The sequence below is a fragment of the Massilia paldalensis genome (assembly GCF_044901715.1).
In the GTDB taxonomy this organism is placed as follows: domain Bacteria; phylum Pseudomonadota; class Gammaproteobacteria; order Burkholderiales; family Burkholderiaceae_D; genus Telluria; species Telluria paldalensis.
This window is the reverse complement of the sequence record NZ_JBJCIU010000003.1, coordinates 451,912-508,767: the sequence shown is the minus strand read 5'-3', so window position 1 is coordinate 508,767 and position 56,856 is coordinate 451,912. Positions and strand designations below refer to the sequence as shown.

The 56,856-nt window shown below is 66.3% G+C and carries 52 protein-coding genes (1 of these 52 only partly in view); 35 read left to right on the top strand and 17 right to left on the bottom strand.

Annotation, left to right across the window (positions count from 1 at the left end; genetic code table 11):
* Positions 1–61: 61 nt before the first annotated feature.
* The 8 genes from pepA to ACI1V7_RS16965 form a co-directional block, all read right to left on the bottom strand.
* Positions 62–883: a flocculation-associated PEP-CTERM protein PepA gene (pepA, locus tag ACI1V7_RS17000; RefSeq protein WP_404532985.1), complete on the bottom strand. Its 822-nt coding sequence runs from the start codon at positions 881–883 to the stop codon at positions 62–64.
* A gap of 245 nt (positions 884–1,128) precedes the next feature.
* On the bottom strand, positions 1,129–1,881 hold the full coding sequence (locus ACI1V7_RS16995; protein ID WP_404532984.1) for a GAF domain-containing protein: 753 nt from the start codon (positions 1,879–1,881) through the stop codon (positions 1,129–1,131).
* Between the two features lie 97 nt (positions 1,882–1,978).
* On the bottom strand, positions 1,979–3,064 hold the full coding sequence (locus tag ACI1V7_RS16990) for a nucleotidyltransferase domain-containing protein (protein WP_404532983.1): 1,086 nt from the start codon (positions 3,062–3,064) through the stop codon (positions 1,979–1,981).
* Positions 3,061–3,978, bottom strand: coding sequence for an HprK-related kinase A (locus ACI1V7_RS16985; protein ID WP_404532982.1), 918 nt, complete (start codon positions 3,976–3,978; stop codon positions 3,061–3,063). The genes ACI1V7_RS16990 and ACI1V7_RS16985 overlap by 4 nt, the downstream gene beginning before the upstream one ends.
* Entirely contained in the window at positions 3,972–4,259 is a 288-nt protein-coding gene (locus ACI1V7_RS16980; protein ID WP_404532981.1) for an HPr-rel-A system PqqD family peptide chaperone, read from the bottom strand. The genes ACI1V7_RS16985 and ACI1V7_RS16980 overlap by 7 nt, the downstream gene beginning before the upstream one ends.
* Position 4,260: 1 nt before the next feature.
* A complete protein-coding gene (locus ACI1V7_RS16975; RefSeq protein WP_404532980.1) occupies positions 4,261–4,902 on the bottom strand; it encodes a hypothetical protein in 642 nt (213 codons plus the stop codon).
* Between the two features lie 186 nt (positions 4,903–5,088).
* Entirely contained in the window at positions 5,089–5,676 is a 588-nt protein-coding gene (locus ACI1V7_RS16970; RefSeq protein ID WP_404533424.1) for an XrtA/PEP-CTERM system exopolysaccharide export protein, read from the bottom strand.
* 183 nt (positions 5,677–5,859) lie between these two features.
* Positions 5,860–6,573: a S1 family peptidase gene (locus tag ACI1V7_RS16965; RefSeq protein WP_404532979.1), complete on the bottom strand. Its 714-nt coding sequence runs from the start codon at positions 6,571–6,573 to the stop codon at positions 5,860–5,862.
* A gap of 464 nt (positions 6,574–7,037) precedes the next feature.
* Here ACI1V7_RS16965 and ACI1V7_RS16960 point away from each other — a divergent pair, with 464 nt between their 5' ends.
* The 10 genes from ACI1V7_RS16960 to ACI1V7_RS16915 are packed head-to-tail and all read left to right on the top strand — an operon-like array spanning position 7,038 to position 20,082.
* Complete coding sequence (locus ACI1V7_RS16960) at positions 7,038–8,573, top strand: XrtA system polysaccharide chain length determinant (protein WP_404532978.1); 1,536 nt, start codon at positions 7,038–7,040, stop codon at positions 8,571–8,573.
* A gap of 16 nt (positions 8,574–8,589) precedes the next feature.
* Positions 8,590–9,543: an XrtA-associated tyrosine autokinase gene (locus ACI1V7_RS16955; RefSeq protein ID WP_404532977.1), complete on the top strand. Its 954-nt coding sequence runs from the start codon at positions 8,590–8,592 to the stop codon at positions 9,541–9,543.
* A complete protein-coding gene (locus ACI1V7_RS16950; protein ID WP_404532976.1) occupies positions 9,524–11,095 on the top strand; it encodes a TIGR03016 family PEP-CTERM system-associated outer membrane protein in 1,572 nt (523 codons plus the stop codon). Before ACI1V7_RS16955 ends, ACI1V7_RS16950 begins: the two co-directional genes overlap by 20 nt.
* A gap of 14 nt (positions 11,096–11,109) precedes the next feature.
* Positions 11,110–12,183, top strand: a complete 1,074-nt coding sequence (locus ACI1V7_RS16945) for an XrtA/PEP-CTERM system-associated ATPase (protein ID WP_404532975.1) — start codon at positions 11,110–11,112, stop codon at positions 12,181–12,183.
* A complete protein-coding gene (locus ACI1V7_RS16940) occupies positions 12,180–13,064 on the top strand; it encodes an XrtA system polysaccharide deacetylase (RefSeq protein ID WP_404532974.1) in 885 nt (294 codons plus the stop codon). The genes ACI1V7_RS16945 and ACI1V7_RS16940 overlap by 4 nt, the downstream gene beginning before the upstream one ends.
* Complete coding sequence (locus ACI1V7_RS16935; protein ID WP_404532973.1) at positions 13,061–14,179, top strand: FemAB family XrtA/PEP-CTERM system-associated protein; 1,119 nt, start codon at positions 13,061–13,063, stop codon at positions 14,177–14,179. Before ACI1V7_RS16940 ends, ACI1V7_RS16935 begins: the two co-directional genes overlap by 4 nt.
* A gap of 14 nt (positions 14,180–14,193) precedes the next feature.
* Positions 14,194–15,396 carry a TIGR03087 family PEP-CTERM/XrtA system glycosyltransferase gene (locus ACI1V7_RS16930; RefSeq protein WP_404532972.1) on the top strand — a complete coding sequence of 401 codons (1,203 nt, stop codon included), beginning with the start codon at positions 14,194–14,196 and terminating at the stop codon, positions 15,394–15,396.
* Positions 15,387–16,952, top strand: coding sequence for an exosortase A (gene xrtA / locus ACI1V7_RS16925; protein WP_404532971.1), 1,566 nt, complete (start codon positions 15,387–15,389; stop codon positions 16,950–16,952). Before ACI1V7_RS16930 ends, xrtA begins: the two co-directional genes overlap by 10 nt.
* Positions 16,949–18,145, top strand: coding sequence for a TIGR03088 family PEP-CTERM/XrtA system glycosyltransferase (locus ACI1V7_RS16920; RefSeq protein WP_404532970.1), 1,197 nt, complete (start codon positions 16,949–16,951; stop codon positions 18,143–18,145). Before xrtA ends, ACI1V7_RS16920 begins: the two co-directional genes overlap by 4 nt.
* Positions 18,146–18,186: 41 nt before the next feature.
* A complete protein-coding gene (locus ACI1V7_RS16915; RefSeq protein WP_404532969.1) occupies positions 18,187–20,082 on the top strand; it encodes an XrtA/PEP-CTERM system amidotransferase in 1,896 nt (631 codons plus the stop codon).
* 75 nt (positions 20,083–20,157) lie between these two features.
* Here the strand turns inward: ACI1V7_RS16915 and ACI1V7_RS16910 are convergent, their stop codons facing one another.
* Entirely contained in the window at positions 20,158–21,519 is a 1,362-nt protein-coding gene (locus tag ACI1V7_RS16910) for a UDP-glucose dehydrogenase family protein (protein WP_404532968.1), read from the bottom strand.
* Positions 21,520–21,839: 320 nt separating this feature from the next.
* Here ACI1V7_RS16910 and ACI1V7_RS16905 point away from each other — a divergent pair, with 320 nt between their 5' ends.
* The 8 genes from ACI1V7_RS16905 (at position 21,840) to ACI1V7_RS16870 (ending at position 31,170) form a co-directional block, all read left to right on the top strand.
* Complete coding sequence (locus ACI1V7_RS16905; protein ID WP_404532967.1) at positions 21,840–22,826, top strand: polysaccharide deacetylase family protein; 987 nt, start codon at positions 21,840–21,842, stop codon at positions 22,824–22,826.
* A 3-nt stretch (positions 22,827–22,829) separates the two neighbouring features.
* Positions 22,830–24,053: a glycosyltransferase family 4 protein gene (locus ACI1V7_RS16900; RefSeq protein ID WP_404532966.1), complete on the top strand. Its 1,224-nt coding sequence runs from the start codon at positions 22,830–22,832 to the stop codon at positions 24,051–24,053.
* A gap of 142 nt (positions 24,054–24,195) precedes the next feature.
* A complete protein-coding gene (locus tag ACI1V7_RS16895) occupies positions 24,196–25,371 on the top strand; it encodes a glycosyltransferase family 4 protein (protein ID WP_404532965.1) in 1,176 nt (391 codons plus the stop codon).
* Positions 25,371–26,528: a glycosyltransferase family 4 protein gene (locus ACI1V7_RS16890; protein ID WP_404532964.1), complete on the top strand. Its 1,158-nt coding sequence runs from the start codon at positions 25,371–25,373 to the stop codon at positions 26,526–26,528. Before ACI1V7_RS16895 ends, ACI1V7_RS16890 begins: the two co-directional genes overlap by 1 nt.
* The gene (locus tag ACI1V7_RS16885; protein WP_404532963.1) at positions 26,521–27,825 is read left to right on the top strand and encodes a putative O-glycosylation ligase, exosortase A system-associated; all 1,305 of its coding nucleotides are present in this window, start codon (positions 26,521–26,523) and stop codon (positions 27,823–27,825) included. Before ACI1V7_RS16890 ends, ACI1V7_RS16885 begins: the two co-directional genes overlap by 8 nt.
* A 25-nt stretch (positions 27,826–27,850) precedes the next feature.
* Positions 27,851–29,302 (top strand): oligosaccharide flippase family protein, encoded by a 1,452-nt coding sequence (locus ACI1V7_RS16880; protein ID WP_404532962.1) that lies wholly within the window; start codon positions 27,851–27,853, stop codon positions 29,300–29,302.
* 17 nt (positions 29,303–29,319) lie between these two features.
* Positions 29,320–30,279: a glycosyltransferase family 2 protein gene (locus ACI1V7_RS16875; RefSeq protein WP_404532961.1), complete on the top strand. Its 960-nt coding sequence runs from the start codon at positions 29,320–29,322 to the stop codon at positions 30,277–30,279.
* A 12-nt stretch (positions 30,280–30,291) separates the two neighbouring features.
* On the top strand, positions 30,292–31,170 hold the full coding sequence (locus tag ACI1V7_RS16870) for a glycosyltransferase family 32 protein (protein WP_404532960.1): 879 nt from the start codon (positions 30,292–30,294) through the stop codon (positions 31,168–31,170).
* Positions 31,171–31,176: 6 nt separating this feature from the next.
* Here the strand turns inward: ACI1V7_RS16870 and ACI1V7_RS16865 are convergent, their stop codons facing one another.
* Entirely contained in the window at positions 31,177–32,412 is a 1,236-nt protein-coding gene (locus ACI1V7_RS16865) for a pyridoxal-dependent decarboxylase, exosortase A system-associated (protein WP_404532959.1), read from the bottom strand.
* Positions 32,409–33,995: an acyl-CoA ligase (AMP-forming), exosortase A system-associated gene (locus ACI1V7_RS16860; RefSeq protein WP_404532958.1), complete on the bottom strand. Its 1,587-nt coding sequence runs from the start codon at positions 33,993–33,995 to the stop codon at positions 32,409–32,411. The genes ACI1V7_RS16865 and ACI1V7_RS16860 overlap by 4 nt, the downstream gene beginning before the upstream one ends.
* A gap of 123 nt (positions 33,996–34,118) precedes the next feature.
* Here ACI1V7_RS16860 and ACI1V7_RS16855 point away from each other — a divergent pair, with 123 nt between their 5' ends.
* The 8 genes from ACI1V7_RS16855 to ACI1V7_RS16820 all read left to right on the top strand — a co-directional run bounded on the left by ACI1V7_RS16855 (position 34,119) and on the right by ACI1V7_RS16820 (position 41,868).
* Complete coding sequence (locus ACI1V7_RS16855; protein WP_404532957.1) at positions 34,119–35,378, top strand: DegT/DnrJ/EryC1/StrS family aminotransferase; 1,260 nt, start codon at positions 34,119–34,121, stop codon at positions 35,376–35,378.
* Positions 35,375–36,436, top strand: a complete 1,062-nt coding sequence (locus ACI1V7_RS16850) for a GNAT family N-acetyltransferase (protein WP_404532956.1) — start codon at positions 35,375–35,377, stop codon at positions 36,434–36,436. Before ACI1V7_RS16855 ends, ACI1V7_RS16850 begins: the two co-directional genes overlap by 4 nt.
* The gene (locus ACI1V7_RS16845) at positions 36,426–36,671 is read left to right on the top strand and encodes an acyl carrier protein (protein WP_404532955.1); all 246 of its coding nucleotides are present in this window, start codon (positions 36,426–36,428) and stop codon (positions 36,669–36,671) included. The genes ACI1V7_RS16850 and ACI1V7_RS16845 overlap by 11 nt, the downstream gene beginning before the upstream one ends.
* Positions 36,668–37,516, top strand: a complete 849-nt coding sequence (locus ACI1V7_RS16840) for a hydrolase 2, exosortase A system-associated (RefSeq protein ID WP_404532954.1) — start codon at positions 36,668–36,670, stop codon at positions 37,514–37,516. Before ACI1V7_RS16845 ends, ACI1V7_RS16840 begins: the two co-directional genes overlap by 4 nt.
* Entirely contained in the window at positions 37,509–38,351 is an 843-nt protein-coding gene (locus ACI1V7_RS16835) for a hydrolase 1, exosortase A system-associated (RefSeq protein WP_404532953.1), read from the top strand. The genes ACI1V7_RS16840 and ACI1V7_RS16835 overlap by 8 nt, the downstream gene beginning before the upstream one ends.
* Entirely contained in the window at positions 38,345–39,640 is a 1,296-nt protein-coding gene (locus tag ACI1V7_RS16830) for a glycosyltransferase (protein ID WP_404532952.1), read from the top strand. Before ACI1V7_RS16835 ends, ACI1V7_RS16830 begins: the two co-directional genes overlap by 7 nt.
* Positions 39,641–39,766: 126 nt before the next feature.
* On the top strand, positions 39,767–40,834 hold the full coding sequence (locus ACI1V7_RS16825) for a glycosyltransferase family 4 protein (RefSeq protein ID WP_404532951.1): 1,068 nt from the start codon (positions 39,767–39,769) through the stop codon (positions 40,832–40,834).
* Between the two features lie 128 nt (positions 40,835–40,962).
* Positions 40,963–41,868 (top strand): glycosyltransferase family 32 protein, encoded by a 906-nt coding sequence (locus ACI1V7_RS16820; RefSeq protein WP_404532950.1) that lies wholly within the window; start codon positions 40,963–40,965, stop codon positions 41,866–41,868.
* 7 nt (positions 41,869–41,875) lie between these two features.
* Here ACI1V7_RS16820 and ACI1V7_RS16815 read toward each other — a convergent pair whose 3' ends face one another.
* The 6 genes from ACI1V7_RS16815 to ACI1V7_RS16790 form a co-directional block, all read right to left on the bottom strand.
* Positions 41,876–43,366 carry a right-handed parallel beta-helix repeat-containing protein gene (locus tag ACI1V7_RS16815; protein WP_404532949.1) on the bottom strand — a complete coding sequence of 497 codons (1,491 nt, stop codon included), beginning with the start codon at positions 43,364–43,366 and terminating at the stop codon, positions 41,876–41,878.
* Entirely contained in the window at positions 43,363–44,724 is a 1,362-nt protein-coding gene (gene prsR / locus ACI1V7_RS16810; RefSeq protein ID WP_404532948.1) for a PEP-CTERM-box response regulator transcription factor, read from the bottom strand. The genes ACI1V7_RS16815 and prsR overlap by 4 nt, the downstream gene beginning before the upstream one ends.
* A gap of 10 nt (positions 44,725–44,734) precedes the next feature.
* Entirely contained in the window at positions 44,735–46,831 is a 2,097-nt protein-coding gene (gene prsK / locus ACI1V7_RS16805) for an XrtA/PEP-CTERM system histidine kinase PrsK (RefSeq protein WP_404532947.1), read from the bottom strand.
* A 61-nt stretch (positions 46,832–46,892) separates the two neighbouring features.
* On the bottom strand, positions 46,893–48,305 hold the full coding sequence (locus ACI1V7_RS16800) for a TIGR03013 family XrtA/PEP-CTERM system glycosyltransferase (protein WP_404532946.1): 1,413 nt from the start codon (positions 48,303–48,305) through the stop codon (positions 46,893–46,895).
* A gap of 16 nt (positions 48,306–48,321) precedes the next feature.
* On the bottom strand, positions 48,322–49,380 hold the full coding sequence (locus tag ACI1V7_RS16795; protein ID WP_404532945.1) for an SDR family oxidoreductase: 1,059 nt from the start codon (positions 49,378–49,380) through the stop codon (positions 48,322–48,324).
* Positions 49,381–49,446: 66 nt separating this feature from the next.
* Entirely contained in the window at positions 49,447–50,736 is a 1,290-nt protein-coding gene (locus ACI1V7_RS16790) for a nucleotide sugar dehydrogenase (RefSeq protein ID WP_404532944.1), read from the bottom strand.
* 580 nt (positions 50,737–51,316) lie between these two features.
* Here ACI1V7_RS16790 and ACI1V7_RS16785 point away from each other — a divergent pair.
* From ACI1V7_RS16785 to ACI1V7_RS16745, 9 genes are all read left to right on the top strand, one after another.
* Positions 51,317–52,543 carry a site-specific integrase gene (locus ACI1V7_RS16785; RefSeq protein WP_404532943.1) on the top strand — a complete coding sequence of 409 codons (1,227 nt, stop codon included), beginning with the start codon at positions 51,317–51,319 and terminating at the stop codon, positions 52,541–52,543.
* Between the two features lie 11 nt (positions 52,544–52,554).
* A complete protein-coding gene (locus tag ACI1V7_RS16780; protein WP_404532942.1) occupies positions 52,555–53,211 on the top strand; it encodes a hypothetical protein in 657 nt (218 codons plus the stop codon).
* Positions 53,212–53,339: 128 nt separating this feature from the next.
* Positions 53,340–53,561 (top strand): hypothetical protein, encoded by a 222-nt coding sequence (locus ACI1V7_RS16775; RefSeq protein WP_404532941.1) that lies wholly within the window; start codon positions 53,340–53,342, stop codon positions 53,559–53,561.
* A gap of 2 nt (positions 53,562–53,563) precedes the next feature.
* A complete protein-coding gene (locus ACI1V7_RS16770; protein WP_404532940.1) occupies positions 53,564–53,851 on the top strand; it encodes a helix-turn-helix domain-containing protein in 288 nt (95 codons plus the stop codon).
* Positions 53,848–54,333, top strand: coding sequence for a hypothetical protein (locus tag ACI1V7_RS16765; protein WP_404532939.1), 486 nt, complete (start codon positions 53,848–53,850; stop codon positions 54,331–54,333). The genes ACI1V7_RS16770 and ACI1V7_RS16765 overlap by 4 nt, the downstream gene beginning before the upstream one ends.
* A complete protein-coding gene (locus ACI1V7_RS16760) occupies positions 54,330–54,713 on the top strand; it encodes a hypothetical protein (protein WP_404532938.1) in 384 nt (127 codons plus the stop codon). Before ACI1V7_RS16765 ends, ACI1V7_RS16760 begins: the two co-directional genes overlap by 4 nt.
* A complete protein-coding gene (locus tag ACI1V7_RS16755; protein WP_404532937.1) occupies positions 54,703–55,122 on the top strand; it encodes a DNA primase in 420 nt (139 codons plus the stop codon). The genes ACI1V7_RS16760 and ACI1V7_RS16755 overlap by 11 nt, the downstream gene beginning before the upstream one ends.
* On the top strand, positions 55,115–56,197 hold the full coding sequence (locus ACI1V7_RS16750; protein ID WP_404532936.1) for an AAA family ATPase: 1,083 nt from the start codon (positions 55,115–55,117) through the stop codon (positions 56,195–56,197). The genes ACI1V7_RS16755 and ACI1V7_RS16750 overlap by 8 nt, the downstream gene beginning before the upstream one ends.
* A 187-nt stretch (positions 56,198–56,384) precedes the next feature.
* Positions 56,385–56,856 carry the beginning of a phage major capsid protein gene (locus ACI1V7_RS16745; RefSeq protein WP_404532935.1) on the top strand. Its footprint extends 746 nt past the window's final position, so 472 of the gene's 1,218 nt are visible here — the first part of the coding sequence; the start codon lies at positions 56,385–56,387; its stop codon lies beyond the right edge, outside the window.

The window sequence follows — 56,856 nt, the reverse complement described above, 5'->3', positions numbered from 1 at the left end:
GCTTTCTCGATACGCGAACCGTATCGGTTCATCCAGCCGGCGAACCGGCCGGACGGGCCGATTACTTGGCGCGGCGACGGCGGGTGCCGGCGGCCAGGCCCAGCATGCCCAGGCCCATCAGGGCCAGCGATGCCGGTTCCGGAACGGCGGTGGTGCCGTTGAAGTCGATGGTGCCGACGGCCTGGTTGATGGCGACGGCGCCGGTAGCGGCGTTCAGCTGTGCACCCTGGGTGGTGTTGTTGAAGGCGTCGAAGGCCATGTTGTAGAACGGATCCGGGCTGACGAAGAATTTCTTGCCTTCGTCGGTCAGGGCGAAGCTCTGGATCGAGTTCAGGGCAGCGCCGAACTGGGCGTTGAAGCTGGCTTCGCCGCTGATCAGCGAACCGGTGCCCAGGATCATGTCGTCGCTGGTGTTGCCGACGGTCGCTTCGGCGCCGGTTTGCGCGTTGGCGTTGGTGTAGGTGTTGTCCAGGTTGCGATCGACGTGGAACGTGAAGTCCAGCTTGGTCAGCGTATTGATGCTGTTGGCGGTGTTGATGCCGTTGCCGCCACCGGTGTACACGTCAGCCAGGTCGAAGGTGATGTACAGCAGGTAGTTGTTGCCCAGGCCAGTCTGGAACACCGGGTTGCCGTTCATCGAGAAGCTGCTGATCTGCAGCCAGCCCGAACCGCTGTGGCCGGTGCCGTCGGCATTGGTGTGCAGCAGTTCCGACGAGGTGCCGGACATCTGGTTGACGACGATGTCCTTGTTCACGCCACCGAAGACGCTCGGATTGATCGAGAAGGTCGGAGCGGTGTTTTGTGCGAAAGCAGGCATTGCAGCGCCGACGACCATGGCCAGGCCAGCGACGGTTTTAGCGATCAGGGACTTGTTCAGTTTCATGAAATGCTCCTCGGTAATGTCTCGTTAGTCAGATTATCTTCTTGTCAGAAGTTCGCTCTCACCATTAAGCATGAATCGGGCCAGCTTTTATAATCTATTTAAAATCAATAAGTTACAGAAAATTTCGATCTATAAATAATGTCTGTGTAAAATTTTCCGACAGAATTTTAGAGTTTTTGATGTTTCCATCAATACATCGATTCTAATTTAATCGCATTGCCTTTAGTATAATTTATTTCCATATGTCAATGCACCTCTGGTGCCGGCGTACGTCCCTGGTCGTGCAGGTGCTGGTGTAGTTGCCCAATCAATTCCGAGGCCGCGCTGACGATCTGGCCAGAAGCGAATCCCGCCTTGGTCATTTCGCGGAAAAACGAACGGGCCAGGATCTTGGCCACGTCTTCCGGGTTGCGATAAGCGGTGCGCACGGATTCCCCCACCTTCTGCTGGGCTTCCTGCAGCAACGCCAGCTGGGCGAAGCGCGAATCGAGCAGGTGCTGCAACTGCTGCACCTGGATCGCCTTGCCGATGAACAGCGCCGCCACCTCGAGCAGGCGCAATTCCGTTTCGCCGAACGGGGCATTGCCGGGACAGCTGGCCGCGTTGATGACGCCGACGATCTTGCCGTCGATTCGGATCGGCACGCACAGCAGGCTGCAGCCGGATTCCGGATGGCGCGCCAGCGGGGCCAGCTCGGACTTGGCGATGTCCTCGATGAGCAGGGACTTGCCGCTGGCCAGCACGCGCCCGGCGATCCCTTCGCCACGCGCCACCGACGCCTGCCGCGCCGCTTCCGGCAGTTCGCCGTGGCGCGCGTACACGCTCATGCGCATGGCGTCGCCATCGCCGCCGCCCAGCAGCATGATCGAGCAACTGGCCGCGCCGAGCAGCGTCGACGTCATGGCGGCCTGCTGTTGCAGATTGTCTTCCAGGGTTCCGTCCGCCAGGAAATGCTGCAGGTCCTGCAGCCTCACCAGCGGATTGCGTGCATCGTCCATACGTCTTCACCTCGCGAATTGGATTGCATTAAATTCAACGTCAAGCGATGGTATGCGATTCCGGACACGAAGGCCAGGGAGTGGCCGCGCCCCCGCTTCAAGGCAGGGCTTCGGTGCGCGGCGAGATCAAGGCTTTATGGAACAGATGTCGCGCCAGCAGCAGCGGCGGCATGCGCAGCCAGTTGCCGCGCACGTACAGCGCGAAGCGCGCGGCACCGGTCCAGGCGTCGGCACAGCTCGGGTGCTCGGGCAGCAGCGCGCGCTCGAACAGGCGGTCCATCAGCCATGACAGCGCGCCGCGCGGCCCCAGCGGCGCGGCTTGCTCCAGCACCCGCGGCGGCACGGCCGTGCCGAGCAGGCGGGTCGCGTAGCGCAGCGCATAGAACAGCGGGCGCCCCAGTTCAAGCTCTTGCGCGCGGGGCACCAGCGCCTCCCAGAAGCCAGGGGCGGCGCCGAATTCGCCCAGCAGCAGGTGGATGTCGAGCAGGTCGCGCAGGCCCTTGTCGAATTCGCCGTCGAAGAACAGGTGCACGGCGCTGTGCAGCACCATGTCGGTGGGCGCCAGCACGGCCAGGCCGTCCTGGCCTGCCAGCGGCCGGGCAGCGGCGCGCAGCTTGTCCGGATCGGGGCGCGCGGGGGCCGTCTCCGGCAGGATCGCATGGTGCACGTCGATGGCGCTGCGGCGCTTGACGTGCTGCATGGGCGGCAATTCGTGCATCCACTGGCGGTAGTAGCGCTGGTCGTAGGCGTCGTGGTGGGTCGCGGCCCAGCCGGCCAGCATCAGGGCCGATTCGACCTCGCCCAGGCGCGCCTTGGGCACCAGGACGTCAACGTCCGAATACAGCCGTCCCCTGCCCGCGCGCAGGTCCGCCATCGTGTAGGCGGCGCCCTTGAGCAGGATCACCGGCAAGCCGGTCCGGGCCAGCGCCTCGCGGATGCGCGCGACTTCGAACTGCACGGCCTGGCGGTGGCGCACGGCCAGCGGCCGCACCCATTCGATGTGGGCGCGTACCTGGGGCGGCACGTGTTCCAGCAGGCCGCGCTCTTCGATCAGGGCGAGCACGCTGGGCGTCAGGTTGGCGGTCGTCGACTGGCGCAGCAGCAGGTCCCAGTCGGCAGGCGCCAGGTGCGCGAGCTGCCCGGGGTCACGCAGCGCGGCCAGCAGGATGGGCAGGCGTTTCACGGTGGCGGCGGCTCCAGTGCGTCGAACACGGCGATCGCCTCGTCCAGTTTGCTGTAGCGGAAATCGAAGCTGGCGCAACGATCGATGACGCCGGCCAGGGTGCGGAAACCGCTTGCGCCCATGTGGCTGTAGTTGAAGGAGTTCTCGGCCACGCGAAAGAAGGCGCGCGCGCGCGGGATCGGCTCGAGCACGGTGTCGGCACCGGCTTCGTACTTGGGAAACACGATCCAGGCCGGCTGCGCCAGCTCGTGCATGCGGGCGACACTGTCGCTGGACGCCTTCATGTGCGCCACCGTGCCCTTGGCGGTATTGCTGACCGGCTGCGTGAACACCGCGTCCGGCGCAAAGGCGCGGATCACGTCGATCGAGCGGTTCTTCAGGCTGACGGGGCGCGCGACCGGCACCACCCGACCGGAGTCGGGCACGAACAGCGTCAATTCGTCCGACAGCAGGCGCCAGCCGCGGTTGACGAGCGCAGCGCACAATGTGCTCTTGCCCGAGCCGGGCGGCGCCGGCAGGATCGCCGCGTGGCCGCGCTTTTCCACCACGGCCGCATGCAGCATCAGGTAGCCGTGCGCGCGCGTGGAGACGGCCCAGTTGAGCGCCCACTCGAGCATCGGGAAGGCCTGGACCTGGGGCAGCGGTTCGAACGGCACCAGGCCGTCGAGGTCGAACCATACCTGCGGCCGGTACCAGCGGCGCCATCCGCCCTTGGGAGACAGGCGCAGGTGGAAGTCGGCAAAGTCCTCGTCGGCGCCCAGCGGCGCGTCGGCGTACATCAGCGAGATGCCCTCGGCGAGCCGGCCGATCGGAGAACGGATGCGGCTGACGAAGGGGCCGGTGCGCAGCGTCAGGCCGGGACCGGCCAGGCGGCGTTCCAGTTCGGAGCGGGTAAGCGATGCGACCGTCAGCATGCTGCGCAGTCGACGAGGTGCAGGCGTTCCAGGTGCTGCAGCAGGTGGTCGGTTTCAGGGCCGAGTTCGGCAGGATCGATATCGAATTCGGCGTCGAGCACGGCGGCCAGCGCGTCGCGGGTCGCCGGCCCCTGGCGCAGGGCCAGCAGGATCTCGATGGCAGCGTCGCCGAGCAAGTGGGTGTCGCCGGACAGGTCGTTATAGAGCACGCATTCGCCGTCCCACTGCCGGTATTGCAGGGTCTGCCCCGGCTGCAGGCGCCACGTCGGGACGGCGCTCACGTCAATCCATGATCCCGATCAGGTAGGACTTGATCTCGGACGTGCCCCAGCGCTGTCCGGCCATGGGTTCGTAGTAGCCCTTGTTCGACCACTCGGTCCAGACGGAGAACAGCGCTTCGACCGTGACGAAATCGATCTTGTTGTCGAGGATGTTCATGTACGCGGCGAGCATGTACTTGCCCATCTCGTCGCTGTCGACGGCGGCGCCGGCAATCATCTTCTCGACCGTGACGCCGGCATAGTTCGCGGTGCGGTTACCGCAGGAAAACACCGCGCCGAAATAGGCCGATTTGTTCAGCGGCCAGTTCGTCTGTGCTTCCCACTCCTTCGGCGAAATCCCGGCGCAACGCGCAGTCGCGGACGGGCGGTGGCTCAGCGCCGCAAAATTGCCCTTGTGCGTGCCGTAGGCCGACACCGCCAGCGACGGTGAAATGCCGCAGAAGGTACACGCCATGCCTGGCTGGCTGTGAAGGGTCAGGAGCACGCCGGTTGCGCCTGCGCTTGCCTTCGCAAAACGGCGGCGTGAGGCGCCCTTGCGCGACAATGCTGCCTGCGCTGGGTTATCCGCAGGCGCCGCGGAAACTGCCTGGGCATCCGCTCCATCCTGGTTGTTATCGCTTACGTCACGGTCTTCCGTAGCCACGTCGGGTCCTTTGTTTGTCAGTAGATGGTCCGGCATCCCGCGATGCCAGATTCTTACGAGGCAAGCAATCCTTGTGCCACCACAAGACACTCAACAATATTATCTTAGTAAACAGTGACTTGCTATCGAAAACCGCACCATCCCCTTGCCTCGGCGGGCGGTGCTGTAAAAAATCCTGACAGCAGGTCAGAAATAGCTTTCCGGGATCACCAGCACGTCGCCCGGGCGCATGTTCACGTTGGCCGAGATGTCGCCATCCTTGACCAGGTCGTCCAGGCGGACATTGAATTTCTGTTGCTTTCCGTCCACATTGCGGATCAGGCTGGCGCGATTGCCGGCCGCGAATTCGGTCGTGCCGCCGACGGCGATCATGACGTCCATCAGACTCATCTCATTCCGGTACGGGAGGGCCTGCGGACGCGCCGCCTGCCCGATCACGCGGATCTGCTCGCTGTAATTGCCGACAAAATTGGTCACCACGACGGTTACCACCGGCTGCTGGATGAACTTGGTCAGCGCCTGTTCGATATCGCGCGCCAGCTGGGTCGAGGTCTTGCCGGCCGCAGGCAGGTCTTCGACCAGCGGCGTGGTGATCTTGCCGTCCGGGCGGACCGGCACCGCCATCGATACTTCCGGATTGCGCCAGACGATGATGTTGACGGTGTCGCCGGGGCCGATCCGGTATTCCGGATTGCTCACCTGGTTATCGACCACCTGGGCGCCGCGCGTCGCGCAGCCGCCCAGGGCCAGCGTGCATGCGACGGCGAATGCCATCGCCGAATGTTTGATCAGGTTCGCCTTGTCCTTGCCCACGTCAGATCCCTTTCGTCACGGTCGCGCGCGGCGACCGCTTCTTTTCAGTAAACAGATGTTAATAAGCCGCTAACAGCGAAGTATTGTATATCAAAGCTCCTGCTGAGCAGGGGCGCGCACGGTAGAAATTGTTTTTACAACACATTATTTTTGTTGCAACAGCGCCTGCACATACCTGGCCGGAATCGCGTACGTGATGCCGCTGGGCGCACTGATCGCGTTTTCCTTCAAGCCCTTGACGAAGACGGCATTGATGACGCCCCAGACGCGGCCGCTCGCCGGATCGTAGACGGGGCTGCCGCTATTGCCTGGATAGGCCGTGCCGTCCAGCTGGAAGATGCTGAACGGCGCCCGCTGCAGGGCCGCGATCTGGCGCGCGTCGAGCTTGCGCGAATTCAGCGACGGCATGACGATCGGCGTGATCGCCGCCAGCGTGGCGCGGTGCGTCGCTGCATGCAGGCCCAGCACCATGCCGAGCGGGTAGCCGGTGAATGCCAGGTCCTGGCCCTCCTGCACGGCATCCGAATCGCCCAGCTCGAGCGCGGGCAACGACGTGCCGCTCAGGCGCAGGTGGGCCAGGTCGTGCTCCGTGTCGCGCGCCACCAGTTGCGCCGGGCGGAAGCGGATGCCCTCCCCGTCGTTCATGACGATGCCGAGCTGCTCGACCTTGCCTCCCGCGCCCAGCGTTTCCGGCACCACGTGGGCATTGGTGACGACGCTCAATCCATCGCCGACCACGAAACCCGTGCCGACGAAGATCGTGGCGGGGCTGCGCGTCGGCTCGAACGTGCCGACGCCCACGACGGCGCGCTTGACGGCAGGGATCACGGCCTTCAGTTCGGCCGCGGCCGCGGGCATCCCCGCGCCGCATGCCGCAACTGTTATTGCTATAGCGAAAATCCGACAAACGGCCGTACGGACACGTCGCGATATGCAATTATTTCGATTCGGCATCAACTGTGCACCCCTTTTTTGTTTAAAACATTACAATAAAGCGTTTGATTTTTTGCAAGAGCATTGGCTGGAAGGCACGGTCACATGACTGTCATGCTATTGCCTGAATATTATTATTTAGCAATAGTTATGCTTCTATTCATTGCTCTAGGGACAATAATTGCCGCAAAATAACGCTGTTTCCGGCAATTTTATGCTTTCCTGAGAGAATTTGTGTTGTAGATGAGGTACTTGAACTCAAGCTCTTCCATTTTTTCTCATGTGTAATTGCAATTGCTTCCGCTACAAGCGATCATGCAACGTATTTGATTAGGTGTCACGCCCCTCCCGAGAGGCGTGTTTGGGGTTCTTCAGACGAGACTGACGCAATGGCAGAGATCACGGCCGTACTTCTTAATTTCTTGAAAGCGATCGGCAAATACCGCTGGCATGCCGTCGCCATCACCTGGGTCATCGCCATCATCGGCTGGGCCGTCGTGTTGCGCCTGCCCAACCAATACCAGGCTTCGGCACGGGTATACGTGGATACGCAGAGCATCCTCAAGCCGCTGCTGTCGGGCATGACGACCATGCCCAACCTCGACCAGCAGGTCGTGTTCATGCGCCGCACCCTGCTCAGCCGCCCGAACGTCGAGCGCCTGATGCGCATGGTCGACCTGGACGTCAAGGCCAAGGACAGCAAGGAGCACGAGAAGCTCGTCGACGAGCTGATGGCCAACATCAAGCTCAGCGGTACCGAGCGCGACGACATCTACACGATCACCTACGTGTCCGACAATCCGAAGCTGGGCAAGGACATCGTGAGCTCGCTGCTGACCATCTTCGTGGAAGGCAGCTTCGGCGGCAAGAAGCAGGATTCTGAAAAGGCCGTGCAGTTCATCGACGACCAGATCAAGAACTACGAGGAAAAGCTGACGTCGGCCGAGAACGCGCTGAAGGAATTCAAGATCAAGAACATGGGCCTGCTGCCGCGCGAAGGCGGTGGCGACTTCGGCAACCAGCTGCAGACGGCAACCGACCAGCTGAACCAAGCGCGCCTGGACCTGGCCGAGGCCGAGCAGGCACGCAACGCCATCAGCCGCCAGATCAAGGGCGAGCCGGCCAAGCCGGGCACCGAGATGGTCGACACAGGCATCGTCGACCCGGACCTGGAAGCGCGCATCGCCACGGCCCAGAAGAACCTGGACGCGTTGCGCCTGCAGTACACCGAACAGCACCCGGACATCGTGGCCAACCGCCGCCTGCTGGATCAGCTGAAGGCCCAGAAGGCCGACCTGGCCAAGAACAAACGCAATATCGACCCGGGCGCCGGCTACAGCCCGATGCTGCAGCAGCTGACCGTATCGCTGTCCGCCGCCGACGCGCGCGTGGCCTCCATGCGCGCCCGCGTCGCCGAGTTCTCGACCCGCGTGGAACGCCTGCGCACCCGCAGCGTCGAGGCGCCGGAAGTCGAGGCCCAGCTCGCCCAGCTCAACCGCGACTACCAGGTCAACCGCGACAACTACCAGAAACTGGTCGAGCGCCGCGAATCGGCGCGCCTGTCGGGCGACCTGTCGACGGCGACCGACATGCTGACCTTCCGCGTCATCGACCCACCGACCGTCCCGACCCAGCCCAGCGGCCCGAACCGCTTGCGCCTGTTCTCGATGGTGCTGGGCGGCGCCCTGGTCGCCGGCCTGGCCGTCGCCTTCCTGATGAGCCAGGTGCGGCCGACCTTCATGAGCCCGGCAGCCCTGCGCGACACGACCGGCCTGCCGGTCCTGGGCTCGATCGGCATGAACTGGACGACGGAGCAGACCGTCAAGCGCAAGCGCCGCCTGGTCGCGCTGGCTGCATCGGTGCTGATGTTGTTCGGCATCTACGGCGTCGGCATGGCAGCGATCCTGGCCCGCCCCACGATCTAAGATCAAGGAGTACTACGTGAGCATCATCGAAAAAGCGGCAAGCCGGATCGACCTCAAGCGTTCGGCGCCGGACGCCGCACTGGACGACACGGCCGTGGCCGTTCCGCCCGCCGTCATCGGCGCCGACCCGGCCGCGATCGCGGGCCCGGCCACCCTTCCCTTCGGCGCCGACACGGTCGCCGGCGCCGCGCCGGCAACGGCGGCCGCCGCGGCGGAGCCGGTCCCGACCGCGCCCAAGTTCAGTACCCGCCGCGTCGAGCTGGACCTGGCGCGCATGCGCGAACAGGGCATGGTCACGGCCGCCGCCGGCCGCACCCGCCTGCTGGAAGACTTCCGCGTCATCAAGCGCCCGCTGCTGCAGCGCGCCTTTGCGGAACGCAAGCCCGGCGACAAGCCCGCCAACCTGATCATGATCACCAGCTCGCTGCCGGGCGAAGGCAAGACCTATTCCGCGATCAACCTGGCGATGAGCATCGCCATGGAACTGGACCACACCGTGCTGCTGGTGGACGCCGACGTCGCCCGTCCCTCGGTGCTGCGCACCCTGGGCCTGCCGGCGCACCGCGGCCTGATGGACATCCTGCTGGACGACCAGATCGACATGGCCGACGTCATGCTGCGCACGAACGTCGACACGCTGTCGATCCTGCCGGCCGGCACCAGCAATCCGCGCGCGACCGAGCTGCTGGCCAGCTCGACCATGAATTCCCTGCTGACCGAGATCGCCAACCGCTATCCGGACCGCGTGGTGATCTTCGACTCGCCGCCGCTGCTGCTGACCAGCGAATCGCGCGAACTGGCATCGCACATGGGCCAGATCGTGATGGTGGTGGAAGCACAGACCACGACCCAGCACGCGGTCAAGGAAGCACTGAGCCAGCTGAAGAATTGCCCGAACGTCAATCTCATCTATAACAAGACCAGGGAATTCCCGGGCATCGAAGAGACGTATGACTATCACTACGGCTGAACGGCCGGTCATTGGCGCCGGCCTGCCCGGCGTCCTGAAATTGGCGCCGATGGCGCTGGCCGCCATGCTGTTGTCGAACGAATGCCGGGCCGACTGGCAGTTCAAGCCGACCTTCGCCCTGCGCGAGTCGTATACCGACAACGTGGCGCTGGAGCGCGCCGAGCTCGCACGCAACGAATTCATCACGGAGGCGACGCCGGGCTTCAACTTCACGACCAGCGGCCCGCGCCTGAATCTGTCGGCCAGCGGCCAGTGGAGCGCGTTCGCCTATAGCGACAAGGATGCGCCGAACGTGCAGGACAGCACGCGCCGCTACCAGATGAACGGCCGCGCGATGGTGATCGACGACCTGTTCTACGTCGACGCCAGCGCCAACGGCCAGCGCCAGGCGATATCGGCGTTCGGCCAGGTGCGCGACAATCCGTATTCGAGCCTGAACAATACCGAGCTGCGCACCTGGCGCGTCAGCCCCTACCTGCAGCACCGCTTCGGCTCGACCGCCACGGCGACGTTGCGTTTCACCCGCGATTCCGTCCAGGGCGACACCACCGGCTTCGGCAACAGCACGGCCAGCGCGACGCAGGCCGACGTGGCCAGCGGCCCGCAGTTTTCCACGCTCGGCTGGAACCTGTCGTACTACCGCCAGGAGCTGAGCAACGCGATCGCGGGCGACTCGAAAACCGAGAACGTCAACCTCGGCCTGCGCTACCGCGTGATCCCGCGCTTCAGCCTGACCGCCAGCGTGGGCTACGACGACTACGAATACCCGGCGCTGGACGAACGCACGGCCGGGCGCAGCGTGACCGCCGGTTTCGCCTGGACGCCGTCGGCGCGCACCAGCGTCGAGGCATCGTTCGGGCACCGCTATTTCGGCAAGACCGGCGCGCTGCAGGCGACCCACCGCACGCGCCTGAGCACGTGGGAATTGAGCTATACCGACCAGGTCACGACCAACCGCTCCCAATTCATCCTGCCGGCGTCGATCGACACGGCGGCCATGCTGGACGGGTTGTTCGCCGCCTCGTTCCCGGATCCCGTGCAGCGCCAGCAGGTCATCGCGGCCTACATGGCGGCAACCGGCCTGCCGGCCACGCTCGGCGACAGCGTCAACTACCTGAGCAACCGCTATACGCGCACCAAGCGCCTGGCGGGCGGCGCCATCTTCCGCGGCGCCCGCAGCAGCCTGTCGCTGTCGGTGTTCCAGGACCAGCGCACGGCGCTGTCCCTGCAGCAGAGCGACAGCGCGCTGCTGGGCAGCCAGCTCGCCGGCCTGAACGACGACGTGCGCCAGCGCGGCGGCAGCGCCACGGTCGACTACCGCCTGTCCTCGCGCAGCAGCGCGTATGCCAGCGCCTACCTGATGCGGGCGCAGTCGCTGAGCACGGATTTCACCAACAACAACCGCCAGTTCCGTCTCGGCATGACGCGCCGGATTTCCGGCAAGGCCGCCGGCACGATCGAGCTGCGCCACGCGCGCGGCAGCATCGGATCGACGGGCGGCGACACCTACCACGAGAACGCGCTCGTCGCGACCCTGTCAGTCCAGTATTGAGCGGAGCCTTTCAGATGTACGAGACCTATTACGGATTATCCGCCAAGCCCTTCCAGCTGCGCCCCGACCCGCACTTCTTCTACGGCAGCAAGGGCCACAAGCGCGCCATGGCCTATCTCGAGTACGGCCTGTCGCAGGGCGAAGGCTTCATCGTGATCACCGGCGAGGTCGGCGCGGGCAAGACCACGCTGGTGCGCAACCTGTTCAACCGCCTGCCGTCGGACCAGATCGTCGCCGCCCATATCGTCAACACCCACCTGGACCCGGACGACACGCTGCGCATGGTGGTCTCGGCCTTTGGCCTGCCGTACGAAGGCGCCAGCAAGACCGACCTCCTGACGCGCCTGGAGCGCTTCCTGTGCGACGTCGACCACCAGGGCAAGCGCGCCCTGCTGGTCATCGACGAGGCACAGAACCTGTCGGCGCGCACGGTCGAGGAACTGCGCATGCTGTCCAACTTCCAGACCGACGACAAGTCGCTGCTGCAGACCTTCCTGCTGGGCCAGCCGGAGTTCCGCGCCACCCTGCACAGCCCCGGCATGCAGCAGCTGCGCCAGCGCGTGATCGCCAGCTACCACCTGGGCCCGATGGATGCGCAGGAGTCGCGCGCCTACATCGAGCACCGCCTGGCCACCGTCGGCTGGAAGGGCGATCCATCCTTCGACGACGGCGCCCATGCGGCCATCTATGCCTATACGGGCGGCATCCCGCGCAAGACCAATACGCTGCTCGACCGCGTGCTGCTGATGGGCTACCTGGAAGAGCTGCATGCGTTCGGCGAAGAACACATCAACACCGTGATCCGCGACATCAACGAGGAATACGTGCTGCCCGATCCGGTCGGCACGCCGGACCCGGAGATCGCGGCAGGTGCCCGGCCCGAGACGGGCGCCGAAGCAGGCTATGAGCCCGGCCTGCGCACCCGCGACGAACGCCTGGGCGGCGAACGCCGCGCCAGCAGCGTCGAGGTGCTGGACGAGCGCATGATGCGCCTGGAGAAGTCGATCGTTTCCGTGCTGTCGATCCTGAAAAAGATCGTGGCCACGCCCCAAGGGGCGGCAACCCACCACGTGGACAATCAAGAATGAACATGTACGAACTTGCCGCGCGCCCGGCGCCGGCCCCCGGTGAACGCATCCGCAACGCCATGACCTGCGACGTCGAGGACTACTTCCAGGTCTCGGCCTTCGCCCCCTACATCGACCGCGCCAGCTGGCCCAGCCGCGAATGCCGCGTCGAAGCGAACATGGACCGCATCCTGGCCCTGTTCGACCGCCACGGCGTGCGCGCGACCTTCTTCACGCTGGGCTGGATCGCCGAACGCTATCCGAACGTGGTGAAACGCATCGTCGCCGGCGGCCACGAGCTGGCCAGCCACGGCTACGGCCACCTGCGCGCCTCGGACCAGACCCGCGCCGAATTCGCCAACGACATCCGCTCGGCGAAAGCCCTGCTGGAAGACATCGGCGGCCAGGAAGTGCTGGGCTACCGCGCGCCGAGCTTCTCGATCGGCCGCGACAACCTGTGGGCGCTGGACGAGCTGCTGGAAGCCGGCTACCGCTACAGCTCCAGCATCTACCCGGTCGCGCACGACCACTACGGCATGCCGGAAGCGCCGCGCTTCGCGTTCTACCCGAACGGCACCGACGGCCTGCTCGAAGTGCCGATCACCACGGTCAACATGATGGGCCGCAACCTGCCGGCCGGCGGCGGCGGCTACTTCCGCCTGCTGCCGTATGCGCTGTCGCGCTGGATGATGGCCAAGGTGAACCAGGACGACCGCCAGCCGGCACTGTTCTACTTCCACCCGTGGGAAATCGACACCCAGCAGCCGCGTCCCGAAGGCATCGGCGCCAAGTCGCGCTTCCGCCACTACGTCAACATCGGCCGCATGGAAAACCGCATCGAAGCCCTGGCGCGCGATTTCGCCTGGGACCGCATGGACCGCATCTTCCTAAACCGCCCATGAACTCGATCATCGAAGCCGCGCAAGCGAAACACGCCGCGCCCGCCGCCGCAGCCACCCCTGCCCCCGCGCGCGGCCCCTTGACCCTGCACCTGCTGCAGCCCCAGGAATACGGACGCTGGGACGCCTTCGTGCGCACCTGCCCCGACGCCACCTTCTTCCACCTGTCCGGCTGGCAGAAGGTGATCGAGCAGTCGTTCGGCATCAAGACCTGGTTCTACTACGTCGAGCAGGACGGCGCCATCCAGGGCGTGCTGCCGCTGGCCGAGATCAAGAGCCGCCTGTTCGGCCACTCGCTCGGCGCCATGCCCTTCTGCGTGTACGGCGGCCCGGCCACCCTCGGCAACCCGGACGTGCAGGCCCTGCTCGACAAGGCCGCGCACGACCTGGCCGGCAAGCTGGGCGTGGGCCACCTCGAATACCGCGGCATGCAGCGCTTCCACCCGGACGACGCCAGCTGGCACACGAAGGAACTGTACGTCACCTTCCGCAAGGAGATCACGGGCGACGACGAGGCCAACATGAACGCCATCCCGCGCAAGCAGCGCGCGATGGTCCGCAAGGGCATCAAGCTGGGCCTGCGCGGCGAAGTCGACGCCAACGTCGACCGCATGTTCGAGGCCTATGCGCACAGCGTGCACCGCCTCGGCACCCCCGTGTTCCCGAAAAAATACTTCGCCCTGCTGCAGCAGACCTTCGGCGACGAGTGCGAGGTGCGCACCATCGTCACGGAGGACAACCGCCTGGTGGCCGCCGTGCTGTCGTTCTACTGGCGCGACGAAGTGGTGCCCTACTACGGCGGCGGCATGGACCTGGCGCGCGAAGTGGCCGGCAACGACTTCATGTACTGGAACCTGATGCAGGCGGCGGCCGCGCGCGGTTGCCGCATCTTCGACTTCGGCCGCAGCAAGCTGGGTACCGGCGCCTACGACTTCAAGAAGAACTGGGGCTTCACGGCCCAGCACCTGCCCTACGAATACAAGCTGTACGGCGCGGATGCCCTGCCGGACAACAACCCGCTGAACCCGAAGTACCAGCTGTTCATCAAGATGTGGAAGAAGCTGCCGCTGCCGCTGGCGAACTTCATGGGACCCTACATCGTCCGCAACCTGGGCTGACACGAAAGACGTCCATGCAAGACCTGCTGCTGCTGATCCACCGGATCCCCTACCCGCCCAACAAGGGCGACAAGATCCGCTCGTACCACCTGCTCAAGCACCTGGCCCGGCACTACCGCGTGCACCTGGCCACCTTCGTGGACGATCCGGACGACTGGCAGCACGTGCCGCACGTCGAGGCGCTGTGCGCGAGCAGCCATTTCGCCGGCATGAAGCCGCTGCTGGCGCGCGTGAAAAGCCTGTCGGCCCTGCTCAAGAACCGTTCGCTGTCGCTCGAGTACTACCGCGATGCCGGCATGGCGCGCTGGGTGCAGGACACCGTCGCCGCCCACAAGATCGAGCGCGTGCTGGTGTTCTCGTCGGCGATGGCGCAGTACGCCGACCCCTACCGCGGCGCGCGCCGCGTGGTCGACTTCTGCGACGTCGATTCGGACAAGTGGCGCCAGTACGCCGACAAGAAATCCTTCCCCATGAGCTGGCTGTACCGCTACGAGGCCGACCAGCTGCTGCGCTACGAGCGCCAGGTGGCGCGCGACTACGACGCTTCGCTGTTCGTCTCGGCGCCGGAAGCGGACCTGTTCCGCCAATTGGCGCCGGAAAGCACGGCCAAGATCGGCCACTTCAACAACGGCGTCGACACCGACTACTTCTCGCCCGAGCAGAGCTACGCCAGCCCTTACCCCGCCGGCGAGCGCGCCCTCGTGTTCACGGGCGCGATGGATTACTGGCCCAACGTCGACGCCGTGCAGTGGTTCGCCCAGGAGGTGTTCCCGCAGCTGCGCGCGCGCTTCGCCGATGCGCGCTTCTACATCGTCGGCGCCCGTCCGGCGCAGGCAGTGCAGGACCTGGGCAAGCTGCCCGGCGTGGTCGTGACCGGCACGGTGCCGGACGTGCGCCCCTACATCGCCCACGCGGCGGTGGCGGTGGCGCCGCTGCGCATCGCGCGCGGCATCCAGAACAAGGTATTGGAAGCGATGGCGATGGCCACCGCGGTGGTCGTCTCGCCGCAGGCGCTGGAAGGCATCGAGGCCGAACCGGGCAGCGAACTGGTGCTGGCGGAAGATGCCGGCGCCTTCGTCGACGCCGTGGCCGCACTGCTCACCGGGCAGGAAGACGCCGCCGCCGCCATCGGCCGGGCCGCGCGCGCCAAGGTCCAGCGCCGCTACAGCTGGTCGAGCAACCTGGCCTGCATTGAGGAGAGCCTCGAATGTTCCTGAAACCTCCGCCCGGCGTGGTCGGCGCCGCCACCGTGCCGCCCCTGTCGCGCGCCGCGACCGCCCTGCTGGTGCTTGCCCTGCTGGCGCCGTTCGCGCTGTACTTCGGCACCGTGCGCTCGATCGTCTCGATCTGGAACAGTTCGGAGACCTTCGCCCACGGCTACGTGATCCTGCCGATCAGCCTGTGGCTGATGTGGCGCCGCCGCGAGAACTTCAGCCTGTATCCGCCCACGCCGTATCCCCCGGCGCTCGTGCTGCTGGCCGTGCTCGGCGCCGGCTGGCTGGCCGCGCAGCTGGGCGAGGTGCAGGTGGTGTCGCAATACACCTTCGTTGCCATGTTCCCCGTCGCCGCACTCGCGCTGTTCGGGCCGCGCCTGGCCGGCTCGCTCGCCTTCCCGCTGCTGTTCCTGCTGTTCGCCGTGCCGTTCGGCGAAGTCTTCGTCGGCCCACTGATCCAGTTCACCGCCGACTTCACCGTGGCCGCCGTGCGCGCCACCGGCATCCCCGTGCTGCGCAGCGGCACCCGCTTCGAGCTGCCGACCGGGAACTGGTCCGTCGTCGAAGCCTGCAGCGGCGTGCGCTACCTGATTTCCTCGATCACGCTGGGCTGCCTGTACGCCTACCTGACCTACCGCTCGACGGTGCGGCGCGCGCTGTTCATCGGCCTGTCGGTGCTGGTGCCGATCGTCGCCAACGGCCTGCGCGCCTACATGATCGTGATGATCGGCCACCTGTCCGGCATGGAACTGGCGACCGGCGTCGACCACATCATCTACGGCTGGCTGTTCTTCGGCCTCGTCATGTTCGTCATGTTCTGGATCGGCAGCTTCTGGCGCGAGGATACCGAGGGCCCGAAGGCGCCGGCTGCGCGCGCGGTGGACGGCGCGGCGCGCATGCCGGCCTTCGCAGGCAGCGCGATGCCGCCGCGCTTTGCCGCCACCGTGGCCGGCGTGCTGCTGCTGTGCGCCGCCTGGCCGGTCGCCGCCCTGGTCGGCGAGCGCCTGAACCACAACCCGGCGCAGGTGGAACTGGCCGGCCTGAACGTGATGCTGCCGCCGGCGCCGGAATTCGCGAGCTGGCGGCCCGACTACCTGGAACCGGATGCGCGCTTCCACCGCGTCTACCTGCAGGACGGCCAACCGGTCGGCCTGACGGTGCTCTACTACCGCAACCAAGACCGCGACAAATCCCTGATCAGCTCCCTGAACCGCCTGGCCGGCTACAAGGACACGTGGCACGAAGTGGATTCCGCCACCCGCAGCGTGACGCTGGCCGGCCAGCCGCTGGCGCTGCGCGAATCGATGATGAGCGGCCCGCAGGGACCGATCATGGTGTGGTCCTTCAAATGGATCGGCGGCCACTATACGGCCAGCGACTATGCCGGCAAGCTGTGGCAGGCGGCGTCCAAGGCCATGCTGCGCGGCGACGATGGCGCCGCCGTGCTGCTGGCGGCGCCGGCCGACAACCCCGCCCAGGCGCGCGCCGCGCTGCAGCGCTTCGTCGCCACCCAGGGCGCGGTACTGGACGGCGCGCTGAACGCGCAGCGGGCCCGATGAACGCGCCGCTGCCGAAGCTGGCGGCGCAGGCCGCCGACGGCGCCGATGGCGGCCGTCCCCTGGTCGTCCACGTCGTGCATTCGCTCAGCATGGGCGGGCTGGAGACACTGCTGGTCGACTGCATCAACCGCATGCCGGCCGAACGCTACCGCCATGCGGTGGTGTGCCTGACCGGCTATAGCGATTTCGCCGACAACATCACCCGCCCCGACGTGACCCTGCATGCGCTGGGCAAGCCGCCCGGCCTGGGACTGGGGACGCACCTGACGTTCTGGCGCCTGATGCGCCGCCTGCGTCCGACCGTGCTGCACACCTATAACCTGTCGGCGCTGGAATACGCGTTCACGGCCGCCTGCGCCGGCGTGCCGGTGCGCATCCATGCCGAGCATGGGCGCGACGCCAGCGATCCGCACGGCCTGAACGCGAAGCACAACCTGCTGCGGCGCCTGCTCGTGCCCTTCGTTGATCGCTACATTCCCGTCTCCGAGGACCTCGACCGCTGGCTCGACCAGGTGGTGCGCATCCCGCGCGCCAGTACGCTGTTCATCAAGAACGGCGTCGACACCGACAAGTTCGCGCCGCGCGCCTTCCCGGCCGGCGCCGCGCCGGGCGGCTCGCCCTGGCATGCGGACGACTTCGTGATCGGCACCGTGGCGCGCGTGCAGGACGTCAAAAACCACCGCGCGCTGGTCGAGGCCTTCGCCGCCGTGCGCGCGCGCCGCCCCGACCTGGCGCCACGCCTGAAGCTGTCGATCGTCGGCGACGGTCCCCTGCTGCCCGCCGTGCGCGCCCAGGTGGCCGCCCTCGGCCTCGAGGATGCGGTCTGGCTGCCCGGCGCGCGCGGCGACGTCAAGGACCTGCTGCACACCTTCTCGCTGTTCGCGCTGCCCTCGCTGGCCGAGGGCACCCCGGTATCGCTGCTGGAAGCGATGGCCTGCGGCCTGCCGGTGGCGGCCTCGCGCGTGGGCGGGATCCCCGAGGTCGTCGACGACGGCGTCCAGGGCGCGCTGGTGCCGGTCGGCGACGTCGACGCGCTGGCCGCCGCGCTCGAACGCTACGCGGCCGATCCGCGGCTGGGACGGACCCACGGCGCCGCCGGGCGCGCGCGCATCGAGGAGCGCTTCAGCATGCGCGCGATGCTGGCTTCCTACGGCGACCTGTATGACAGCCTGTGCCGGCGCAAAGCGCGCTGAAGCACGGGCATGAGCACCCTTGAATTCGGAGAACAACCACCATGTGCGGCATAGTCGGCATTTTTGATACACACGGCAACCGCGAGATCGACCGCGAGGCGCTGCGGCGCATGAACGAAAGCCAGCACCACCGCGGGCCCGACGAGGGCGAGCTGTACCTGGAAACGGCGCTGGGCATGGGCCACCGCCGCCTGTCCGTGATCGACCTGGCGACCGGCCAGCAGCCCTTCCTGAACGCGGCGCGCGACGTCGCCCTGGTGTTCAACGGCGAGATCTACAACTACCGCGCGCTGCGCGACGAGCTGACGGCGCTGGGCCATGTGTTCCGCACCAAGTCCGATACGGAAGTCGTGCTGCAGTCGTGGATCGCCTGGGGCTCGGATTGCGTGCGGCGCCTGCGCGGCATGTTCGCCTTCGGCATCTGGGACCGGCGCCAGCAGACCCTGTTCCTGGCGCGCGACCACGTCGGCGTCAAGCCGATGTTCTATTCGCTGCTGCCCAGCGGGCTGTTCGTGTTCGGCTCGGAACTGAAGTCGATCATGACCTTCCCCGAACTGTCGCGCAAGCTGAACCCGCGCGCCGTCGAGGACTACTTCGCCTACGGCTACGTGCCGGAACCGAATACCATCTTCCACAATGCCTACAAGCTCAGCCCGGGCCACTGCATCCTGCTGAAGGTGGGCGAGCGCGAGGTGCGTCCGCAGCGCTACTGGGACCTGCCGTTCACGCCGTCCAGGCCGCAGCCGGAAGCCGAGGTCCAGGCCGAGCTGATCGAGCGCCTGCGCGAATGCGTGCAGAGCCAGATGGAGTCCGAGGTGCCGCTGGGTGCCTTCCTGTCGGGCGGCGTCGATTCGAGCGCGGTGGTCGCCATGATGGCGCAGGAAGGCCGCGACCCCGTCACCACCTGCTCGATCGGCTTCGACGATCCGGACTTCGACGAGAGCCGCTATGCCGAGGCGGTGGCGCAGCGCTACCACACGCGCCACTTCGCCCAGGTCGTCGACAAGGACGACTATGGCCTGATCGACACGCTGGCCCACCTGTACGACGAACCGTACGCGGACAGCTCGGCGATCCCGACCTACCGCGTGTGCCAGCTGGCGCGCCAGCGCGTGACGGTGGCCCTGTCCGGCGACGGCGGCGACGAGAACTTCGCCGGCTACCGCCGCTACCGTTTCGCGATGGCCGAGCACAGCGTGCGCTCGAAGGTGCCGGATGCGATCCGCAAGCCGCTGTTCGGCACCCTCGGCCACCTGTACCCGAAGGCCGACTGGGCGCCGAAGATGTTCCGCGCCAAGACCACCTTCGAGGCGCTCGCGCGCGACCTGGTCGAAGGCTACTTCCACGGCGTGTCGATCATGCCGGACCGCGTGCGCGCCCAGCTGTTCTCGGAGGGCTTTCGCGCCGAGCTGCAGGGCTACGGCGCGCTCGAGGTCATGCGCGCCCATGCGGACCGCGCCCCGACCGACGATCCGCTGTCGATCATCCAGTACGTCGACTTCAAGACCTACCTGCCGGGCGACATCCTGACCAAGGTCGACCGCGCCAGCATGGCCCATTCGCTCGAGGTGCGCGTGCCCCTGCTCGACCATACCTTCCTCGAATGGGGCTCGAGCCTGCCGTCCGACCTCAAGCTGCGCGGCGGCGAAGGCAAGTACATCCTCAAAAAGGCGCTCGAGCCGCACCTGCCGCACGACATCATGTACCGCGCCAAGAAGGGCTTCTCGATTCCCGTCGCGGCCTGGCTGCGCGGTCCGCTGCGCGAGGCGGTGCGCAAGGCCGTCCTCAGCCAGCGCATGCTGGACACGGGCATCTTCAACCGCGGCTTCCTGGAAGAGATGGTGTCGAAACACGAATCCGGCGCCGCCGACTACAGCGCGCCGCTGTGGTCGCTGCTGATGTTCGAGGCCTTCCTGCGCGTCAGCCTCGAATCCTGAGGCGCGGCAGGGACAAAAAAAACCGCTGGCGGATGCACTCCGCCAGCGGTTTTTTCGTGGGCGCCGCGCGCCGTTTCAGGCGGCCGGCGCGGTGCGGCCGATGCCCTCGTAGTGCAGGCCGGCGTCCGTGACCAGGTCGGGCGGGTAGATGTTGCGGCCGTCGAACACGGCTTTCGCACGCAGCGTCTGCGCCAGGTCGCCGAAATCGGGCGAACGGAATTCCTTCCATTCCGTGATCAGGGCCAGCGCATCGGCATCGCGCACGGCGTCGCGCGCCGAACCGACGAGCTGGATCTGCGCGGCGCACCGTTCGGCGCCGTGCTCGGCCAGCAGGATGCGGCCGGCTTCCTCGTTGGCCACCGGATCGTAGGCCACGACCTTGGCGCCGGCGTCGAGCAGCGCGCGGATCAGGACCAGGCTGGGCGCTTCGCGCATGTCGTCGGTATTCGGCTTGAACGCCAGGCCCCACAGGGCGATGGTGCGGCCGCGCAGGCCCTCGGCGCCGCCGAAGAAGCGGCTCAGTTTGCTGAACAGCACGTGCTTCTGGGCTTCGTTGACTTCCTCCGTCGCCTCCAGCAGGCGCAGCGCCTGCCCGTGCTCGGACGCGGTCTTGACCAGCGCCTTGACGTCCTTCGGGAAGCAGGAACCGCCATAGCCGGTGCCAGCGTACAGGAAGCTCGGGCCGATGCGCGGATCCAGGCCCATGCCCATGCGGATTGCCTCGATGTCGGCGCCCAGCACCTCGGCCAGGTTGGCGATCTCGTTCATGAAGCTGATGCGGGTAGCCAGCATGGCGTTGCAGGCGTACTTGGTGAGCTCGGCGCTGCGCACGTCCATCTCGACCAGCTTTTCGTGGTTGCGGTTGTAGGGCGCGTACAACTGGCGCATCAGGCGCGTCGCGCGCGGGCTGTCGCTGCCGATCACGATGCGGTCGGGACGGGTGAAGTCGCCGATCGCCGCGCCTTCCTTCAGGAACTCCGGATTGCTGACGACCGCGAATTCGATCGCGACGCCGCGCCGGTCCAGTTCTTCCTGGATGGCGGCACGGACCTTGTCGGCCGTACCGACCGGAACCGTCGACTTGTCGACCACGACCAGCGGGCGCTGCATGCGCGCACCGATGCTGCGCGCCGCCGACAGGATGTGGCGCAGGTCGGCGCTACCGTCCTCGTCGGGCGGCGTGCCGACCGCCAGGAAGATGATGTCGCCGTGGGCGACGGCGTCGTCATAACTGGTGGAGAACAGCAGGCGGCCGGCGCCGGCGTTGCGCGCGACCAACGCGTCGAGGCCAGGCTCGTGGATGGGGATCTGCCCATTGTTGAGCATGGCGATCTTGCGTTCGTCGACGTCCAGGCACAGGACGGTATTGCCGACGTCGGCAAAGCAGGCACCGGACACCAGGCCGACGTAGCCGGTACCAACGATCGAGATTTTCATGGCAGACCTTCTTCAATAAAAGTGAAACGATAATCTACTTATATTACTAACTGACAATGATTTGCGGCGGACAATTGAATTTCAACAGGTAATTATTGCCTTACAGCATAGTCCGCAACCCCAGCCTGTCCTGCAGCACGATTCATTGCAATCTTATAAGTTTTTTTCAATCAATGGGGTAAGATAAGCGCTACCTGTATCGCACCGGCATCATCGTGCTTCAACAAGATTGGTCGATTCTTCGTGTTGTTCGAAAACCTCCAGCCCTCTCCCCCCGGCAATTTTCCTTCATGTGCCGACCGCAGCGCGGAGCCCGTGGCATGACGCGCCTGCTGCCGCCCTTGGCCAGCCACGTCATCCGCGGCGCGGGCGATCTCATCGCTCCGCGCGCCAAGGGGGCGGGACGCCTGTGCATCCTGAACTACCACCGCATCATGGCGGCGCCCGACCCGTTGCTGGACGGCGAACCGAACGTCGAGACCTTCGAATGGCAGATGCGCCTGCTGTCCGAGTGCTTCAACGTGTTGCCGCTGCACGACGCAATCCAGCTGCTGGATAGCGCGCGCATGCCGGCGCGCGCCGTGGCGATCACCTTCGACGACGGCTACCGCTCGATCCACGACCTGGCGCTGCCGGTGCTGGCGAAATACGGCCTGCCGGCCACGGTGTTCGTCACGACGGGACACATGAGCGAAAAGGGCAGCATGTGGAACGACATGATCCTGGAAGCGGTACGGCGCCTGCCCGACGGCGCGCTCGACTTGCGGGCCCTGGGACTGGAGCGCTATCCGATGGGCAGCGCCGAGGAGCGCAAGCGCACGGCACGGCAACTGACCGAGCGCTGCAAGTACATGTCGCTGCCGGCCCGCGCCGAGTTCACCGACCATCTGCAGACGCTGGCCGGCGTGCCCCTGCGCCAGGATCTGATGCTCGATAACGACATGCTGCGCACCCTTGCGGCCAACCGCATCGAGATCGGCGGCCATACGGTCAGCCACCCGATCCTGACGCGCCTGGACGACGAGGCTGCAAGGCGCGAAATCGCCGACAACAAGCGCCAGCTGGAAGAGGTCATCGGCCGGCCGGTGCGCCTGTTCGCCTACCCGAACGGCAAGCGCGGCCAGGATTACGACGCGCGCCACGCGCAGATGGTCGCCGATGCCGGCTATGCGGCGGCATTCACCACCGCGCCCGGCGCCGCCACCCGGCGCGACCCGCGCTACGAATTGCCGCGCAGCCGCCCCTGGGACGACACGCCGCTGATGTTCGCAGCCCGCTTGCTGCACTGGTTGCATGGAAAGGTTTGAACGATGAGCGCAACCATGGGTTTGCACGAGACGACGATCATGGCCGGGCGCAGGATGGCGATCGGTTTTTGCGAGAACGGCGCCGGCTACGGCGGCGCCGTGATTTCGCTGGAAGCCTTCCTGGAAAAGCTGCCGGCCGGGTTCCGTACGCATATTTATACGGGCCTGGGCCAGGAACCCTATCCGCGCCTGTCGCGCCTGGGCACCTGGCGCCACCTGAAGCCCATTTCCCTGCTCAGCCAGCGCTGGCTGCGTGCGCACCGCGTCCCGCTCGCCTCGCACCTGGACAACCTGTGCAATATCCTGCCGACGGCGCTGCGCTACTACCGCACCTTCAAGCGCGACGGCATCGAGCTCGTGTACCTGAACAATGATGCCAGTTGCAACCTGGCCGCCGCGCTGGGCGCCCGGATGGCCGGCCTGCCGACCATCCTGCATTCGCGCGGCTTCAACACCGACACGCGCGGAAACCGCTGGGTGCTGGCCAACCTGAGCCACTGCATCGCCGTCTCGACGGCGGTCAAGCGAGGGATCGTCGCCCTGGGATTGCCGGAACACCGATGTACGGTCGTGGCCGAAGGCCTGGACCTGAACCTGTTCCATCCGCGCCCGCCCGCTGCCCCGCTGCGTGCCGAACTCGGCATCGACGCCGGCCAGCCCGTCGTGACGCTGGTCGGCGGCCTGGTCGACTGGAAGGGCCAGGACGTGCTGCTCGCGGCGGCGCCGCGCATCCTGGCGCGCTACCCGCAGGCCCATATCCTGCTGGTGGGCGGCGCCTACGGCCGCGACCGCGCGTTTGCCGACAGTATCGCCGCGGCGGCCGCCGATCCCGCGCTGCAGGGCCGCGTGCGCCTGCTGGGCAACCGCGGCGACGTGCCGGACATCCTGTCGCTCAGCGACATCGTGCTGCATGCGTCGACCCAACCCGAACCTTTCGGCCGCACCTTCCTGGAAGGCATGGCGCTCGGCAAGGCCGTGATCGCCTCGAACGAAGGCGGTCCGCTCGACGTGATCACGGACGGCCAGGACGGCCTCCTGATCCCGCCGCGCGCGCCGGATGCGCTGGCCGCGGCCATCCTGCGCCTGCTGGACGACCCGGCCTTCGCCGCCACGCTCGGTCGCAACGCCGCCGTGACGGCCCGTCGCTATTCGATCGAACGCCACGCCCAGGCCATTTGCGACGTACTGGACGCCAACGACCCTGCCGGCGCCACCCGTTCCCAGTGAAAAAAATGTGGCCTACAGGCATCGGATGGTGCGCACGGTTAGTGCAAACGTTAAATTTTCGACAGGCAATACGGTAAGATACCGTACCCTGACATTGACCCCGTCGTCGCCCGGCATTGCATCGACGTGCCGATCCGGACCCATGAAACTGCTCACATTCAGTACCCTGTTTCCCAACGCCGCACAGCCCAACCACGGGCTGTTCGTCGAAACGCGCCTGCGCTACCTGGTCGGTAGCGGTCAGGTACAGTCGCGCGTGGTGGCACCGGTACCCTGGTTTCCGTCCACCCATCCGCGCTTCGGCCATTATGCGACGCTGGCCAGGGTGCCGCGCGAGGAACAGCGCGGCGGCATCGACATCGTCCACCCGCGCTACCCGGCCATCCCGAAGATCGGCATGACGGCCGCCCCCATGCTGATGGCCCAGGCCGTCAAGCCGGCGATCGGCCGCATCCTCGACAGCGGCTACGACTTCGACGTCATCGACGCCCATTACTTCTATCCGGACGGCGTCGCCGCCGTCATGCTCGGCAAGTATTTCAACAAGCCCGTGGTGGTCACGGCGCGCGGCACCGACATCAACCTCATTCCTGGCTACACGCTGCCGCGCAAGATGATCCTGTGGGCGGCGAGCAACGCGCGCGCCGTGATCACCGTGTGCAGCTACCTGAAGGATGAAATGGTCAAGATGGGCGTGCAGCCCCAGCGCATCACGCCGTTGCGCAATGGCGTCGACCTGCAGCGTTTCATGCCGGACGACCGCGACGCCCTGCGTGCGCAGCTCGACGTGCGCGGCTTTACCCTGCTGTCGGTCGGCCACCTGAACGAACACAAGGGCCACCACCTGGCGATCGAGGCATTGCGCACGATGCCCGACGTCTCCCTGATGATTGCCGGTCATGGACCGGACCGCAACAAGCTGGAACAGCTGGCGCGCCAGCTCGGCGTCGCGGCGCGCGTCCGTTTCCTCGGTCCCGTGCCGCAGGCGGAACTGCGCGCTTACTACAATGCCGCCGATTCACTGGTGCTGGCCTCCAGCCGCGAAGGCTGGGCCAACGTGCTGCTCGAATCGATGGCCTGCGGCACGCCCGTCGTGGCCACCAGCATCTGCGGCACCCCGGAAGTGGTGTCCACGCGCGAAGCGGGCCGCCTGATGCCGGAGCGCAGCGCGGAAAGCCTGGCGGAAACGGTACGCCTGCTGCGCGCCGACCTGCCAGCGCGCAGTGCCACGCGCCGTTTCGCGGAAAATTTCAGCTGGGACGCGACGACCCAGGGCCAGATCGATCTCTTCCAACATATTTTGACAGGACAGCACTAGTGCGCATTCTCTACCATCACCGTACCCGCTCGAAGGATGGGCAGTATGTCCATATCGAAGAGATGATCAATGCCTTGCGCGCGCTGGGACACGAAGTGATCATCGTGGCCCCGCCGAGCACCGAGACCGAATCCTTCGGCTCCGACGCCGGCATGGTCGCCGTCCTCAAGCGCTGGCTGCCGAAATGGTTCTACGAACTGATGGAGCTCGGCTATTCGCTGGTCGCCTACCGGCGCCTGGCCGCTGCCGTGCGCCAGTACAAGCCGGACTGCCTGTACGAACGCTACAACCTGTTCCTGCCGGCCGGCATCTGGCTGGCGCGTCGCTACAAGCTGCCGATGCTGCTGGAAGTCAATGCGCCGATCCTGGAAGAGCGCAGCCGCTACGACGGCCTGTCGCTGACGGGGCTGGCGCGCTGGTCGCAGGCCTATTGCTGGCGCAATGCCGACCTGGTGCTGCCCGTGACCCAGGTGCTGGGCGACATCGTCGCTTCCTACGGCGTCGACCCGGGCAAGATCGTCGTCATCCCGAACGGCATCAATTCGGACCGTTTCCAGGCCAACCCGGACGTGGCCGCCGCCAAGCGCGAGCTGGGCCTGGATGGCCGCCTGGTACTCGGCTTCACCGGCTTCGTGCGCGACTGGCACGGCCTGGACAAGGTCATCGACATGATGGCGCAGGATCCGCCGGCATCGCACCGCCACCTGCTGGTGGTGGGCGACGGCCCGGCACGCGCCGGCCTGGAGCAGCAGGCCCAGCGCCTGGGCATCGCCGACCGCGTGACCTTCACCGGCATCATCGGCCGCGACGACGTGGCCCGCTACGTGGCCGCCTTCGACGTCGCGCTGCAACCGGCCGTGGTCGCCTATGCCTCGCCGCTGAAGCTGTTCGAATACCTGGCGCTGGGCAAGGCGATCGTCGCGCCCGACCAGCCGAACATCAAGGAAATCCTGACCGACGAACACAATGCGGTGCTGTTCGATCCGAAGCAGCAGGGCGGCCTGGCCGCCGCTACCGGCCGCCTGTGCGCGGATGCCGGCCTGCGAGCCAAGGTGGCGGAAAACGCGCGCCGCGCGATCGCCGAACAAAAGCTGACGTGGAAGGCCAACGCCCAGCGCGTGGTGGACCTGTTCGGCAAGCTGGGTTCGCATGCGTGACATCCTCATCTTCGGCATCATCTTCGGGATCCTGCCGTTCGTCTTCAAGCGCCCCGCCATCGGCGCCCTGCTGTTCACCTGGGTCAGCCTGATGAACCCGCACCGTCTGACGTACGGTGCGGCCTACGACTTCCCGTTCGCGGCGCTGATCGGCGCCGTGACCACGATCAGCCTGCTGTTCTCGAAGGAACCCAAACGCCTTCCGGTCACGCCCGTGACCATCATGCTGCTGGCCTTCGCGGCCTGGTTCACGCTGACCAGCTTCTTCGCGCTCGAACCCCTGCTGGTCTGGCGCGAATGGGACCGCGTCATCAAGACCTTCTTCATGGTAGTCGTCACGCTGATGGTCGTGAATACCGAAAAGGACGTGAAGCGCTTCGCCTGGGTCGTCGCGCTGTCGCTCGGCATCTATGGCCTGAAAGGCGGTATCTTTACCCTCGCCTCCGGCGGCCATTACCGCGTGTACGGCCCGGACGGCAGCTACATCGGCGAAAACAACGGCATGGCGCTGGCGCTGGTGACGGCACTGCCCATCATCTGGTACCTGCATACCCAGGTGAAGTACCGCCTGCTGTCGCTGGGCCTGATCGCCATGTGCGTGTTCACGGCCGTGTCGGCCGTCGGCTCCTATTCGCGCGGCGCGCTGCTGGGCGGCATGGCCATGCTGGCCTTCCTGTGGCTCAAGAGCCCGAAGAAGCTGCCGACCGCGATCGCCGTGATCTTCATCGGCGTCCTGATTGCCAGCGTCATGCCCGACGCCTGGTTCGATCGCATGGACACGATCAACGACTACAAGGAAGACAGCTCGGCGATGGGCCGCATCAACGCCTGGCAGTTCGCCATCAACGTCGCCCTGGCGAACCCGCTGGGCGGCGGCTTCAACGTGTTCTCGCCGCGCCTGTTCCTGATCTATGCACCGGACCCCTTGGGCTACCACGTGGCGCACAGCATCTATTTCCAGGTGCTGGGCGACCATGGCTTCGTCGGCCTGGCGATGTTCCTGCTCATCATGTTCTTCAGCTGGCGCACGGGCACCCGCGTGATCCGCTTCTGCGCCGGCAATCCGGAACTGAAGTGGGCGTCGGACCTCGCGCGCATGGCCCAGGTCAGCATCATCGGCTATGCCGTCAGTGGCGCCTTCCTGTCCCTGGCCTATTTCGACCTGTACTACGACATCATCATCATCCTGGTGCTGCTGGAGAAGGTGCTGCTGCTGCCCGGCGCCAAGAAGACCACGTGGCACACGGGGCCGCTCGCTGCACCGGCACAGTATCCCGTCGAGCAACGGCCGTCCTGAGTTTCCAACGCATTCACCGAGTCCCATGTCCAAGCTGCGCCGCTCACTGGTAATCAATTTCTTCACGTCGTCGGGAGCGGCGGGGCTGCAATTCATCGTCAGCATCCTGCTGGCGCGCCTGCTCAGCCCCAGCGAGATCGGCGTCTACTCGATGACGCTGGTGTTCGTGAACATCGCCCACATGTTCCGCGACTTCGGTGTCGGCTCCTACCTGCAGCGCGAACCCGACCTCACGCCGGACAAGATCCGCTCGGCCATCGGCGTGCTGTACACCTCGACCTGGGTCATGGCCGCTTTCCTGTACCTGGTCAGCGGCGCGATCGCGGCCTGGTTCAAGGAACCGGGCATGGTCCCCATCATGCGCCTGCTGGCCTTCGGCTTCCTCCTGATCCCGTTCGGCGCCGTCACCAATTCGATGCTGGTGCGCGAGCTGGACGCCGACAAGCAGGCCGTCATCTCGATGGCCGGCACGCTGAGCTACTGCGCCAGCTGCATCACGCTGGCGGCGCTCGGCTGTGGCACGCTGAGCCTGGCCTGGGCGAACCTGATCAGCAATGCCGTCATCGCCGTCGTATCGCTTCCCTACCGTCCGGCCGGCCTGCCATGGCTGCCCTCGTTCCGCAACTGGAAGGGCATCACCAACTTCGGCATGGGCACGCTGCTGACCAATTGCTGCGCCGCGCTGAACAACTCGATCCCGGACGTCCTGCTCGGCAAGATGGGCAATGCGCGCCAGGTCGGCCTGCTCAGCCGCGCCAACTCGACGGTGCTGCTGTTCGCCTACGTCGCCGGTTCCGCCATCAGCTACGGTGCCGTGTCGTACATGTCGCAGATCTACCACCGTGGCGAATCGCTGGTGCCGATGCTGCGCCGCGCGACGGCGCTGTTGACCGGTATCGGCTGGCCCGCCTATGCGCTGACCACGATGCTCGGCCATGACATCGTCGTGACCTTGTACAGCGAAAAATGGGTCGATTGCGTGCCGGCGATGCTGCCGCTGACCATCGCCTCGGCCGTCTCGATGCTGTTCCATTATGCGCAGCCGGCGGTCACCGCCATCGGACGCCCCTACCTGAGCGCGATGCCGCTGATGGTCACCATCGCCTCGCGCGTGGTGTTCGGCTACGTCCTGTACGACGGCACCCTGGTCACCTTCGCCTGGGCCATCTGCGCGGCCACCATCGCCGCCGCGCCGGTCATCATGTGGCAGATGCGCCATCACCTGGGCTTCGTGACCCGCGACATCATCGAGGCGACCCGCAACAGCCTGGTCGTGACGGCGATCTGCGTGGCCGGCTGCGCCTTGCTGCTGCTGGTGATCCCGGCCTCGATCGGCTCGCCCGCGCGCCTGGCGCTGCTGGCCGTGCCGCTGGTCCTGCTGTGGTACGGCGCGCTGCGCCTGACCCGCCACGAGCTGGTCGGCGAAGTCCACCACCTCGCGTCGGGCCTGAAGACGCGTCTGCTGCGCTTTACCTGAAACCGACTGGAGCCATCGTGTCCGTTCCCACCATCAGCCTCGTGATCCCGGCCTACAACCGCGGCCACCTGATCGCCGACACGCTCGACAGCGCGTTGAACCAGCAGCCGCCGTTCCTGGAAGTCATCGTCGTCGACGACGGATCGACCGACGGCACCGCCGCCGTGCTCGAGCGCTACGCGGGCCGCATCCAGGTCATCGCACTGTCCAACGGCGGCGTGCAGCGCGCCCGCAATACCGGCGTCGCCGCCGCGCGCGGCGAGTTCATCGCCATGTGCGATTCCGACGACCTGCTCGAACCCGGCTACGTGGCCGCCATGGGCGACTGGCTGGCGCAGCATCCCGACTGCGATGCGGTGTACACCAACTTCATTCCCTTCGACAGCTGCGGCCCCCAGCCCGACAAGTTCGCCGGCGCGCCGGCCGGCTTCTTCGACGGCGCGCGCCGCAGCGGCGCGTTCTGGCACGACATTCCCGACCTGTACGTGCGCACGGTCGCCTACCAGCCGCTGTTCCCGACGGGCAGCGTGATCCGCAAGTCGCTGTACGAGGCGATCAAGGGATACGACACGCGCTTCAACCGGGTCGGCGGCGAGGACTGGGAGTTCACGCTGCGCCTGATCGGCGCGGCGCGCATGGCCTTGTGCGCGACGCCGCTGGTGCGGGTGCGCAAGCACGACGGCAACGATTCGGGCGACAACATCCGCACGGTGCTGGGCACGGTGCAGATCCTGGAATTCGCGCTGCGCGAGCACGCGGTGGCCGCCGCCTACCGCGACGCCATCCTGCGCAGCATCGAAGAGCGGCGCCTGGACGTGTTCCATGGCGCCTTCGCGCGCGGCGCCTTCGACACGGCGGCCGAGATGCTGGCGCTGCTGCGCGAGCCGCCACGCGACCGCAAGTTCCGCCTCAAGGCCGCCATCACGCGCCTGCCCGGGCTGCTGCGCCAGCCGCTATGGCGCCTCAGCCAGCAATAAAGAGAATCCACCATGTCGCTCAAGTCGCTGCTCATCCCGACCCTGAACCAGCCGCCGCGCCGCAGCCTGCTGGCGCCGCTGCCGGCCGGTGAATCGATCCCGCGCATCCTGCACCAGACCTTCTACGACCGCACGCTGCCGCCCGAGCTGCAGCGCAACGTCGACCGGCTGCGCACGCTGAATCCGGACTGGGAATACCGCTTCTACGACGATGCCGACATCCGCGCCTTCATCCTCGAGCACTACGGCAGCCAGGTGCAGCACTACTTCGAGCGCATCGGACCGCAATACGGCGCCGCGCGCGCCGACCTGTTCCGCTACCTGCTGATGTACAAGGTCGGCGGCGTCTACCTGGACATCAAGAGCGCGGCCACGCGCGCGCTGGACGAGGTCATCCGTCCGGACGACCGTTTCCTGCTGTCGAACTGGAATCCCGACTTCACGGGCTGGGGCCACCATTATGAATTGCGCAACCTGAAGCGCGGCGAATTCCAGCAGTGGTACATCGCCTGCGCGCCGGGCCATCCGTTCATGAAGGAAGTGCTCGAGACGGTGCTGGAGAACATCGACCGCTACGATCCCAGCCTGCACGGCGTGGGCAAGAACGGCGTGCTGCGCGTGACCGGCCCGATCGCCTACACGCTGGCGATCCACCGCGTGCTGGACGCGCATCCGCACCGCTTCGCCGACAGCGAGAAGGAGCTCGGCTTCGACTACAACCTGTACCGCGGCCAGTCGCACGAGACGGTGTTCCGCTCGCACTACTCGGTCCAGACCGCGCCCGTCGTCAGGCTCGGCTTGCGCAAGCGCTGCCTGAGCCGCGTCTACGGCCTCGTGCAGTACCTGCACGACCTGCGCATGACGCTGCTGGGGCGCGCGCCCGTCAAGTAAGCGCGTTCAGACGAGGACTTCCTGCGGCATCGGATGCCCGAGGAAGGCGGTCGGGCTGGCCGACAGGCCATAGGCGCCGGACTGGAACACGACCACCAGGTCGCCCACCTCGGCGCGCGCCAGCTCCATGCGCTCGGCCAGCACGTCCAGCGGCGTGCACAGGGGGCCGGTGACGGTGACGCTCTCGCGCTCGCCGGCGTCCATGCGGTTGCCGATCGCGACCGGGTAGTTCTTGCGGATCACCTGGCCGAAGTTGCCGGACGCGGCGAGATGGTGGTGCAGGCCGCCGTCGGTGACGAGGAACACCTGGCCGCGCGAGACCTTGCGGTCGAGGACGCGCGCCACGTACACGCCCGCCTCGCCCACGAGGTAGCGTCCCGATTCCAGCGACACCCGCGTGCCGGGCATCTCGCGCGCCATGCGCGCCATCCAGTCGTGCAGGTTGGCGCCGATCGGTGCCAGGTCGAGGCGCTGCTCGCCCGGAAAATACGGGATGCCGAGGCCGGCGCCGAAATAGAAGGCGGGCACCGCCTGGCGCGCATGGCCGGCCAGCCGCAGCGCCAGCTCGAAGCTCTTCGCATGGCATTCGGCGATGGCGTCGGCCTTCAGGCTTTGCGAGCCGCTGAAGATGTGAAAGCCGTGCAGCGCGATGCCGAGCGCATCCAGCCGCGCCAGGCTCGCCGGCACGGCCTCGCAATCGATGCCGAACGGCTTGGCGCCGCCGCCCATGCGCATGCCCGAGCCCTTCAGCTCGAAGTCCGGATTCACGCGCACCACGACGCGCGGCGCGATGCCGGCGGCATCGGCCAGGCGCGCGACCTGCTCGATCTCGTGGTCCGATTCGACGTTGATGGTGACGCCCGCGGCGATCGCCCGGGACAGCTCGGCGGCCGTCTTGCCCGGGCCGGCGAAGCTGATGTGGGCGGGATCGAAGCCGGTATCGAGCGCCGTCTTGAGTTCCCCGGCCGAAGCGACATCCAGGCCGTCGACCAGGCCCGCCATGTGCTGCACCACGGCGGCCATCGGGTTGGCCTTGACGGAGAAGTGCAGGCGCACCGCCTGCGGCAGGTGGGCGCGCAACTCGGCCACGCGCGCCGTCAGCAGCGCGCGGTCGTAGGCATAGAACGGCGTGCTGCCAACCCGTTGAACCAGCCGGCCCAGCGGCACGCCGCCGACCACCAGCTCGGCGCCGGCGCACTGGAACTGGTCCATCGCGGCATGGACAGGTTTATTGGTACTCATGGTGCGTCGTCCTGGAACAGGGTTTGGTAGGGAGCGGCCAGGCTCTTGCGGTCGATCTTGCCGTTCGGGTTGCGCGGGAACGCGTCGCCGCGCACCTCCACGTGCGACGGCACCATATAGGCCGGCAACTGGCGCTGGCAATGCTTGCGCAGCGCCTCCGGGTCCGCCGCGCCGTCGGCGGCGACCGCCAGCAGCACGATCGCCTGTCCCAGCTCGGGATGGGGCACGCCGAACGCCACCGCTTCGTCCACCGTGCCGGAGGCGTACACCGCCTCCTCCAGCTCGGTGGGGCTGACGCGGTAGCCGGACACCTTGATCAGGTCGTCGCCGCGGCCGATGAAGTACAGGTAGCCGTCGGCGTCGCGGCGCACGGTGTCGCCCGACCACACGGCCATCTCGGCCAGCGGCAGCGCCGGATCCTGGCCGGGCGCGGGGCGGAAGCGCTCGGCGGTCTTGGCCGCATCGTTCCAGTAGCCCAGCGCCACCAGCGCGCCGCGGTGCACCAGTTCTCCCGGCTCGTCGACGTCGCACGGCGAACCGTCGGGGCGCACGACCAGGATCTCGGCGTTGGGTATCGCCCGCCCCATCGAACCGGGCCGGCGGTCGATCTCGGCCGGCGGCAGGTAGGTGGAACGGAACGCCTCGGTCAGGCCGTACATCAGGAACACCTCGGCGCGCGGCAGCACGCGGCGCAGCGCGGCCAGCGTCGCGCCGGGCATCGCGCCGCCCGAGTTGGTGAGGTAGCGCAGGGAGCAATCGGCCGGCCATTCCAGGCGGGCCAGCTGGTTCCACAGTGGCGGCACCGCCGCCAGGCCCGTGATCCCGTACTGGGCGACGGCCGCCACGATATCGCGCGGGAACAGGTGGTTCATCAGCACCGCGCTGGCGCCCGCGTAAAAGGCGCAGGTCAGCTGGCTCAGGCCGTAGTCGAAACTGAGGGGCAGCACGGACAGCAGGCGGTCGCCCGGGGCCAGCGCGAGGTAGCCGGCGACGCTGCGCGCGCCCGCCACCATGTTCCGGTGCGACAGCACCACGCCCTTGGGACGGCCCGTGCTGCCGGACGTGTACAGGATCGCGGCGACGTCGGCATCGATGCGGCGGTGCGGCGGCAAGTGGGTCGATGCCGCTTCCAGCAGCGCGTCCCAGGCCAGCACCGCCGGCGTGGCAGCATCCGCCACCGCATCGGGCGTGCCCGTGACGATGACGGTGCGCAGGTCGGGGCAGGCAGCCAGGCTGGGGCCGAGCTGGCGCAGGCGCTCGGGAGAGGTGACGAGGATGCGCACATTGCAGTCGGCCAGGATGTGCGCCACCTGCGCCGGCTTGAGCAGCGGATTGACGGGCACGAACACGGCGCCGGCCAGCGCCGCGCCGAACATCGCGGCCACGTTCTCGACGCGCTTCTCGAGGTAGACGGCGACGCGCTCGCCGCGGCCGATGCCGCAGCCGAGCAGCGCCTGGCCGGCGCGCTGCACGACCTGCGCCAGGGCAGCGTAATCGAGGCGGACGTCGCCGTAGGCAAGCGCCGCGGCCGCCGGCGTGCGTTGCGCCGATTGGAAAATGAAATCGTGGATCAGGTCGCTCATCGGGAATCGCGTGAACAAACGGAGGCGGCTTCGGAAATTGGGCTGCAGAAACGAGGCCAAACAGGCCGCAATGTTACCATTTCGCTTGCGCAAGCACCGACACGACTTTATCCGATTCGACCCATGACGTCCGCCTCCCCCCCAACTGCCCCGACCGCGCCCGCACGCCCGCGCGTGCCGCTCGCGCCGGTGCTGTCGGTGGCGTCGTTCGGCAATGCCGGCGCGGCCCGTCCGCGCTCGGTCCTGGACGCCGGCCAGGCGCGCCTGGTCACCAGCGGGCGTATCGCGCTGGCGCTGGCACTGCGCGAACTGGGCGTGGCCGCCGGCGACGGCGTGCTGCTGCCGGCCTACCACAGCCTGTCGATGGTCCCGCCCGTACTGTGGCGCGGCGCCACGCCGCAGTTCTACCGCGTGGACGGTGCGGCGCGCGCCGACCTGGCCGACATCGGCGCGCTGTGCGACGCCGATCCACGCATCAAGGCGCTGGTGGCGACGCATTATTTCGGCTTTCCCCAGGACCTGCCCGCGCTGCGCGCCCTGTGCGACGCGCGCGGCATCGCGCTGGTCGAGGATTGCGCGCACGCCTTCTTCGGCGAGTTCGCCGGCCGCCCGCCCGGCGCCTGGGGCGACTATGCGATCGCCAGCAGCATGAAGTTCTTCCCGATGTACGAAGGCGGCTGCCTGGTCTCGGCGCGCCATGCGCTGGATGCCGTGCAGCTGCATTCGGCCGGCCCGGGCTTCGAGGCCAAGGTGGCGCTGGCCACGCTGGAACACAGTTTCGCCTATGGCCGCCTGGCGCCGTTGCGCGCCGTGCTGGCGCCGCTCATGGGCGCCAAGGACTGGCTGTGGCGCCGCATCAAGGCGCGCCGCATCGAGGCCGGCCGTCCGGCAGACGCCGCGCTGGCGCCCGGGTCGTCGGACAGCGACGCCAGCTTCGACCCGCGCTGGCTCGACAAGCGCTCGTCCTGGTTCGCGCGATGGCTGCTGGCGCGCGTGTCCGGCGCGCGCATCGTGGCGCTGCGTCGCCGCCACTACCTGCGCCTGCAGCAAGCCCTCGGCGCGCTGCCGGGCTGCCGTCCGCTGCACGCGACGCTGCCGGACGGCGTCTGTCCCTGGCTGTTCCCCCTGTGGTTCGATGACGCCGCCGACGCCGACGCGGCCTTCGCGCGCGTGCGCCGGGCCGGCCTGCCCGTGGTGCGCTTCGCCGAAACGCTGTGGCCGGGCGTGGATGCGGCGCGCTGTCCGGGCAGCGTGCGCCTGTCGCGCCAGGTGCTGGCCTTTCCCTGCCACCAGGAGCTCGACGCGGCGGAACTGGACTGGATGACGGCGCGCCTGGCCGAAGTGCTGCCAGAAGTGCAGCCCCCGGAAGTGCTTCCCGCATGAACTGGACCCTGCTTCCCGCTTCCCGCTTCGACGGCCAGGCGGCGCGCTGGGACGCCTTGCGCGCGTCCGGTCCGGGCGCGCCCATGCTGGCCGCCGATTTCGCGGCGGCCCTGCTGGCCGCGTTCGGCCGCGGCGAAGAGCTGCTCGCCGTTTGCGAGGATGGCGACGGCGTGCTGGCGATGGCGCTGCTGGCGCCGCACGGCCGCGCCGGCTGGGCCACGTTCCAGCCGCCCCAGGCGCCCCTCGGCCTGTGGCTGCAGCGCCCCGGCGCCGACCTCGAAGCGCTGCTGGCCGGCCTGGTGGCGGCCTTGCCGGGTGCCGCGCTGGTCGTCGGCCTGACCCAGTGCGATCCCTTCCTGGTGCCGCGTCCCGCGGACGGCGGCCGCATGCGCGCCATCGACTACATCGACACGGCGCGCATCAGCGTGACGGGCGGTTTCGACGCCTGGTGGGCCGGGCGCGGCAAGAACCTGCGCGCCAACCTCAAGAAGCAGCGCAGCCGCCTGGCCGCGGCCGGCACGGCCACGCGCCTGGAGGTCGTGCGCGATCCGGCCGCGATGGCGGCGGCGATCGCCGACTACGGCCACCTGGAAAGCGCAGGCTGGAAAGGCCGCGAAGGCACGGCGGTCGCCCCGGACAATGCGCAAGGGCGCTTCTACCGCGACATGCTGGAACGCTTCTGCCGGCGCGGGGCCGGCAGCGTGTACCGCTACCGGTTCGATGACCGGATCGTGGCGATGGACCTGTGCATCGAGGACGCCGGCTGCATCGTGGTCCTCAAGACCGCCTACGACGAAAGCATCCCGAGCCAGTATTCGCCGGCCCTGCTGATGCGCGAGGAAGCCTGCCGCGAGCTGTTCGACCGCGGCGCCGTGCAGCGCATCGAGTTCTATGGCAAGGTGATGGAGTGGCACACCCGTTGGACGGATGAGGTGCGCACGCTATACCATGTCAACCATTACCGCTGGCCGCTCCTGCTGCGGCTGCACGATGCCTTGCGCCGGCGCCGCGCGACCCCGCCACACCCTGAATCGAATGGAATGTCGAATGTATCTTGACCAAATCACCACGCTGCTGAAGGACGTGCTGAGCCTCGGCGACGACGTCGTCCTCACCGCCTCCACCCCGCTGCTCGGCGCCCTGCCGGAACTCGACTCGATGGCTGTCGTCAACCTGATCGGCGCGCTGGAAGACCAGTTCGGCATCGCCGTCGACGACGACGAGATCGGCGCCGCGACCTTCGAGACGGTCGGCAGCCTGGCCGCCTTCGTCGAGCAGAAACTGGCGGAATGACTGCCGCGCCGGCCGCCGAACCCCTGTTCCTGCCGGCCGGCGGCGGCGAACGCTATTGCCTGTACCACGCCGCTGCCGGCCCTTGCCGCGGCGGCTTCGTCCACGTCCACCCCTTCGGCGACGAAATGAACCGCACCCGCCGCATGGCCGCGCTGGGCGCGCGCGCGCTGGCACGCGCCGGCTACGCCGTGCTGCAGATCGACCTGGCCGGCTGCGGCGACAGCAGCGGCGACTTCGCCGACGCGCGCTGGGACGCCTGGCATGATGACCTGGCGCTGGCGCGGCACTGGCTGGAACGGCAGACCGGCCAGCCGGCCGGCCTGTGGGGCCTGCGCCTGGGTGCCTTGCTCGCACTCGACCATGCGGCGCGCGCGGCCGCCGCGGGCAGTGCGCCTGCGCGCCTGCTGCTGTGGCAACCGGTGCTGTCCGGCCCCACCTACCTGACCCAGCTGCTGCGCCTGCGCATGGCGGGCGACCTGGTCGACGGCGACGGCAGCAAGGCCGCCGACGGCCCGCAAGCCTTGCGCGCGCTGCTGCGCGCCGGCACGCCGGTGGAGATCGGCGGCTACCTGCTGGATCCCGCGCTGGCCGCCGCGCTCGACGGCGTCGATGCCGCGCGCCTGGCGCCGGCGTTGCCGGTGGACTGGTTCGAGGTGGTGGCGGGCGCGGACCGCCCCGTGCCGCCGGCTGCCCAGCGCATCGCCGCGGCCTGGCAGGAGGCCGGCCGCGCACCGCGCGTGCACACCGTCGCCGGTCCCGCATTCTGGACCACGCAGGAAATCACCGAGTGTGGCGCGCTGCTCGACGCCACGGTGGCGGCGCTGGCGGAGGAAGTCCATGCTTGAGCCTCGGGTGACGCAGCAGGCGCTCGCGTTTCCCTGCGAAGGCGACACGCTGTACGGCGTGCTGCACCTGCCCGCGCGCCCGGCGCCGCGCGGCGTCGTGATCGTGGTGGGCGGCCCGCAATACCGCGCCGGCAGCCACCGCCAGTTCGTCCTGCTGGCGCGTACGCTGGCCGCGCGCGGCATTCCCGTGCTGCGCTTCGATTACCGCGGCATGGGCGACAGCGAAGGCGAGCCGCGCGTGTTCGACGCGGTCGACGCCGACCTGCGCGCCGCCATCGACGCCCTGTTCGCGCACGTGCCGGGGCTGCGGGACGTGGCGCTGTGGGGCTTGTGCGACGGCGCCTCCGCCAGCGTGTTCTATGCCGGCACCGACCACCGCGTCGCCGGCATCGCCCTGCTCAATCCCTGGGTACGCACCGAGGAAGGCGCCGCGCGCGCGACCCTCAAGCACTACTACCGCGCACGCCTGTTCGATCCGGCGCTGTGGCGCAAGATCGCGAGCGGCCGCTTCGACCTGCGCGCCGCGCTGGCCTCGGCCTGGGGCCTCGTGCGGCGCACGCGCCGGCCGGTGCGCGAGGATGCCGCCACGCTGCCCGAGCGCATGTACACGGGTCTGTCCCGCTTCGACGGGCGCGTGCTCATGATGCTGAGCGGCGCCGACCTGACGGCGCGCGAATTCGCCGACGTGGCGGGCGGCAGCGCCAACTGGCGCGCGCTGCTGGCGACGCCGCGCGTGACACGCCACCTGCTGGACGGCGCCGACCACACCTGCTCGCGCGCGGCATGGCGCGAGCAGGTCGAGACCTGGACCTGCGACTGGCTGGCCGCATGGTAGGCAAGGTGGATACGGCAGCGCCCAAGGTGCTGATGGTGGCCTTCCACTTCCCGCCGCAGGCGGGCAGCAGCGGCATCCAGCGCACGCTGCGCTTCGCCCAGTACCTGCCCGATTCGGGCTGGCAGCCGCTGGTGCTGTCGGCCCATCCGCGTGCCTATGCCGCTACCGGCATGGACCAGATGACCGAAGCCGACGCGCTGCACGTCACGCGCGCGTTCGCGCTCGACAGCGCGCGCCACCTGGCGCTGCGCGGCCGCTACCTGGGCTGGACCGCGCTGCCGGACCGCTGGGTGACGTGGTGCCTGGGCGCCGTGCCGGCGGGCCTGCGCCTGATCCGGCGCGAGCGGCCGCGCGTGCTGTGGTCGACCTATCCGATCGCCAGCGCCCACCTGATCGGCGCGATCCTGCACAAGCTGAGCGGACTGCCCTGGGTGGCCGACCTGCGCGATCCGATGATCGACGACGTGCATCCGCGCGGACGGCTGCCGCGCGCGGCCGCCGCCTGGGTCGAGCGCCTGGCGGTGCGCCGTGCCGCGCGCCTGGTCTGCACCACGCCGGGCGCGCTGCGCAGCTACCGCGCACGCTACCCGGACGTGCCGCCGGAACGCTTCTGCCTGATCGAGAACGGCTACGACGAACAGGATTTCGCCGCTGCCGAAGCGCAGCCGCGATCCGCGCCCGTTCCCGGCCCGTTCGTGCTGCTCCACAGCGGCATCGTGTACCCGTCGGAGCGCGATCCGCGTCCGCTGCTGTCCGCCCTGGCCCACCTCAAGCGCGCGGGCCATGTCGATGCCGCGCGCCTGCGCCTGGTGCTGCGGGCGCCGGTGCACGAGGAGCTGCTGCGGAACCTGGCGCGCGAACACGGCATCGAGGACATGGTGGCGATTGCCCCGCCGCTGCCCTACCGCGCCGCGCTGGCCGAGATGCTGGCAGCCGACGGCCTGCTGCTGCTGCAGGCCGCCAACTGCAACCATCAGGTGCCGGCCAAGCTGTACGAATACCTGCGCGCCGCCCGCCCCCTGCTGGCGCTCACCGACGCCGCGGGCGACACGGCGGCCGCCCTGCGCGCGGCCGGCATCGACACGATTGCTCCTCTCGAGGATGCCGGGGCGATCGCTGTGGCGCTGCCCCATTTCCTGCAGCGCGCGCGGGCGGGCCGCGCGCCGTTGGCGCCGCCCGAAGTGCGCCAGGCCCATGCGCGCAGCCAGCGCAGCCGCCTGCTGGCGGCCCTGTTCGACGAGGTCGGCACCGAAGCGGCCATGCCGGGTACCGGAGCGCCGCCGCGCTAGTGCAGCGTGGACGACGCATGCGGTGGGCATGGGATGTTGCGTCATTACAAATTTTTTCTCTTTAAGAATTTGACGGCGACCAAAATCAAATAGAAACTGTTGGTTAATCAACATTCATTGCCAAACATGAAACCAGGTCGTCTCCATGTCGACGTCGTCGGCAGCAGTGCAGGATCCACAGGCTGGGCGACCCATGCCGTCAACTTCGCGATTGCCATGAACCGGCGCACGCCGGTCCGCTTCCGCTGCCTGGATTCGCCGCGGCGCGAGGCGGCGCAGGGCTTTTTCGGTCCCCTGCGCAATCCCCTGCTGCGCGGGCTGAAGAAACAGCCGGGCGACTTCGGCGTCGTCGTGCGCGGCAATCCCCTGCTGCCCGAACGCGCCACGCGCTGGATCGTCTGGGAAACCACCGAACTGCCAGCCGCCCAGCGCGAGATCTGCGCGACGACGCGCTTCCTGTGGACGCCGTCCGCCTGGGGACGCGACAACCTGATCGCCAACGGCATCGACGCGGCCCGGATAGCGGTGGTGCCGGAAGGCGTCGACACGCGTTTCTTCCGGCCTGCGGCGCGCAAGCCGAACCGTTTCCGCTTCCTGATGGTCGGCAAATGGGAAAGCCGCAAGTTTCCCGAAGGCCTGCTGCGCGCGTTCACGGAAGAATTCGCGCCCGGCGAACCGGTCGAGCTGTACCTGCAGGCACACAATGGCTACCTGCCCGGCTTCTCGCTGAAGGAGCGCGTCGAGCGCACCGGCGTGCGCAACGATGGCAGCATCCTGCTGGGCGAAGCCTGTTCCGCGGCGGCGCTGCGAGCGCTGTACCGCTCGGCCGACTGCTTCGTGCTGCCGACACGCGCGGAAGGATGGGGGCTGCCGATCCTGGAATCGATGGCGTGCGGCGTGCCGGCGATCGTCACCCGGTACAGCGCGCCGCTGGACTACCTCGACGAGGCCAACGGCTATCCGCTGGACGTGGCGAGGATGGTCGAGGCCCACGACGAGGACTTCGGCATCCATGGCGGCATGTGGGCCGAGCCCGACATCGCCCACTTGCGCCACCTGATGCGCAGCGCCTACCAGAACAAGGAAGAGCGGCTGGAAAAGGGGCGGATGGCGCGGCTCACGGCGGAACGATTCACTTGGAATCATTCTGCCGGCATCGCGCTGGACACGATCCGCCAGCACCTGGCGGCATGAACCGCAGCTGCACGCCTGATGCCATGCGATGGCGTGCATCATCGATAGATGATACACTTTTGATAATTATCAACACTTATTGACTGCCTACCTTTTGCATCACGGCAGTCGTTTCCCACTTGGTTCCCATGTCGATCAAAGAGTTGCTGGTCCCTCCCCTGAACCGTCCGCCCAAGCGCCGGCCGCTGCCCGTCTTCGAACAGGGCGACGCGATCCCGCGGATCCTCCACCAGACCTTCTACGAACGCACGCTGGCACCCGAGCTCCAGGCCAACGTCGACCGCCTGCGCGCACTGAATCCGCACTGGGAATACCGTTTTTACGACGACGCCGACATCGCCGCCTTCATCCGGCAGCATTACCCGCCGCTCGTGTGGGAGTACTTCGAGCGCATCGATCCGCGCTACGGCGCCGCGCGCGCCGACCTGTTCCGCTACCTGCTGCTGTACAAAGTCGGTGGGGTCTACCTGGACATCAAGAGCTCGGCGGTCCGTCCTTTCGACGAAGTGCTGCGGCCGGACGACCGCTTCATCCTGTCGAAATGGCATCTGCCGAACGGCGACTACGAACACAAGGGCCTGATCTACGACCTGCGCCATCTCGAGGGCGGCGAGTTCCAGCAATGGCACGTGATCTGTGCGCCCGGTCACCCGTTCCTGAAGGAAGTTCTCGACACCTGCTTCGCGAACATCGACACCTACGATCCCTACCTGCACCAGACCGGCAAGCGCGGCGTGCTGCGCCTCACCGGGCCGATCACCTACACGCTGGCGATCTGCCGCGTGCAGGACCGCCATCCGCACCGCGTGGTCGACGGCTACAACCAGCTCGGCCTGCGCTACAACATCTACGGCCCCAACCTGGGCCACGTGCCCGTCTTCAAGGGGCATTATTCGACGCAGACGTCCTCGATCGTGCGCCTGACGCCGGCCAAGCGCGCGCTGAGCCGCGTGTACGGGCTGGCGCAGGGCGTGCACGACGCGCTGCTGCGCAGCCGCAAGGAAGCCAAGGCCGCGAACATCCAGCCGGAATGAGGACGGGTCAGGGTGCCGGCGCGCCCAGGCAGGCGGCAAAGCTGTCGAAGGCACCATAGGCGGCTTCCCGCTCGCGCGCCAGGCCGCACAGCCCGGTGCCCGTGGCCCGTCCCGCGCGGCGCGGCATACCTCCATCCCAGCTGAAATCGCCCTCGCCGGGCCGCGCGAACGCTGCGCGCACCGGATGCACCCCGATGAAGGATTGCCACAGCCCCGACGTGCGGTTGTCGCCCTCGTGCAGCAGGCCGCCGTCGCGGCTGCGGATCGGGCCGTCGACCAGGTTGCCGTCCAGCCGCGCGCTGCTGGTGGGGAAGCGCACGTCGATGCCGGCCGTATCGACCAGCGTATTGTCCTCGACGCGGCTGTCGGCCGCGCTGTTCAGGTAGATGCCCACGTCGGAGCAGCCCACCACCAGGTTGGCGCGCAGCGTCGAGCCCTGCTGCTCGGTGATGCATTGCTGGTCGCGGCAATACGGCTTGCCGGTACCGCCGCCGCCCAGCGACAGGCCGATGCGCTGCCCGGCCCGGCCCACCAGCGCCTGCTCGCACCACACCAGATTGCGCTCGAACACGTTGCCGCTGCCGGCGCCCTTGGCATACGCGCCGTAGCTGACGCGGTCGCCGTCGTCCTTGACGAAGTCGCGGATCACGTTGGCGCGCACGGTCCAGCGGTTGACGCCCACCATGTCGATGAAGGCGACCGGATTGGCGGTCTTGCGCGGCCGCGCGCCGGCCAGCGTGTTCGAGGCGATCAGGCCATCGTCGGGGAAGCGCCCGCCGGCGCCGTTGACCTTGAAGTGGGCATTGAAATCGGTGACGGCGTTGTTGACGGCGGCGAAGTGGTTTGCCTCGCCCACCACGTGGAACGCGTGCTCGCAAAAGGCATCGTCGCCGCACACGCCACGGATGTCCAGGTTCTCGAAGCGCCACCAGGGCGCGCTGACGCGAAACCCCTCGACCGTGTCGAATTCCAGGCGCGCGCTGCCCGGCCGCTGCGCGCGCACCGTGATCGGCGCATCCTCGCGGCCCGGACGGTTGGCGTCCAGCGCCGCGCCCGCGATGCGGTAGGTGCCGGGTGCCAGCACGATCGTGGTGCCCGGTTCCGCCCGCGCCAGCGCCGCGCGCAGGGCCGCCGGGCTGTCGACCGCGATCTCCGGTCCGCCGGCGCGCGCCGGCACCCCGGCCGGCTGCGCGCCCAGCGCGAGGGCCGGCAGCGCAACCGGCTGCACGTCGCCGCGGTCCAGCGCGATCAATCCGTGCGCGACCTGGCGGCCGGCGGCGACGATGGCGGGATTGTGGCCGCTGCTGCGTTTTTCGATATAGGGCGCGAGCGTGCGCGGCATCACCCCCACGTGCTCGATGGCGGCGGCGGCGCCGGCCAAGGCCAGCACGCCAAGCACGCCTGCTGCCGCCAGCAGGACGGGAGCGCGGCGCGGCCGGCTCCTGTTGCGTGAAGGTCGAGAGCGGGAACCGGAACGGCGCGGCGCGGCCTCGCTCATGCGCCGACCTTGATGCCGTGCCGCCCCATCAGGTCGTACATGGTGGGACGGCTGATGCCCAGCATCTCGGACGCCTTGACGATATTCCCGTCGGTGCGCGCGAGTGCCTTGACGATGGCCTTGTACTCGGCCTCGTCGCGCACCTGGCGCAGGTTCAGCGGCTCTTCCGCGGCCTCGGTATCGGGCAGGCCGAGGTCGTCGGCGACGATGGTGTTCCCGTCGGCCATGATGACGGCGCGCTTGATGCAGTTTTCCATCTCGCGCACATTGCCCGGCCAGGCATAGGCCTCGATCGCCGCGATCGCGTCGGGCGCGAAGTGCAGCGAGGAGCGCGCTTCCTGGGCGCAGAACTTGTTCTTGAAGTGGTGCGCGAGCAGCGCCGCGTCGCCTTCGCGCTGGCGCATCGGCGGGATCGTCACGACGATCTCGGACAGGCGGTAGTACAAGTCCTCGCGGAAGCGCCCCTGGGCACACAGTTCCTTGAGCTTCTGGTGCGTGGCGCAGACGATGCGCACATCCACGGGAATCTCCTCGTGGCCGCCGATGCGCTCGATCACGCGCTCCTGCAGGAAGCGCAGCAGCTTGGCCTGCAGCGGCATCGGCAGGTCTCCCACCTCGTCGAGGAAGAAGGTGCCGCCGTGTGCCAGCTCGACCTTGCCCTTGGTCTGCTTGGCGGCGCCCGTGAAGGCGCCCTTCTCGTAGCCGAACAGTTCGCTCTCGAGCAGGTTTTCCGGGATCGCCGCGCAGTTGATCGCCATGAAGCGCTCCTTGGCGCGCGGCGAGATCGCGTGCACGGCGCGCGCCAGCACTTCCTTGCCGGTGCCCGATTCGCCCAGCAGCATCACGGACGCCGACGTCGGCGCCACCTTCTCGACGGTGCGGCAGACCTTCAGCATGCCGGGGTCGCGCGAGATCACGCCGGCCAGCGGCGAATCGGCCTGCGATTGCTGCATGCGGCGGTTTTCCTGCTGCAGGTTGTGCAGGAAGAAGGCGCGCTGGATCACCAGGTTCAGCACTTCCGGGTCGACCGGCTTCTGATGGAAGTCGTAGGCGCCCATGCCGATCGCCTTGACGGCGTTGTTGTGGTCCTGGTTGCCGGTCAGGACGATCACGCGCGTGTCCGGCGCCAGCGCCAGGATCTGGGACAGCGTGGCCAGGCCTTCGGTGGAACCGTCCGGATCGGGCGGCAGGCCCAGGTCCATCGTGACCACGGCCGGTTCGTGGCGGCGGATCTGGGCCAGCGCCGCCTCGCGGTCGCCGGCCACTACCACCTCGTACGCGTCCAGGCTCCAGCGCAGCTGCTTCTGCAGGCCGGGATCGTCTTCGATGATCAGCAGTTTCGGTTTCGCTTGTGTCATGGGTTCTCTTTCAGGCGGTGGTCGCGGCAGCCTGCTCGCGCTGCAGCGGCAGGACGACCTTGAAGGTGGTGCCCGCACCGGGCTGGCTGCGCACGTCCATCGTGCCGCCCAGTTCGTTGATGTATTCGCGGCTCTCGAACACGCCGATGCCCATGCCGGCCGACTTGGTCGACTCGAACGGCTTGAACAGGCGCTCGCGGATGAATTCCTCGCTCATGCCGGCGCCGGTATCGGTGATCTCGACCTCGACCGCGTGCGCGCGGCCGTTCGCCGGATGGCCGACGCGCACCAGCACGTGGCCGTTGCGCGGCGTGGCCTCGATCGCATTCTGGATCAGGTGGCCGAGCACGCGCTCGAGGCGCTCGCGGTCGGCCACCACCATCAGGCCCGGCGCCTCGACCAGCAGCTGCGGATGCGGCTCGAATGCGCTCTTCATGGCCAGCGCCTGGCGCACCACCTGGTCCAGCGCCAGCGGGAGCGGCTTCTCGGCATTCTCGGTGCGGCCCAGCTTCTGCAGCATCATCTTCATCTTCTGCACCGAGTGGTCGAGGGTCTCGAGCATGTCGCGCTGGAATTCCGGATTGTCCTTGTGCTTCTCGGCGTTGGCGTTCATCAGCGACAGCTGGGCCACCAGGTTCTTCAGGTCGTGCACGAGGAAGGTCGACATGCGGTTGAAGGACTCGAACTGGCGCGCCACCATCAGCGCATTGGCGGCATCGTCCTGGGCCAGGTGGCTGGCGGCCTGGCTGCCGGCGATTTCCAGCAGGTCGATGATTTCCCAGTTCAGCTGCAGGGGGCTGCGCGCGCGCTGCAGCACGACGAAGCCGAACAGTTTTTCCTGCAGCATAAGCGGTACCACCAGCCAGCGGCGCGGCATGTCCAGCAGCCAGTCCGGCACGGCCAGGCCTTCGTATTTTTCCGGCCGCTCCAGGTATTCGTCCAGGTCGATCACCCACTGGGTGCTTTCGAGGAACTGGCAGAACGGCGAATCGGCAGCTTCGGCCATGTCGCCATCCACGCCCTGCCAGCGCGCGCGCGGTTCGAAGCGCCCGCTGTCGCCGCGCTGCCAGAGCGTGCCGCCGGGGCTTTCGACGAGCGCCGCCAGTGCCTGGATGGCGCGCTCGCCGAGGTTGGGGCCGCGTCCGGACAGCGTGCGCGTGAAGCGCATCCATTCCTCGCGGTAGTCGTAGTTGTAGCGGTAGAAGTGCTTGCTGATCGAGACCCGCAGCCAGGAACGCGCGCTGCCCGAGAACAGGATCACGCCCAGCAGGCTCACGGCGCCGAACAGGAAGCCGGTCTGCATTACCGTACCCCAGCGGCCGCCGAAGTAGCGCAGGTAGTAGCCGACCGTGCCCATGGCCAGCAGGTAGATGGCGGAACCGAACAGCGCCGCCGAATGGAACACCACGCGGCGCGACACGGCGAACGAGGTGCTCCACGAGCGCCGCCGCGCCATCGAGGCGGCGATCAGCGGCACGGTCAGCGCATTGATGACGCCGCGCGCGGTCCACAGGTCGGGATTCAGTTCGCGGAACAGCATGGTGTTGCTGTACATGTAGAAGTCGTAGGCGAACATGCCGCCGATGCCCAGGCAGGCGAACTTGATCGCCCAGCGTTCCTCGATCGTCTTGTTGCGGTACAGCTGCTCGACCAGCGTCATGCCGTACACGGCCAGGCCCGTGTAGCCGGCCAGGATCGGCATGCCGAAGGTCTGCAGCAGGCCGGGTTGCCAGTGGGTGGCACCGATCATGGCCAGCAGCGCGAGGTAGCCGGCGCATGCCAGCAGCAGCCCCGGACGCAGCGAGCGCAGTTGCAGGCGCGCCGGCTTGGCGGCCGCCTCGTCGCGCCGCCAGTGGCCCAGCAGCGCCACCAGGAACAGCGACCAGGCGCCATCGCGCAGCACTTCGAGGATCTCGGCCGCGGTATTCCACAACACCTGGTCGGCGGCATTCCAGGTCAGCACGCCGGCCCATGCCGCCGTGACCAGGCAGGCGATCGACAGCGTGACGCGCTGGGCGCTGCCGCGCCACCCCGCCAGCACCGGCAGGCCCAGGGCCAGGAAGCCGATGGCGGCCAGCGCATAACTGGAGGCGGCGATATTGGTCACGATGCTGTGCACGATGGACGGGAGGGCCGCACCCGCCGGCAAGGCGGGCGCGGGGCGGAAATCAGCGTCCGCTGCGGAACAGGACGACCTTGAGCGTGTCGATCAGGATCAGGACGTCGAGGAACAGGCTGTTGTTCTTCACATAGTACAGGTCGTACTGCAGCTTCTGCAGCGCGTCCTCGGCCGAGGAGCCATAGCCGTAGCGCACCTGGGCCCAGCCGGTGATGCCCGGCTTGACGCTGTGGCGCACGTTGTAATACGGGACCACTTCGATCAGCTGCTCGACGAAGTACTGGCGCTCCGGACGCGGGCCGACGAACGACATCTCGCCCTTGAACACGTTGAGGATCTGCGGCAGCTCGTCGATGCGGGTCTTGCGCATGAAGTTGCCGACGCGGGTGATGCGCGGATCGTTCTGCTGCGCCCACTGCGGCTTGCCGCCTTTTTCGGCGTCGGTGCGCATGCTACGGAACTTGTGCACGCGGAAGGGCTTGCCGTCCTCGCCGATCCGCTCCTGCGAGTAGAACACGGGACCGCCGTCTTCCAGCTTGACGGCCAGCGCCGCGGCCAGCATGACGGGGAAGGTCAGCAGCAGGATGATCATGCTGCACACGAGGTCGAAGCAGCGCTTCATGAAGGCGCGCACGAAGCTCTGGTCGAAGCCGCCGCCGAACACCAGCCACGACGGCTGCAGCGAGTCGACGCGGATCTGGCAGGTCTCGCGCTCGAAGAACGTGGCGGCATCGGTGACGCGGATGCCCTGCAGCTTGCAGTCGAGGAGTTCCTTGATCGGGAAGCCGCCGCGGCGGTTCTGCACGGCCACCACGATCTCTTCCACGTTCTGCTGGCGCGCCAGCGTCAGCAGGCTGTCGCCTTCGCGCGACTGCAGCAGGCTGTTCGACGGTACGCACAGTTCCTCGGTCGGGGTCGGGACGAAGCCGGTGATGTTGTAGCGGTGGTAGCTGCCGCTCTGCTGCGCCAGGTCGCTGCACTCCTTCGCCAGCGGGCCGCTGCCGAGGAACAGGATGCGCGTCTGCAGGAAGCGCAGCTCGGAACTCTTGAAGAACACCATGCGCGCCGTCACGATGCCGACGCCGGCGATGCCGAAGACCAGGGCCAGGATGCCGCGTCCGAAGTACAGGTCGGGAGCGACGTAGAACACCAGCGTCAGGATCAGGAAGCCCATCAGGAACGAGGGCATCAGCTTCATGAACAGCGGGTTGCGCAGGCCTTCGTTGAAGTCGAGCTGGTACATGCCCATCGCGCTCATGCTGAAGATGATGGCGGCGGTGAAGGCGATGGCCGAGGTGAAGAAGTGGTTCAGGTTCTCCAGGCTGGCCAGGCTGACCGGCTGGCCGAGGTCCATGAAGCGCACCGCGGCGCCGACGTAGGCCGCACCGAGCAGCACCAGCACCTCGACGAACAGCAGGACGAAGACGATTTTCGATACGTAGTGGTTGGCAATCCTAAGCACGAGGCCTCCGGGATCGTTAAGACGCGACCATTGCCGTCGCTTCGCGCTGCTGCTTGGCGAAGTCGGCAACATACCAGTCCATGGCCTGCTTCAGGCCATCGGCGATGCGGTGGGTGGGGGCATACCCCAGCAGCGTCGCGGCCTTCGAGATGTCGGCCTGCGAATGGCGCACATCGCCCGCGCGGAAGTCCACGTAGGCCGGCCGGTGCTGCGCTACGTGCGCGAAGCGGGACGCGAGTTCGTCGCGCATCATGCCGTACAGCTGGTTCAGCGTGGTACGGTCGCCCAGGGCGACGTTGTAGACCTGGTTGGCCGCCGCCGCCGGCGCCAGCGCCGACAGCAGGTTGGCCTGCACCACGTTGTCCACGTAGCAGAAGTCGCGGCTGGTCTCGCCGTCGCCGTTGATGCGCAATGCGTCGTTGCGGATCAGGGCTGCGACCCATTGCGGGATCACGGCGGCATAGGTGCCGTACGGGTCCTGGCGCGGGCCGAACACGTTGAAGTAGCGCAGCCCGACCGCTTCCAGGCCGTAGCTGCGGGCGAACACGTCGGCATACAGCTCGTTGACGTACTTGGTCACCGCATACGGCGACAGCGGCTTGCCGATCTGGTCCTCGACCTTGGGCAAGGCCGGATGGTCGCCATAGGTCGAGCTGGACGCGGCGTACACGAAGCGCTTGACCTTGGCGTCGCGCGCGGCGACCAGCATGTTCAGGAAACCGGTGATATTCGTTTCGTTGGTGGCGATCGGGTCGGCGATCGAACGCGGCACCGAACCCAGGGCGGCCTGGTGCAGCACGAAGTCGGCGCCCGCGGCGGCCCGCTGGCAATCGTCGAGGCGGCGGATATCGCCCTCGATGAAAGTGAAGTTCGACCAGGCCGCGCCGACCAGGTCGCGGACCTGCTCGAGGTTGTGGCGGTGGCCGGTAGCGAAGTTGTCCACACCGGTAACGCGCTGACCCAGCTTGAGCAGCGCTTCGACCAGATTCGAGCCGATGAAGCCGGCAGCGCCGGTGACCAGCCAGTGGTACCGGTTCTGCTGCAGGTGGAGTTGCACTTCTTGGAACTTGTTCACGTTAGAGATCTTCTTGTTGTTCGCCTTGCGGGCGGCGCATCCGCGCGGGATGCGCCCTACTTCCCATTACAGGCGCCAGACGCAATAGCCGTCCTGGCGCAGCGGTTCCGGATCGAACTGCGATTTGACGTCGATGAAGCAGCCGCCGTCGTTCAACTTGGCGCGGAAGTCATCCATGGAATGCTCCAGCACCTCCTTGTGCGCCACCGCCACCACCAGCGCATCGGCCTGCGGCAGGCTTTCCCAGCTCTGCAGGCGGATGCCGTATTCGTGGTGCGCCTCATCGGCGTCGGCCAGCGGATCGTAGACATGCACGTCGCAACCGTAGGATTCGAGTTCGTGGACGATGTCGGCCACTTTCGAATTGCGCAGGTCCGGGCAGTTTTCCTTGAACGTCAGGCCCACCACGTTGACCTTCGAACCCTTGACGTGGAAGCCGGAGGAAATCATCGATTTCACGGTCTTCTCGGCCACGAACTTGGCCATGCCGTCGTTGATGCGGCGGCCGGCCAGGATCACTTGCGGGTGATAGCCGATCATCTCGGCCTTGTGGGTCAGGTAGTACGGGTCGACGCCGATGCAATGGCCACCGACCAGGCCCGGACGGAACGGCAGGAAGTTCCACTTCGTGCCTGCCGCCTTCAGCACTTCGAGCGTGTCGATGCCGACCTTGTCGAAGATGATGGCCAGTTCGTTCATCAACGCGATGTTCAGGTCGCGCTGGGTATTCTCGATGACTTTCGCGGCCTCGGCAACCTTGATGCTCGATGCGCGGTACACGCCGGCCGTAATGACGGATTCATACAACGCTGCGACGCGTTCCAGCGTCTCGGCATCGTCGCCCGACACCACTTTCAGGATGGTCGTGAGCGTATGCTCCTTGTCACCCGGGTTGATGCGCTCCGGCGAAAAACCGACGTGGAAGTCTTCTTTCCACTTCATGCCCGAGTGCTGCTCCATGATCGGAATGCAGACTTCCTCGGTAGCGCCCGGATAAACGGTGGATTCGAACACGACGACGGCGCCGCGCTTCATGGTCTGGCCGACCGTCTTGCTGGCACCCGCGAGCGGCGTGAAGTCGGGATTGTGGGCGATGTCGACCGGCGTCGGCACGGCCACCACGATGTAGTCCGCCTGGGACAGCAGCGACGGATCGGTGGTGACTTCCAGATGGGTTGCGGCCTTCAGGCTCTCGGTAGAAACTTCGCCCGTCGGATCGACGTGATTCTTATAGTTGGCGACTTTCGATACCGACAGGTCAAAGCCGATGGTACGCTGTTTCTTACCAAATTCGACTGCCAGCGGCAACCCGACATATCCGAGTCCGACGACTGCGACTACCTCATCTGCTTTCATTATCGGTTCCGATCAAATTTTTGCAAAAAATTTAACAAATGATAACACGGAAATAAGTAGTACCCCAATCGGAGCACAGGTATTGTAAAGTAGAAACAACAGCTTACCGGTCTTTTGTGACAATAAATCAAGACCACCGTCGTAAAACGACATCGCTCACCGGAGTCGAGCGGACGAAGCATCCGCTGGCCGTTGTTGCTTTCCGTGGCCGCGCACTGATGCAAACATGACAATGCGGCTGGCAAGCAATATTAGCATTTTTCAACCAATTGATTCCTGACGAAAGCCTACCGGGCAGCGGTCGCGCTTTGTAATAGATGGTCAACAGGCACGGCGCAAGCACGCCGGCACGAGAAAATGGCGAACGAGGTGCGGGAGGATTGCCGTCGAAATGACGAAAGAAATGGCGCGGCTGGCTGGGATCGAACCAGCGACCCTTGGCTTCGGAGGGCGGAAAATAGGGTTAATGGCGGTAAACCTAAGTAAAAACATCACTTATAAATCAATGACTTAGTATTTTCTAGTGCTGTGCTTGTTCACTGTGGTACGCTGCGCAACTAGTCCACAAATAGTCCACAGCATGAAAGCCAAGATTACGAGGGAACTTCTACGCGACCTCAAGCCCGCCTCGGCGGCCCTCGACATCATCGACACGGAGCTACGTGGGTTCGTCGCCAGGCTGAGCCCGAGCGGGACCATTACCTACGGTATCCGGTACTCAAACCGCGACGGTCGCCAGTGTCGATATTCACTCGGCCGCACCTTTCCAGCCACGACCGTAAGCGCAGCCCGCGAGGAAGCCCGCATCCTGCTGGGCAAGATCGCCGCTGGCGTGGACCCGGCCGAGGAAGATCGCGCCAAGCGCCGCCAAGTCCTCACCCTGGGCACGTTCCTGGACGAGCAGTACGGTAAATGGTTACAGGTCAACACCCGCACCGGGGAGCACATCGCCGCCCGCCTCAAGTCGTCCTTTGCCGACCACCTCGATCGGCCTCTTCACGAGTTCAACGCCTGGACCGTGGAGAAATGGCGCTCTGAAAAGATGAAAGCCGGTATGTCGGCCTCGACCACCAACCGCAACATCACAGCCCTACGCGGCCTGTTCTCGCGTGCTCTGGAGTGGGGATTGATCCAGTCCCACCCTCTGGCCACGGTCAAAATGCTGCGCGAACCGGGCGGCCTGGTGCGCTGGCTGTCGGACGATGAGGAAACCCGGCTACGAGCCGCCTTGTCCGCCAGAGAGACCCGAGAGCGAGCGGCCCGAGCAAGCGCAAACGAATGGCGCGCCGCCCGGAAATACGACCTGCTCCCCGAGCTGGCGCCTGACCAGTTCTGGGACCACTTGCGGCCCATGGTGCTCTTGAGCCTGAACACCGGGGCGCGGCAAGGGGAGCTGACCAAGCTGCGCTGGGACGCCGTGGACCTGGACAACGCCGTGATGACGTTGAAAGGCGACACCACTAAGAGTGGCAGCACCCGGCACATACCGCTGAACTCCGAAGCCCTCGACACCCTGCGGCGCTGGCAGAAGCAATCCACCGGCCACATCGTGTTCCCCGGTCGGAGCGGCGGCGAGCTGGTCGAGATCAAGACCGCCTGGGCCAACTTGTTAAAGGAAGCCGAGATCGAGGCCTTCCGCTGGCACGATATGAGGCATCACTTCGCGTCCCGCCTGGTTATGGCCGGCGTGGACCTCAACACTGTTCGCGATCTGCTAGGCCATAGCGACCTTAAAATGACTTTGCGCTATGCCCACTTGGCGCCGGAGCACAAAGCGGCGGCGGTACAAAAACTCGTTGCTAAATAATCGAGGAAGAAATGACTAAAGTATTAAGTATGAACGATTTACTCAGCGACGAAATCGAGCTTATCAAAAATTATAGAAAGGGAAATGACGATGCAAAAGCATCAATTTCGCAATATGCTGAGAAGCGTGCTGCTGGCTTAAAGGGGCGTACAGACCTTAACGGGCTAACGGTTCCCGACGATGGCTTAATCCACCTTCACGACCTCAATTTTGACTTTGAAGGATATTTTGAGCGTTATCCTGATAATCTCGAAGAAGGAGAGGATGAGGAATTTCAAGCAAGAATCTACGGTATGTTTTGCCGCGATGTGTTCACCTGCGGCGGCGATATGGAACGTGTTTCTCTATGGGCCTCGAACTATGTTGCAGAGAGGTTGTATCAAGCTCTGGGAGGCGTGCCTTGGCAAGACATTATGGGCTTGCCCTGGGATGAGCCCACCCCGTTCTTTTCACCTATCGGACAACGAGCCGCCGCAATCTACGCAGGTGTTCAAAATGCGCTCAAGGATGACCCTAACGCTAACAAGACCAATCTGATAGCAGAGCATGCGAGCAAACACAACCGAGGTATCGCACAAGGATTAAAAGACTATTACGCATTCAAGAATGCTGTTGACGGAGTTAAAGAAATGCCAAGGAATTTTATAAAAAATCCCCCTGAAAAATAGAATAAATTTTGAGGAACAATTTTAGAATAAATTCATACGTCAACATTTCTAATGAAATAAGAATTTCAGCTATTTAGAATTTCTCCTGCTTGTTCACCCAAGCAATCGAATGTTCAACAGGAGAAAACATGAACGCTAGTTACACCATCCCTCAGTTTTGCGATGCCTACCACTTCTCGCGAGTCCACTACTACAGCCTGAAAAAGCAAGGCCTGGCGCCGGCTGAAATCCGAGTCGGTCGCCGGGTCATTATCACCCGCCGCGCCGCCGAACAATGGGAAGACCGCTTGGCACAGCTCCAAGTCGCAAACCCGAGCAATGACAAGTCTTTCTGGGAACAGGAGGCTTAATCATGAGCGACCAAAAGAAGAAAGGCGCAGCCCCCCGTCAAGAGAACGCGCCTTCCAAAATGCTTCTCCCGCAGGTTACCAAAGAATCGACCATTCTGGCAATCATGCGGGCCGGCCACAGCCTCAACCGCTTCGAGGCCGAGCGCGTCGGCGATCACTGCTTGCACTCGACTATTGCGACCCTTCGCAGCAAGGGCTATCAATTCCACGACGAGTGGGAATGGGTCAACACCCGCTTCGGCAAGGAAGTTCACGTCAAGCGATATCGCTACCTGGGAGCCGCCGCATGATGACGAAATCTGTTGACGGTCGTTTACGGCCCGAGTATTCTGATCTGGTCGCGAAAAAAGACGCGGCCGGGTTTAGCAGCCCGAATTACTCAAGGCGGACAACCGCCAATGGCGGTATTTTTTCGTCCGTACCATGCTGCACCTCCTATGGAGCGGCGGTGGTTGGGAGGCTTCGGCCTGCCGGTTTCCTTGAGTACCGGTCTGCTAACCCGATCATTCGCCGCTCCACCCCGTTTAGCAGCGGGGCGAGCGGTCCTAAACCGCTACTCAAGGAGGCTCCCATGCCTGGCACCAACTCGCCCGTACTTTCCCATCCCGAACAAATCCGCCGTCTCGCCGGTATCGCCGACGCCATTGGCGCAATGCTGGGCACCTATGCCCTGCTGCCCGCTACTGGGAAAATCGATGCGCTCGCGGTATCCGCCAGCCTGGCCGATGACTTGGCCCAAGCACTCGCCACTATCGCTAGGGAGGCCGTATGAGCCCGAACGGACCGGAATTCAAAAATGCCGAGCAAGCCGCCTATGAGCTGCCTTGGCTTCTAAGGCGGCTGGGCCAAGGCAGCGCCTCCACACTGACTCCAGAACAGCGGCTTCTCGCACAAGCGGCGGAAGGCCATGCTTATAACGCAAGCGACGATGTTTTGAGTGGCATTGAGGCCATCGGAAGCCTGCTATTTATTGCCGGAAATAATGACCAGTGGCCACTCAATAGCAGTCAGCTTTGCAATATTGGAACGCTCCTCAGACATTTGGCGGTAGAGGCTCAGTTCCTGAAAGAGACAGAATCCGAAATGCGCTACCTGTCGAAAGAAAGGCCGGCGCCAGACACCGAACGCAAAGGAGGCCATCGTGAGCGCTGATGCCCTGCTCTCTCGCCTGGAGCGGGTCCGCAAGACTGGCAACGGGCGCTGGGTATCGCGCTGCCCTGCCCATGACGACAAAGGGCCGAGCCTATCCGTCCGAGAACTCGATGACGGGCGAGTACTGCTCCACTGCTTCGCTGGCTGTGAAGCGCAAAGCGTCCTTGATGCGGTGGGCCTGACTTTTGAAGACCTGTTCCCTGAGCGAATCGGCGGCGACATCGCCAAGCGGGAGCGGCGCCCCTTCAACGCGGCGGACGTGCTGCGCTGCCTGTCCGTTGAGGCCCTGGTAATTCTCCAATACGCAACAGCCATATCAAGAGGTGAAGCATTGACAGTTGAAGCACGTAGCCGGCTGGCGCTGGCAGCCCAGCGGTTCCAGCATGGCGCGCAGGTGGCCCATGCGTGACGATTGGGACAGCATCGAGCGAGGGGCCGCGGCGCTCGATGCAATGCCGAATTACGAGCGAGTCGTAAAACTCCGCTGTGGCGCCGCCATCAAGCCTCAGCCGATTACTTGGCTGTGGGATGGCTGGCTCCCGGCCGGCAAGCTGACGATCCTGGCTGGCGCTGCTGGCACCGGGAAGACGACGTTAACCCTTAGCCTGGCGGCGACCCTGACAGCTGGCGGGCGCTGGCCGGATGGGAAGCCGGCGAAGGCGAAAGGCAATGTCCTGATCTGGTCGAGTGAAGATAACCCGGACGACACCCTTGTGCCCCGACTGATCGCGGCTGGCGCTGATATGAGCCGCTGTCACTTCATCGAGGGCATTGCCGAGAATGGGCAAAGCGTCCCGTTCGACCCGTCGCAGGACATCGGCGAACTTCACAAGGCGGTCGAGCGGATTGGCGGCGTCTCGCTGCTCATCATTGACCCTATCGTGAGCGCAGTAGCCGGCGACATGCATCGTGCGAACGATGTCCGGCGCAGCTTACAGGCCGTGGTCGACTTTGCGGAGGTCCATAAGTGCGCCGTGGTGGGGATTACCCACTTCGCCAAGGGTGGCGCTGGAAAGTCACCGCAAGAGCGCGTCATTGGCTCGCAGGCCTTCGGCGCCCTGGCTCGTATGGTGCTGGTAGCGGCGAAGGAGGAGGACGGCGACCGGCGAGTGCTGGCGCGGGCTAAGTCCAACATCGCTCCCGACGACGGCGGCGTATCGTATTGCCTCGACCTGGTAAACATCGGCGGCGGCATGGAAGCAACTCGCACCAGATGGGAAGGCGTGATCGAGGGGACAGCCCGCGAGATCCTGGGCGATGTCGAGTACAACGAGGACAACGAGGCAGAGGAAAGGGCCGATGCTGAGCAGTTCCTTCGCGGGTTACTGGCGGACGGGCCGATGCCATCCAAGGCCGTGAAAGCTGATGCTGATGGCGCTGGATATTCTTGGGCCACTATCCGACGAGCGCAAAGGGTAATCGGCGTCGAATGCGTAAAGGAAAAGGGCAGCAAGACGAGCCATTGGGTCTGGCGCTTGCCTTAACTAGCCCTGACAACTTGCTCAACTTGCTCAAGAAAATAATGTGAGCAAGTTGAGCAACTTGAGCAAGTTGTCGCTCCTTTTTGTTTCTCCAAGTACATAGAGGTTTTATCTCTGGAAGGCGCATCACAGCGCCTTTTTCCTCTGCTACAAGGGCATCAGTCAACCCACCCTTTGCAAAGGAAAACAGATGATCCACGGTATCAAAGAACAGCGCGCCGCCGCCGTCGCGGAAATGCGCGGCATGGTCGAAAAGGCTCAAGCCGAGAAACGCAGCCTGACCGGCGACGAAGCCGCCAAGTTCGACACCCTGAAAGCCAAAGTCACCGACCTGGAAGGCCAAGAGGCCCGCGCCTCGTTCCTGGCCGAGACCGAGCGCCGCATGATGGGCGAGCCGGCCCAAGGCGGCTTCGGCGACCTGTCGAAGCAAGTCTCCGTAATGAAGGTGCTCCAAGCGAAAGCCGAAGGCCGCTCGCTGGATGGCGCCGAGGCCGAGTACCACCAAGAGACCGAGCGCCGCACCGGCCGCAAAGCGCAGGGCGTGTTTATCCCGATGGCCGCCATCGAGCAGCGCTCCAACACCACCGCCACCGCCCCGGAGCTGGTCGCAACGATTCAGCGCGCCGACCAATACATCGAACCATTCCGCAATGAGCTGCTGG

Bases quoted from the DNA above. Each gene is read 5' to 3' on its own strand.
- pepA (WP_404532985.1), bottom strand. From the start codon at position 883: ATGAAACTGAACAAGTCCCTGATCGCTAAAACCGTCGCTGGCCTGGCC.
- ACI1V7_RS16995 (WP_404532984.1), bottom strand. From the start codon at position 1,881: ATGGACGATGCACGCAATCCGCTGGTGAGGCTGCAGGACCTGCAGCAT.
- ACI1V7_RS16985 (WP_404532982.1), bottom strand. From the start codon at position 3,978: ATGCTGACGGTCGCATCGCTTACCCGCTCCGAACTGGAACGCCGCCTG.
- ACI1V7_RS16970 (WP_404533424.1), bottom strand. From the start codon at position 5,676: ATGGCATTCGCCGTCGCATGCACGCTGGCCCTGGGCGGCTGCGCGACG.
- ACI1V7_RS16965 (WP_404532979.1), bottom strand. From the start codon at position 6,573: ATGCCCGCGGCCGCGGCCGAACTGAAGGCCGTGATCCCTGCCGTCAAG.
- ACI1V7_RS16960 (WP_404532978.1), top strand. From the start codon at position 7,038: ATGGCAGAGATCACGGCCGTACTTCTTAATTTCTTGAAAGCGATCGGC.
- ACI1V7_RS16950 (WP_404532976.1), top strand. From the start codon at position 9,524: ATGACTATCACTACGGCTGAACGGCCGGTCATTGGCGCCGGCCTGCCC.
- ACI1V7_RS16945 (WP_404532975.1), top strand. From the start codon at position 11,110: ATGTACGAGACCTATTACGGATTATCCGCCAAGCCCTTCCAGCTGCGC.
- ACI1V7_RS16940 (WP_404532974.1), top strand. From the start codon at position 12,180: ATGAACATGTACGAACTTGCCGCGCGCCCGGCGCCGGCCCCCGGTGAA.
- ACI1V7_RS16935 (WP_404532973.1), top strand. From the start codon at position 13,061: ATGAACTCGATCATCGAAGCCGCGCAAGCGAAACACGCCGCGCCCGCC.
- ACI1V7_RS16930 (WP_404532972.1), top strand. From the start codon at position 14,194: ATGCAAGACCTGCTGCTGCTGATCCACCGGATCCCCTACCCGCCCAAC.
- xrtA (WP_404532971.1), top strand. From the start codon at position 15,387: ATGTTCCTGAAACCTCCGCCCGGCGTGGTCGGCGCCGCCACCGTGCCG.
- ACI1V7_RS16920 (WP_404532970.1), top strand. From the start codon at position 16,949: ATGAACGCGCCGCTGCCGAAGCTGGCGGCGCAGGCCGCCGACGGCGCC.
- ACI1V7_RS16915 (WP_404532969.1), top strand. From the start codon at position 18,187: ATGTGCGGCATAGTCGGCATTTTTGATACACACGGCAACCGCGAGATC.
- ACI1V7_RS16910 (WP_404532968.1), bottom strand. From the start codon at position 21,519: ATGAAAATCTCGATCGTTGGTACCGGCTACGTCGGCCTGGTGTCCGGT.
- ACI1V7_RS16905 (WP_404532967.1), top strand. From the start codon at position 21,840: ATGACGCGCCTGCTGCCGCCCTTGGCCAGCCACGTCATCCGCGGCGCG.
- ACI1V7_RS16900 (WP_404532966.1), top strand. From the start codon at position 22,830: ATGAGCGCAACCATGGGTTTGCACGAGACGACGATCATGGCCGGGCGC.
- ACI1V7_RS16895 (WP_404532965.1), top strand. From the start codon at position 24,196: ATGAAACTGCTCACATTCAGTACCCTGTTTCCCAACGCCGCACAGCCC.
- ACI1V7_RS16885 (WP_404532963.1), top strand. From the start codon at position 26,521: ATGCGTGACATCCTCATCTTCGGCATCATCTTCGGGATCCTGCCGTTC.
- ACI1V7_RS16880 (WP_404532962.1), top strand. From the start codon at position 27,851: ATGTCCAAGCTGCGCCGCTCACTGGTAATCAATTTCTTCACGTCGTCG.
- ACI1V7_RS16870 (WP_404532960.1), top strand. From the start codon at position 30,292: ATGTCGCTCAAGTCGCTGCTCATCCCGACCCTGAACCAGCCGCCGCGC.
- ACI1V7_RS16865 (WP_404532959.1), bottom strand. From the start codon at position 32,412: ATGAGTACCAATAAACCTGTCCATGCCGCGATGGACCAGTTCCAGTGC.
- ACI1V7_RS16860 (WP_404532958.1), bottom strand. From the start codon at position 33,995: ATGAGCGACCTGATCCACGATTTCATTTTCCAATCGGCGCAACGCACG.
- ACI1V7_RS16855 (WP_404532957.1), top strand. From the start codon at position 34,119: ATGACGTCCGCCTCCCCCCCAACTGCCCCGACCGCGCCCGCACGCCCG.
- ACI1V7_RS16850 (WP_404532956.1), top strand. From the start codon at position 35,375: ATGAACTGGACCCTGCTTCCCGCTTCCCGCTTCGACGGCCAGGCGGCG.
- ACI1V7_RS16845 (WP_404532955.1), top strand. From the start codon at position 36,426: ATGTATCTTGACCAAATCACCACGCTGCTGAAGGACGTGCTGAGCCTC.
- ACI1V7_RS16840 (WP_404532954.1), top strand. From the start codon at position 36,668: ATGACTGCCGCGCCGGCCGCCGAACCCCTGTTCCTGCCGGCCGGCGGC.
- ACI1V7_RS16835 (WP_404532953.1), top strand. From the start codon at position 37,509: ATGCTTGAGCCTCGGGTGACGCAGCAGGCGCTCGCGTTTCCCTGCGAA.
- ACI1V7_RS16830 (WP_404532952.1), top strand. From the start codon at position 38,345: ATGGTAGGCAAGGTGGATACGGCAGCGCCCAAGGTGCTGATGGTGGCC.
- ACI1V7_RS16825 (WP_404532951.1), top strand. From the start codon at position 39,767: ATGAAACCAGGTCGTCTCCATGTCGACGTCGTCGGCAGCAGTGCAGGA.
- ACI1V7_RS16820 (WP_404532950.1), top strand. From the start codon at position 40,963: ATGTCGATCAAAGAGTTGCTGGTCCCTCCCCTGAACCGTCCGCCCAAG.
- ACI1V7_RS16815 (WP_404532949.1), bottom strand. From the start codon at position 43,366: ATGAGCGAGGCCGCGCCGCGCCGTTCCGGTTCCCGCTCTCGACCTTCA.
- prsR (WP_404532948.1), bottom strand. From the start codon at position 44,724: ATGACACAAGCGAAACCGAAACTGCTGATCATCGAAGACGATCCCGGC.
- ACI1V7_RS16790 (WP_404532944.1), bottom strand. From the start codon at position 50,736: ATGAAAGCAGATGAGGTAGTCGCAGTCGTCGGACTCGGATATGTCGGG.
- ACI1V7_RS16785 (WP_404532943.1), top strand. From the start codon at position 51,317: ATGAAAGCCAAGATTACGAGGGAACTTCTACGCGACCTCAAGCCCGCC.
- ACI1V7_RS16780 (WP_404532942.1), top strand. From the start codon at position 52,555: ATGACTAAAGTATTAAGTATGAACGATTTACTCAGCGACGAAATCGAG.
- ACI1V7_RS16775 (WP_404532941.1), top strand. From the start codon at position 53,340: ATGAACGCTAGTTACACCATCCCTCAGTTTTGCGATGCCTACCACTTC.
- ACI1V7_RS16770 (WP_404532940.1), top strand. From the start codon at position 53,564: ATGAGCGACCAAAAGAAGAAAGGCGCAGCCCCCCGTCAAGAGAACGCG.
- ACI1V7_RS16765 (WP_404532939.1), top strand. From the start codon at position 53,848: ATGATGACGAAATCTGTTGACGGTCGTTTACGGCCCGAGTATTCTGAT.
- ACI1V7_RS16760 (WP_404532938.1), top strand. From the start codon at position 54,330: ATGAGCCCGAACGGACCGGAATTCAAAAATGCCGAGCAAGCCGCCTAT.
- ACI1V7_RS16750 (WP_404532936.1), top strand. From the start codon at position 55,115: ATGCGTGACGATTGGGACAGCATCGAGCGAGGGGCCGCGGCGCTCGAT.